Origin of the sequence: Rufibacter glacialis (genome assembly GCF_008271745.1) — a bacterium.
In the GTDB taxonomy this organism is placed as follows: Bacteria; Bacteroidota; Bacteroidia; order Cytophagales; family Hymenobacteraceae; genus Nibribacter; species Nibribacter glacialis.
The window spans coordinates 115344-173014 of the sequence record NZ_VKKZ01000019.1 but is presented as its reverse complement, the minus strand read 5'-3'; the positions used below and the strand labels follow the sequence as shown (position 1 = coordinate 173014).

The 57671-nt window shown below is 55.9% G+C and carries 44 protein-coding genes and 1 riboswitch (2 of these 45 cut by a window edge); of the genes, 13 read left to right on the top strand and 31 right to left on the bottom strand.

Translation table 11 applies throughout. The annotated features are described in order from the left end of the window. From purN to FOE74_RS05515, 4 genes are all read right to left on the bottom strand, one after another. On the bottom strand, positions 1–342 hold the 5' portion of the coding sequence (gene purN / locus FOE74_RS05525; RefSeq protein ID WP_149097608.1) for a phosphoribosylglycinamide formyltransferase. It extends 270 nt beyond the left edge of the window; only the first 342 of its 612 coding nucleotides appear in the window; the start codon lies at positions 340–342; the stop codon falls past the left edge of the window. Between the two features lie 466 nt (positions 343–808). Continuing rightward, positions 809–1678: a TIGR03915 family putative DNA repair protein gene (locus tag FOE74_RS05520; RefSeq protein WP_225840677.1), complete on the bottom strand. Its 870-nt coding sequence runs from the start codon at positions 1676–1678 to the stop codon at positions 809–811. A gap of 82 nt (positions 1679–1760) precedes the next feature. Beyond that, entirely contained in the window at positions 1761–1907 is a 147-nt protein-coding gene (locus FOE74_RS21170; RefSeq protein WP_188686436.1) for a hypothetical protein, read from the bottom strand. 80 nt (positions 1908–1987) lie between these two features. Next, on the bottom strand, positions 1988–3253 hold the full coding sequence (locus tag FOE74_RS05515; RefSeq protein WP_149097606.1) for a putative DNA modification/repair radical SAM protein: 1266 nt from the start codon (positions 3251–3253) through the stop codon (positions 1988–1990). 233 nt (positions 3254–3486) lie between these two features. On the opposite strand from FOE74_RS05515, the gene FOE74_RS05510 reads away from it, so the two are divergent. The 3 genes from FOE74_RS05510 (at position 3487) to FOE74_RS05500 (ending at position 10364) form a co-directional block, all read left to right on the top strand. Then, complete coding sequence (locus tag FOE74_RS05510) at positions 3487–5337, top strand: POTRA domain-containing protein (RefSeq protein WP_188686433.1); 1851 nt, start codon at positions 3487–3489, stop codon at positions 5335–5337. Between the two features lie 123 nt (positions 5338–5460). Next, positions 5461–9321 (top strand): PKD domain-containing protein, encoded by a 3861-nt coding sequence (locus FOE74_RS05505; RefSeq protein ID WP_149097604.1) that lies wholly within the window; start codon positions 5461–5463, stop codon positions 9319–9321. Positions 9322–9332: 11 nt separating this feature from the next. Next, the gene (locus FOE74_RS05500) at positions 9333–10364 is read left to right on the top strand and encodes a PorP/SprF family type IX secretion system membrane protein (RefSeq protein WP_149097603.1); all 1032 of its coding nucleotides are present in this window, start codon (positions 9333–9335) and stop codon (positions 10362–10364) included. Between the two features lie 549 nt (positions 10365–10913). Here FOE74_RS05500 and FOE74_RS05495 read toward each other — a convergent pair. Then, a complete protein-coding gene (locus tag FOE74_RS05495) occupies positions 10914–13493 on the bottom strand; it encodes a zinc-dependent metalloprotease (RefSeq protein ID WP_149097602.1) in 2580 nt (859 codons plus the stop codon). Between the two features lie 377 nt (positions 13494–13870). On the opposite strand from FOE74_RS05495, the gene FOE74_RS05490 reads away from it, so the two are divergent. The 6 genes from FOE74_RS05490 (at position 13871) to FOE74_RS21165 (ending at position 20115) form a co-directional block, all read left to right on the top strand. Beyond that, complete coding sequence (locus FOE74_RS05490) at positions 13871–14707, top strand: CvfB family protein (RefSeq protein WP_149097601.1); 837 nt, start codon at positions 13871–13873, stop codon at positions 14705–14707. Positions 14708–14736: 29 nt separating this feature from the next. Further along, complete coding sequence (locus tag FOE74_RS05485; RefSeq protein WP_149097600.1) at positions 14737–17259, top strand: DUF5916 domain-containing protein; 2523 nt, start codon at positions 14737–14739, stop codon at positions 17257–17259. A gap of 2 nt (positions 17260–17261) precedes the next feature. Further along, the gene (locus tag FOE74_RS05480; protein ID WP_149097599.1) at positions 17262–17924 is read left to right on the top strand and encodes an oxidoreductase; all 663 of its coding nucleotides are present in this window, start codon (positions 17262–17264) and stop codon (positions 17922–17924) included. Between the two features lie 460 nt (positions 17925–18384). Beyond that, positions 18385–19170, top strand: a complete 786-nt coding sequence (locus FOE74_RS05475; RefSeq protein WP_149097598.1) for an SAM-dependent methyltransferase — start codon at positions 18385–18387, stop codon at positions 19168–19170. A 140-nt stretch (positions 19171–19310) separates the two neighbouring features. Beyond that, positions 19311–19820: a hypothetical protein gene (locus tag FOE74_RS05470; protein WP_149097597.1), complete on the top strand. Its 510-nt coding sequence runs from the start codon at positions 19311–19313 to the stop codon at positions 19818–19820. 133 nt (positions 19821–19953) lie between these two features. Next, positions 19954–20115 (top strand): hypothetical protein, encoded by a 162-nt coding sequence (locus tag FOE74_RS21165; protein ID WP_188686430.1) that lies wholly within the window; start codon positions 19954–19956, stop codon positions 20113–20115. Between the two features lie 547 nt (positions 20116–20662). On the opposite strand, the gene FOE74_RS05465 is transcribed toward FOE74_RS21165, so the two are convergent. From FOE74_RS05465 to pckA, 14 genes are all read right to left on the bottom strand, one after another. Beyond that, positions 20663–21211, bottom strand: coding sequence for a TetR/AcrR family transcriptional regulator (locus FOE74_RS05465; protein WP_149097596.1), 549 nt, complete (start codon positions 21209–21211; stop codon positions 20663–20665). A 126-nt stretch (positions 21212–21337) separates the two neighbouring features. After that, positions 21338–22546: a 3-oxoadipyl-CoA thiolase gene (gene pcaF / locus FOE74_RS05460; RefSeq protein WP_149097595.1), complete on the bottom strand. Its 1209-nt coding sequence runs from the start codon at positions 22544–22546 to the stop codon at positions 21338–21340. A 110-nt stretch (positions 22547–22656) separates the two neighbouring features. Next, positions 22657–23169: an FUSC family protein gene (locus FOE74_RS05455; RefSeq protein WP_149097594.1), complete on the bottom strand. Its 513-nt coding sequence runs from the start codon at positions 23167–23169 to the stop codon at positions 22657–22659. Between the two features lie 321 nt (positions 23170–23490). After that, positions 23491–24858, bottom strand: coding sequence for a 3-oxoacid CoA-transferase (locus FOE74_RS05450; protein WP_149097593.1), 1368 nt, complete (start codon positions 24856–24858; stop codon positions 23491–23493). A gap of 78 nt (positions 24859–24936) precedes the next feature. Continuing rightward, complete coding sequence (gene pcaD / locus FOE74_RS05445) at positions 24937–25716, bottom strand: 3-oxoadipate enol-lactonase (protein WP_149097592.1); 780 nt, start codon at positions 25714–25716, stop codon at positions 24937–24939. A gap of 36 nt (positions 25717–25752) precedes the next feature. Then, positions 25753–26538, bottom strand: coding sequence for a 1,6-dihydroxycyclohexa-2,4-diene-1-carboxylate dehydrogenase (locus tag FOE74_RS05440; RefSeq protein ID WP_149097591.1), 786 nt, complete (start codon positions 26536–26538; stop codon positions 25753–25755). Between the two features lie 174 nt (positions 26539–26712). Next, positions 26713–27714, bottom strand: a complete 1002-nt coding sequence (benC, locus tag FOE74_RS05435; protein ID WP_149097590.1) for a benzoate 1,2-dioxygenase electron transfer component BenC — start codon at positions 27712–27714, stop codon at positions 26713–26715. A 12-nt stretch (positions 27715–27726) separates the two neighbouring features. Continuing rightward, positions 27727–28212 (bottom strand): benzoate 1,2-dioxygenase small subunit, encoded by a 486-nt coding sequence (gene benB, locus FOE74_RS05430; protein WP_149097589.1) that lies wholly within the window; start codon positions 28210–28212, stop codon positions 27727–27729. A 12-nt stretch (positions 28213–28224) separates the two neighbouring features. Then, positions 28225–29574, bottom strand: coding sequence for a benzoate 1,2-dioxygenase large subunit (gene benA, locus FOE74_RS05425; protein ID WP_149097588.1), 1350 nt, complete (start codon positions 29572–29574; stop codon positions 28225–28227). A gap of 136 nt (positions 29575–29710) precedes the next feature. Then, positions 29711–30637, bottom strand: a complete 927-nt coding sequence (gene catA / locus FOE74_RS05420) for a catechol 1,2-dioxygenase (protein WP_149097587.1) — start codon at positions 30635–30637, stop codon at positions 29711–29713. A gap of 52 nt (positions 30638–30689) precedes the next feature. Further along, a complete protein-coding gene (gene catC, locus FOE74_RS05415) occupies positions 30690–30986 on the bottom strand; it encodes a muconolactone Delta-isomerase (protein ID WP_149097586.1) in 297 nt (98 codons plus the stop codon). Positions 30987–30989: 3 nt separating this feature from the next. After that, positions 30990–32111, bottom strand: a complete 1122-nt coding sequence (locus FOE74_RS05410) for a muconate/chloromuconate family cycloisomerase (protein WP_149097585.1) — start codon at positions 32109–32111, stop codon at positions 30990–30992. Between the two features lie 150 nt (positions 32112–32261). Continuing rightward, positions 32262–33155 carry an AraC family transcriptional regulator gene (locus FOE74_RS05405; RefSeq protein ID WP_149097584.1) on the bottom strand — a complete coding sequence of 298 codons (894 nt, stop codon included), beginning with the start codon at positions 33153–33155 and terminating at the stop codon, positions 32262–32264. A 225-nt stretch (positions 33156–33380) separates the two neighbouring features. Next, complete coding sequence (pckA, locus tag FOE74_RS05400) at positions 33381–34988, bottom strand: phosphoenolpyruvate carboxykinase (ATP) (RefSeq protein WP_149097583.1); 1608 nt, start codon at positions 34986–34988, stop codon at positions 33381–33383. Positions 34989–35313: 325 nt separating this feature from the next. Further along, positions 35314–35422, top strand: a riboswitch (SAM riboswitch). Between the two features lie 80 nt (positions 35423–35502). Here pckA and metH point away from each other — a divergent pair. Beyond that, the gene (gene metH / locus FOE74_RS05395; protein ID WP_149097582.1) at positions 35503–39192 is read left to right on the top strand and encodes a methionine synthase; all 3690 of its coding nucleotides are present in this window, start codon (positions 35503–35505) and stop codon (positions 39190–39192) included. 397 nt (positions 39193–39589) lie between these two features. Continuing rightward, entirely contained in the window at positions 39590–40543 is a 954-nt protein-coding gene (gene metF / locus FOE74_RS05390; RefSeq protein ID WP_149097581.1) for a methylenetetrahydrofolate reductase [NAD(P)H], read from the top strand. A gap of 414 nt (positions 40544–40957) precedes the next feature. Here the strand turns inward: metF and FOE74_RS05385 are convergent, their stop codons facing one another. The 8 genes from FOE74_RS05385 to FOE74_RS05350 all read right to left on the bottom strand — a co-directional run bounded on the left by FOE74_RS05385 (position 40958) and on the right by FOE74_RS05350 (position 50146). Beyond that, positions 40958–41896: a DUF4249 domain-containing protein gene (locus FOE74_RS05385; protein ID WP_149097580.1), complete on the bottom strand. Its 939-nt coding sequence runs from the start codon at positions 41894–41896 to the stop codon at positions 40958–40960. A 6-nt stretch (positions 41897–41902) separates the two neighbouring features. Then, a complete protein-coding gene (locus FOE74_RS05380) occupies positions 41903–44278 on the bottom strand; it encodes a TonB-dependent receptor (RefSeq protein ID WP_149097579.1) in 2376 nt (791 codons plus the stop codon). 109 nt (positions 44279–44387) lie between these two features. Beyond that, on the bottom strand, positions 44388–45329 hold the full coding sequence (locus tag FOE74_RS05375; protein WP_149097578.1) for a succinylglutamate desuccinylase/aspartoacylase family protein: 942 nt from the start codon (positions 45327–45329) through the stop codon (positions 44388–44390). Further along, positions 45307–46242, bottom strand: a complete 936-nt coding sequence (rimK, locus tag FOE74_RS05370; protein ID WP_149097577.1) for a 30S ribosomal protein S6--L-glutamate ligase — start codon at positions 46240–46242, stop codon at positions 45307–45309. Before rimK ends, FOE74_RS05375 begins: the two co-directional genes overlap by 23 nt. Beyond that, positions 46239–46733 carry an ATP-dependent zinc protease family protein gene (locus FOE74_RS05365; RefSeq protein ID WP_149097576.1) on the bottom strand — a complete coding sequence of 165 codons (495 nt, stop codon included), beginning with the start codon at positions 46731–46733 and terminating at the stop codon, positions 46239–46241. The genes rimK and FOE74_RS05365 overlap by 4 nt, the downstream gene beginning before the upstream one ends. A gap of 355 nt (positions 46734–47088) precedes the next feature. After that, positions 47089–48300 carry a PQQ-dependent sugar dehydrogenase gene (locus FOE74_RS05360; RefSeq protein ID WP_149097575.1) on the bottom strand — a complete coding sequence of 404 codons (1212 nt, stop codon included), beginning with the start codon at positions 48298–48300 and terminating at the stop codon, positions 47089–47091. Positions 48301–48840: 540 nt separating this feature from the next. Further along, entirely contained in the window at positions 48841–49653 is an 813-nt protein-coding gene (locus FOE74_RS05355; RefSeq protein WP_149097574.1) for an alpha/beta fold hydrolase, read from the bottom strand. 307 nt (positions 49654–49960) lie between these two features. Continuing rightward, positions 49961–50146 carry a hypothetical protein gene (locus tag FOE74_RS05350; RefSeq protein ID WP_149097573.1) on the bottom strand — a complete coding sequence of 62 codons (186 nt, stop codon included), beginning with the start codon at positions 50144–50146 and terminating at the stop codon, positions 49961–49963. Between the two features lie 431 nt (positions 50147–50577). Between FOE74_RS05350 and FOE74_RS05345 the strand changes: the two genes are divergently transcribed. Next, complete coding sequence (locus FOE74_RS05345; protein ID WP_149097572.1) at positions 50578–50949, top strand: hypothetical protein; 372 nt, start codon at positions 50578–50580, stop codon at positions 50947–50949. 312 nt (positions 50950–51261) lie between these two features. Here FOE74_RS05345 and FOE74_RS05340 read toward each other — a convergent pair whose 3' ends face one another. From FOE74_RS05340 to cmk, 4 genes are all read right to left on the bottom strand, one after another. Further along, positions 51262–53832, bottom strand: coding sequence for a family 20 glycosylhydrolase (locus tag FOE74_RS05340; protein WP_149097571.1), 2571 nt, complete (start codon positions 53830–53832; stop codon positions 51262–51264). A gap of 333 nt (positions 53833–54165) precedes the next feature. Then, positions 54166–54708: a DUF502 domain-containing protein gene (locus tag FOE74_RS05335; RefSeq protein ID WP_149097570.1), complete on the bottom strand. Its 543-nt coding sequence runs from the start codon at positions 54706–54708 to the stop codon at positions 54166–54168. A 76-nt stretch (positions 54709–54784) separates the two neighbouring features. Further along, a complete protein-coding gene (locus FOE74_RS05330) occupies positions 54785–55678 on the bottom strand; it encodes a 4-hydroxy-3-methylbut-2-enyl diphosphate reductase (protein ID WP_149097569.1) in 894 nt (297 codons plus the stop codon). Positions 55679–55762: 84 nt separating this feature from the next. Beyond that, positions 55763–56458: a (d)CMP kinase gene (cmk, locus tag FOE74_RS05325; RefSeq protein ID WP_149097568.1), complete on the bottom strand. Its 696-nt coding sequence runs from the start codon at positions 56456–56458 to the stop codon at positions 55763–55765. Between the two features lie 297 nt (positions 56459–56755). Here cmk and ade point away from each other — a divergent pair, with 297 nt between their 5' ends. Beyond that, positions 56756–57671, top strand: partial view of an adenine deaminase gene (gene ade, locus FOE74_RS05320; RefSeq protein WP_149097567.1) — the 5' portion only. 734 nt of this gene lie beyond the right edge of the window; 916 of the gene's 1650 nt are visible here — the first part of the coding sequence; the start codon lies at positions 56756–56758; its stop codon lies off the right edge, out of view.

Genomic DNA, 57671 nt, shown 5'->3' with positions numbered 1-57671 from the left:
GGGCAGCAACGAGGGATGGATATTGATGATCTTATTAGGGAAAGCCTGCACAAAGCTTGCCGGCAACAGCCAAAGGAACCCGGCCAGCACAATCAGGTCAGGGGCGTAAGCCTGTACCTGCTGCTGTACCTCGCCGGCCCTAAGCGCGGCGCGGTCAAACACGGCCGTGGGCACCCCAAAATTCTGGGCACGCTGTAAGGCGAAGGCCTGTGGGTTGTTGGAGAAAAGGGCCGCCACCTGTATGTGCGGGTGGTGCGCGAACTGCTCCAACAGACGCTGGGCATTGCTCCCGGACCCGGAAGCGAAAATAACGATGTTCTTTTTCTTAGAAGAGGTACCCAAAACGGCTAGTACTGCGGATGGAAGAGCAAAGATAGTGTTTCTGGGGTATTTTATAATAAACAGGCAAAAAAGGTAAAAAAGACCGCTTCCCCTTTTTAAAAGAGGACAAGAGGTGTTTCAGGGATGTTTTTCAGGAAAGAGCCGGAATACAGAATCTGTAGAGACCAGGCACTGCCTTGTCTCCCACGCATTGCTGAAAAAGGGTATTGCTAGGAAGAAGGGCAACTCTTGTGGCTTTCCTATTTAGATGGATCCTGCCTGGTTTCCGTGATGGGGAGGCTGTGGGCGGAGACACTCGAAGGACCTTCGGACGCTACGAGGTCGTTTGAGTAAGCAGTGTTGAGGGGGAGCTAGGGGAAGAGGTACGGGGGAGGAAATTACCTGACCTTGCTGCTGCACCTCTTAGGCAGGTTTTCACCTTTCAATCTATTCTCCCTGAACATAGCTTTAAACCACCTCCCTGCGTCTACGCCTTTAACCGGGGCACAGCGGTAGGCACCTGCTTGTTCTGGATAGGCTGATGCGCCTGAATGCGGGGCTTTTTCTCGGTGAGGTATTTCCAGTAGCGCTTGGGCAGGTGGCGGAGGTGCAGTTTGGGGTTCTTCCGTTCCGGGATGTTCACGTGGTCAAAATAGGCTTGCCACAATTGCTGGTAAAGAGGCTCCACCGCCGTGAGGATATCCGGGGAGAGTTGGCCTTTCCGGAGGCTGGGCGGCGCCTCCTCCAAAGTGATCAGGTGCACCTGCTCCAGGTCATAATAGGCTCCGTACTGCCGGCGCACATCATAGATAAGCCAGTGCTGGTCGGCGTACCGTTTCTCAAAATGCGGCACCACCAGCGGAAGCACGTTGAAATCTGGGTTGATGGGGGCCACATACAAGCCATCCTGCGACCGCTGGAACCGGACAAAGGCCTCCATGCGGTGTTTCTCCCGGAACATCTGCTTGCCTACGGCGGCCATCTTCTGCACGCAGGGCTGGGTGAAGTTCTCCTCTACCCCTTGCTGGGCACTGGTAAAAACCAGGCGCACGAACTGAAAAATCAGCATCTCAAAGCCGGGCTGTTCCCAGAGAAAGGCTTTGTACACGTTCTCCCGGGCAGCAGCAGAAAGCTTCTTTCCTAAGCCGTCCCATACCCGGTTGGCTTTGTCTTCCTGGGTGGGCACAAAATGGTGCGTGGCGAAAATCCCGGGCGGGGCCTCTCCTTCTTTTCCGATCTGGGTAGGCCATGCCTTGCGCTCAAACGCTTCAAACACCACCGTGAGAAGGCCGTCAAAAGAACCGTCGTAACTGTAGAAATACATGGTGGGGAAAGAAATCAACAACAGTAAGAACAAAGACTACATGTGGTTTCTGAAGAAGGCAAGACCCGGAGCCACAGGCTTTTAACCCGCTACCCAACCACCTTCTTCGGCTGGCTTAAGAGGCGATGCGGATGGAAGTATGTCGGCCGCCGTTTTTCTCATGGCGCTGGGCTGACAACTGGCGCAGGTAAGGCACCAAAGTGCTCAGTTTGCAACGGAAAGAAACAGGGGCTACGGTTTGGCGGTTGGCTAAAGTTGGCATATTGGGTAGATTTCTATGTGGTTTTACAAAAACAATGCTTTTTCTTTTATAAGGCAGAAGAGGTGTGGCTAGCGGTTGGTTTAGCTGGCCTGCTGGAACAGATCCAGTTGGCTGCCCCACAGGCTGGCCCGGCTCCCTTTCTCGCCAAAGATGATTTTCCTTCGGATAGCTTCTTCGTCCCATTCTCTCGTCTCCAAACTGCGCCCTCCGCAGGTGATAAAATACTTGGCCCTTTTCAGCACCACGCCTATCTGGCGCAGGTGCTCCCAGGTAAGGGGAGCAAAGCGGCGGGCCGACACTATCTTTTTCGCTGATTTGATTCCCACACCCGGCACCCGCAGAATCATCTCATAGTCGGCGGTATTGATCTCCAGCGGGAACACATGCCGGTTGCGCAGCGCCCAGGCCAGCTTAGGATCAATCTGCAGGTCTAGCTGCGGGTTCTGCTCGTCTAGCAATTCATTCACCCCAAAGCCGTAGAGCCGCACCAACCAATCTGCCTGGTACAGCCGGTTCTCCCTGATAATGGGCGGCGTACTGATAATGGGCAGGCGGCTGTCGGTCACCACCGGCACGTACCCGGAGTAGTACACGCGCTTGAGCTGGAAGTTCTGGTACAGGCCGTCGGCGAGGGTCAGGATTTGACGGTCGCTCTCAGCGGTAGCCCCTACAATCAGTTGGGTGCTTTGCCCGGCGGGTGCGAAGGAAGGCGTGGACTTGAACAGCTTCTTCTCTTCTTTCACCAGCACCAGCTGGTCTTTGATGTGGCCCATGGGCGTGAGCACCTCCTTGAAATTCTTCTCCGGCGCCAGGGCCTGCAGACTCTCCTCGGTGGGCAACTCAATGTTCACGCTGAGTCTATCGGCGTACAAGCCTGCTTCCTTCACCAGTTCTTCACTGGCCCCAGGTATGGTCTTGAGGTGGATGTAGCCGTTGAACTTGTGCTCCTGGCGCAGCTTCTTGGCCACCCGTACCAGGCGCTCCATGGTATAGTCGGCGTTCTTGAAGATTCCGGAGCTCAGGAACAGTCCTTCTATGTAGTTACGGCGGTAGAAATTGATGGTCAGATCCACTACTTCCTGCACGGTGAAAGCGGCGCGTTTCACATCATTGCTTTTGCGGGACACGCAGTAGGCGCAGTCAAAGATGCAGAAGTTGGTGAGCAGGATCTTGAGCAAAGACACGCACCGGCCATCCTCGGTATAGCTGTGGCAAATGCCCATGCCTTCGGCGTTGCCCAGGCCCTTCCCCTCGTTCTTGCGCTTACCGCCGCTGGAAGAGCAGGAAACATCATATTTAGCAGAATCTGCCAAAATACTTAGTTTTTCTAGAAGCGGAGTTTGCATCTCTATGCCTTTTAAGTCTCTGAATACGTTAGCAAGATACGGCACAACCGCCTGATAAACTAATAATTTTAGCCACAAATTATCAACATGGGTGTTGATAACGCTAATTTTAATAGCATTAAACTGCCTGTGCTGGTTCTGAGGGGATTTTGCCGTATTTTGGGGATGGAGTTAAAGGGATGAAGACGGCTCAACGATTTTCTACGCACGCAAGACTGCTATTGCTGCTAGCCATGGCTATGTGGTGTGGTTGCGTTTGTGCCTATGCCCAGGTGGTTCCCACCCTTCCTCCCACGCCCGTGGTGACCCCGCCGCTGGAAGACACCACTGACAACCGGCAGTTCCTGCAGTCGTTGAAACGCATGAGCCAGAAGAAGACCCTGTTGGGGCGGGCGGTGAAAGCGCTGGTGGTGTTCAAGCCCCGCAAGATTGAGGAACCCCTTGAAAACAGCCTGCTGCCGCCGGCGCATGCGCAGCACAACTACAAGGTGGTGCGCAGCATCTACTTCAAACGGTTAGACGCCTTCGGTTACTCTATCAATGACACCCTGGCCCTGCCCAAGAACTACCTAGAACGTTTAGGCAATGCCCTGCACATGCGCACGAAGCAGAACCTGCTGCGCAACCAGATCCTGTTCAAGGAGGGCGACCTGCTGGAGCCGCTGGACTTGTCTGAGTCTGAGCGTCTGCTGCGCCAAACCGATTACCTGCTGGATGCCCGGGTACTGGTCAATGACTCCACCTCTACCAATGACAGCGTAGACGTGGTCATCATCACCAAAGACGTGTTCAGCATCAGTGTGTCAGGGTCGGCGAGCACCTCCAGCACCCGTATTGGCCTGCGCGATATCAACTTCATGGGGGTGGGGCACCAGATCAGGGCCAACCAGCGCTTTGGGGTGAATGAGCCGCAGACGTGGCAATTCCTGGGCAGCTATTTCATCCAGAACATCTCCAGCAGCTTTATCTCCGCGGAGTTGGTGTACCAGAACACCCACTACTACAAACAGCAGAGCCTGGGCTTCAAGCGGGATTTCTACACCACCAACACCAAGTATGCGGGCGGGGCTTCGGCCGGGTGGTACCAGACCCTGGTGCCAGACTACTATGAACAGGGCGAGCAGGTGGAGGAACCCAGGCATTTTCTGGAGCACATCCCCCTGGATTACAACATCCAGGATTTCTGGATTGGCCGCGCCTTCCGGCTCAAATCGTATGACCTGGCCCAGAACAACCCCGGCCAATTCATTACCGCCGCCCGCTTCATGAACATCAAGTACACCCAGGGCGGCGGGCCTGCCCTACAGAGCGCCCGCCTGTACCTGGCCGCCTTCGGCTACAGTTTCAGGCGGTATTACAAAGACCAGTACCTTTTCGGGTTTGGACGCACCGAGGATATCCCGGCCGGGAACCTGCTGGCGCTAACCGCGGGGTTTGAAGACGGCGCCCAGAAAAACCGCCCGTACCTGGGCATCAAGGGGGCCTTCGGGAAATACAACCCGGGATTCGGGTACCTCTACGGGGGCATTGAATACGGCAGCTACCGGCACCGCAACTCCTGGGAACAGGGGGTATTCACCTCAGAGGCCTTGTACTTCACACCCTTGTACCGGCTCAGGAACTGGCGCTGGCGTCATTTTCTGTGGCACCGGACCTCTCTGGGCATGCGCCGGCCCGATCTGTTTGCCCTGGACATTGACCAGGATGACGGCTTGCGGGGCTTCAGTTCCAGCGAGGTGCGCGGCTACCGCCGGTTCGTCCTGAACTACGAGACCAATTTCTTCACTCCCCTTACCCTGCTGGGTTTCCGGCTGGCCCTCATCGGCTTTGCCGATATGGCCTGGCTCACGAGCGTGGAAAACAGATCACCGCTGAAGGAAAAGCCCTACACGGGGTTTGGGTTCGGGCTCCGGTTCCGGAACGAGTTCCTCACGCTCAACACCATCCAGATCCTGCTGGGGTACTACCCCCGCATGCCTTTCCTGAACGGCCAGCAGGAATTCAAGCTGTTCCAGACCACCCGGCAGTACTATGACTTCAATGACCTGCGCTTTACCCAGCCCCTGATCACGGAGTTCAGGTAGTTTAATGCCTCTTTTTTAGAAAACGCAGGAATTTCAGCCTTTCATAAACAATATATCACTTTTAAAAGTATATATTGTCATTACCTAAGAACCAGGGCCATTCCTCAATAATGGTTCCGGTTTATGGCGTACATCTACAAAAGCGACTGGAAAGTGAAACCTCCCCCTTATTTCCTCAGAAGCCTTGTCTTATGCCTTCTGCTGCTTTGTTGGGTAAATGTCTGGGGCCAGACTACCTCCAACAAAGGCCGCGACTTTTGGGTAGGCTACATGGCGCACGTCCAGAATGAGTCAGGGCCTAATCCGCCGCAGGGCATCTCCAGCATGAACCTGTACGTGACCTCAGATGTGGCCACCAACGTACGGGTAACGGTAGGATCAGGGGCGCCGGCCACTTACCGGGTGGCGGCCAACTCCGTGACCGTGATCCCGGTCAGTCCTTCCACGGCCTATGTGGGCACCAGTGAGGTCATAGAGCGAAAGGCCATCCACGTGACTTCAGACGCGCCGGTAGTGGTCTATTCGCACATTTACCACCTCAACAAATCCGGGGCAACCCTCGTCTTACCGGCCAACACGCTGGGCAGGTCTTACTATGCCGTGAGCTATAACCAGTCTCAGTACCTTGATGCCCGCGCCGCCTCCCAACTGATGGTGGTAGCCCTGGAAGACAACACCACCTTGCAGATCACTCCCACCGCCACCACTTTGGGGGGTCGGCCCGCCGGAAGAACTTTCTCCCCGTCCCGCCCGCTCATGAAGGGGGAAGTGTACCAGGTTCGTTCACTGGAGGACCTGACGGGCACCAAAATAGAGTCGGTTGATGCCGGTGGGGGAACCTGTAAACGGATCGCGGTTTTCTCGGGCAGTTCCTATACCGCTATTCCGGAGCCGTACACCTGCCCGGGCCAGTTCAGCGGAGACAACCTGTACCAGCAGTTGTACCCCATCAGCGCCTGGGGCCGGAACTTTGTGACCGCGCCTTTCAAGAGCCGCCTGACCGGGGAAATTTACCGCGTGCTGGCTTCGCAAGACAATACGGTGATCACGGTCAACGGCAGTTCGGTGACCAAGAACAGTGGGCAGTACCATGAATTTGAGAGTTCCACCCCTAACTACATCACCTCCTCTGCCCCGGTACAGGTGACCCAATACACCAAATCGCAGCTCTGTGACAACGTGCCCAGCGACCCGGACATGGTGTTGATCAACCCCGTGGAGCAAACCCTCAGAGACATCACCCTGTATTCCTCGCCTTTTTTCCAGATTTCCCGGCACTACATCAACGTGACCATGAAGACCACTGATGTAGGTACCTTCCGGTTAGACGGGCAGCCCGTGACGTTTGCGCCGGTCCCCTCCAACCCGGCCTATTCCTTTTCCCAGACCACCGTCACACCCGGTAACCACACCCTTACCGCCGACAGCGGGTTCAATGCGCTGGCCTATGGGTTTGGCAATGTGGAATCGTACGCCTACTCTGCGGGCGCCAACGTGACCAACCTGAACCAGAACATCAAGGTAGCCTCAGACAGCATCTGTGCGGGCAAGAAGATCCAGTTCACGGGTTTTGCCGTGTACAAGCCGCTGGCCTGGAAGTGGTATTTCGGGGACGGCGCCACTTCAGCGGAACAGAACCCGGCCCACACGTTCCCCAACCCGGGCAAGTACACGGTCTCCCTGGTAACCACTAAGTCCAACGGCAATGACTGTGACTCCCAGGACTCTACTTATATAGAGGTAGACGTTTTGCCCAACCCCCAGGCCGACTTCACCTATGAGGTGGCGTGCTCCAATGACAGCACCCGCTTCAAAGACGCTAGCAAGGTGACCACCGGGCAAACCCTGGCCGCCTGGCGCTGGGATTTCGGTGACGGCACCACGTCTACGAAACAGAATCCCGCGCACCGGTACCGAAGCCCCGGCACCTACACGGTGAGCCTTACCGTGACCAGCAAAGGCCTCTGCGTCTCACCTGTCACCACCAAACAAGTCATCATTGCCGCCCCGCCCGTAGCCCGGTTCAACGCCCCGGAAACCTGTGACCAGGCCACCATGTCCTTCCAGGACCAGACCACCGTGGCCCAGGGGCGCGTGGTGCGGTGGGAATGGGATTTTGGTGACGGCTCTGCCCGTAGCACCGAACAGAACCCGCGGCACGTATTCCAGAAAGCCGGCACCTACACCGTCAAACTGAAAGCTTTCTCTGAGCAGGGCTGCCAGGATTCTACCCAGCAGACCGTGACGGTCAACCCAAAACCAGTGGCGGCCTTCTCCTTGCCTGACCTCTGCGTGCGTGACGAGGCCGCGTTCCAGAACCAGTCTACCCTGACCAGCGGCACCATGAGCTACCGCTGGGATTTTGGCGACGGCACCACGTCTACGGCCGCCTCGCCCCGACACAAATACACAAAGGAAGGCGAATACACCGTGAAACTAGTGGTGACTTCCGGCAAAGGCTGCCAGGACAGCGTCTCACACACCTACACCATCAGCGGAGCCGTGCCAGTGCCTGCTTTTACCGCTACCTCTTTCTGTCAGGAGCAGGGCGTCACGTTCCAGGATGCCAGCACCATCTCCTTCGGGAAGATTCTTCGGCGGCGCTGGTCTTTTGGCGACGGCACCTTCTCTGACGAAACTAACCCCCGCCACCAATACACTACCGCGGGCATGTATCAGGTGGAATTGCGCGTCTGGTCTGGCATTGTCTGCACCGAAGCCATCACCAGAACCATTGTGGTGGAGCCCAACCCAAAAGCCAGCTTTACCACCGCCAATGTCTGCGACGGCACCCCTGCCCGCTTCACCAACACCACCCAGGACCGGGGCAGCGGCGCAGTTTCCTATAACTGGACCTTCGGGGATGGCACTACTTCCACAGAGGTGAGCCCCAGCCATCGGTATGCCGCCCCCGGCACCTATACCGTCACCCTCAAAGCCCGGGGGGCCAACTCCTGTGAGCAGACCTTTTCCTCCACCCTTACCGTCTACCCTACCCCTAAGGCAGATTTCTCGCCCACGGTGGGCTGTATTACCACCGCGGTCACGTTCCAGGACATGACCAGCCTGCCCAACGGGCGGGTAACCCGCTGGGCCTGGGACTTTGGCGATGGGGCCACGGCCACAACCCAAAGTCCGAGCCACCGCTACAGCACGGTGGGCACGTATCAGGTTCAGCTCACGGTCACCTCAGATTTGGGGTGCACCCACACGATCACCAAAGCCGTCTCCATTGCGCCGGTTCCCATTGCCCAGGCAGGCCCAGACCAACTCATATGCGGCAGTAATACGGTCAGGCTGGCCGCCAACACCCCCGCGCCAGCCACCGGCCAATGGACGGTAGTACAGGGCACCGGCGGAAGCTTTGCCAATGCCTCCAGCCCCACCACCACGTTCACGGGCACCTTGGGCACCACTTACCTGCTGCGCTGGACCGTGAGCAACAGCCCTTGCATAAATGCCACCGATGACGTGGAAATCAAAGTAATGCCTACCCCCCTGGTCAATGCCGGGCCAGACATTCTGCTGGTAGAGGGAGAAACCACCACGTTGCAGGGCAGCGGCCAGGGCAAACTCACCTGGAGCCCCACTACAGGCCTAAGCAACGCCACTACCGCCACGCCGACGGTCTCGCCCACCGCCACCACTACCTATTACCTGCGCACCGTCTCAGATGCGAGTTGCCCTAACCAGGACAGCATGGTGGTGACGGTGATCAAACGCCTGAATATTCCCAAAGCGTTTTCGCCCAACGGCGATGGTTCCAATGACACCTGGGTGCTGGAGGGCATAGAGGACTATCCGTACCTGACCATTGAGATCTACAACCGATGGGGCCAGCAGGTATATACCACGCAAGGCTACCCCAACCCCTGGGACGGGAAGCGCAACGGCGTAGACCTACCCATTGGGGCCTATTACTACATTATTGACCCCAGAAACGGCAGGTCTAAAATGACGGGCCCACTTACTATTCTGCGCTAACCCAAGAGCCTATGAGAAAGAACAGCTACCTCCTGCTTTTCCTGCTCAGTCTCCCGCTCCTGGGGTGGGCGCAGCAGATTCCGCACTACAGCCAGTACATGCTCAACCCGCTGCTCCTGAACCCGGCGGTGAGTGGCACTGACAACTACCTGGATGTTAGGGCCGGGTACCGGAACCAATGGACCGGGTTGGAAGGGGCGCCTACCTCCTATTACCTGAGTGCCCACATGCCGCTCTCCCGCATGGATTACCTGAGCCCGCCTACCACCTTCGCGCCCCGCCCCGCCGTAAAAGGCAAGCGCCGGAACCAGTGGCGCCCTGAGTTCCGCAACAACGCCCAGAAAACCAGGCCGCACCACGGGGTGGGCCTTCTGGTGCAGGCAGACAAAGCCGCCGGCCTGAAACGCACCGAGGTGCAACTCCTGTACGCCTACCACCAACCGCTCACGCCTTCTATCAAACTGGCAGCCGGAGTGGCGGCCGGGCTCACCCAGTTCGGTCTGAACCGGGACCTGCTCACCTTCGCCAACCCGGGTGATCCCGTCATGAACGCTGATGAATACAACCGGGTGCTGCCTAACATAGGCGTGGGGGTCTTGCTCTACAGCAACCGCTTTTTCTTAGGAGCCTCCGTGGCGCAGGTACTGCCTACCCCTTTCACTTTCCGGGATTCCCGGCCCGGCGTGTTGGCCAAACAGCAGCGGCACTTCTTCGGGCACGGGGGCTACCGCTTCCAGTTGACCAATATCGTGAGCGTGATGCCCTCAGTGGTGGTGAAGTACGCGGCGCCCAATCCGGTTTCTGTAGATGCCAACGTGAAGGTATTCTGGCGCGAGCAGTTCTGGGTGGGGGGTTCTTACCGGTTCCAGGATGCGGCCGTGGTCACGGCGGGTTTCCAGTACAAGCATAAATTCCACCTGGGATACGCCTATGACCTCACTACCTCGGGCCTGAACCAGGCCAGCTACGGCTCCCATGAATTGGTGCTGGGCCTCATGCTCCGCAACCGCCGCAGCGTCTACTCCCCGTCACAGTACTGGTAGGTTTTTGGGCTGGTTCTTAGAAAACAGCCTCTAAACGGCCCGGGACAGGGAAAATGGTTTTTACCGCTCCTTCTCCCTCTAGTCCAGGGCTGTTAAGTTCTAAGAATATAGCTGGTTCAAGTTTCTTACTTAAACCTAAAATGAACTGAAGTTTGCAAATCAGTGAGGCGAAAGCCTCAAACTATGTAAGAAGGGCAGTAAACTTTCCCTCAGCTTTAACCTTCAAAGTAGAACGTAACGACCCTACCTCCCTCAGGCCAAGCATTTTGAACCCTGGGCCATACCATATCTGTGGGCTGTTTGTTAAGTTAGCAATGGTCCCAAAGGGCAAAATCTTTCAAAAATCAGGGCACACCAGCCGCCGTTGTTTTACTGGCCTTTTTGCAAAAACGTGCTTCAACCGCCCAGCGCTCTGCTTTCCGGCTGAAAAGCGAAGAGGCCCACCACCAGAAAAAACTGTCTGCCCTAAAAAGACTTGCTACCCTACAAAAGAAAAGAGGCTACCTCCGGGGAAGTAGCCTCTCTCTTTTACAGGACTAAGGAATCTGGTTATTTCACGGCCAGGGCATCCTCTACCAAGAATACCAGGTTGCTGCGGTGCGCCTTGGTTTCCTCATTCGTAGACACTGCGGTAGCCATTCTGCCTTTCACGTTTTTCAGGGTGTAGCGGGCAGCGGCTTTAGACATGTCATCGGCGGGAGACTTGGGGTCTACCAATTGGGCCAGCTGCTTTACGTAGGCCGTTTGCAGGTACTGGCGGTAGGTATTCACGTTGCCTTTCATATCGGCGTCAAAGATGCCTTTGGTCAGGTCGCTCATCACTTCCGCCAGGCTGTACTGGTTTCCGTACAGGGTGCTGTTGGTGATGCGCTGGGTGGTGGTAGGGTGCAGGATATGCGCCAAAGCAGAGGCGCCCAGGCTGGTATAGGTGACGCTCAGCTTAGGGTCTTCGGTGCCCGACATGAAGTTGAAGCCCCGGCGCTGGCCTTGCAGGTAAGGAAGCAGGTAAGCATCTGCCTGGAAGGCGTCTGGCGCGAAAACGTTCTTCGCCAATACGGCCATGGCTCTTTTCTGGGTAGCCTCGGGCACCGGGGTGTAGGGTTTGTTAGGACTGTTCTGGCCCACGAAGCTACGGTCAATGTAGACCCCACCCACGTACCGGCTCACGGCGTTGATCATGCCAGACCGCTGGCCGTTGAGCGCGAAGTAACGGGCTCTCAGTTCAGCATAACTCTGGTCCTCTTTGCTGTATTTGGCTTTCAGCTTGGGCATGATGGCATTCACCAGCGCAAACCGTTCCTGGGCGTACCCAATGGCATCACTGCTCATGTCGTTCACGTTCACCCGCGGGTCAATGGCCTTGCCGGGGGCGCGCATGTCGTCGGCGTCGTTGCCGAAGGCCAGGTCTGGCTCGGTGCTGCGGCTCAACACTTTCTTCCGGAAAGCAGCCTCTCCGTTTTCCGCCACCGGTTTGTAGCCGTACTCAATGGCCCACAGGTCATAGGGGCCGGGTTTGGTGGTGTAGTAATCGCCTTGTTTGCTGCGGTCCAGGCTGATGTTGATGGCGGGATAATCCATCACGCTGCCCATCATGCCTTTTTTCTGGGTGAGAGCGGTGTTGTGCACCTCAGACAGCTTGAGCATCTGGCTGGACTTCATGTTATGGTTCAAGCCCAGGGTGTGCCCCATCTCGTGCAAGACCAGGTAATACAGAAACTGCTGGTGCATTTTCTTGAGGTCGCCGGTAGAGGCATCGGTAGCTTCCAGCGCCGTCAGGCCCGCTGAGTATTGGGCTTTCAGCTCATGCGCCATGGTACACATGGCCGCGGGAGGTGTCATGCCAGGGAAAGAAAGGCCTTCTGCCGAGGGGCCGCTGAAGAGTTCATCTGAGATAGGCGTGGCGTTTCCGCTGTACCATTCTATGGTGATGTCAGAGCCCAGGATCTGCCCGGTTCTGGGGTTCACGAAGCTGGGCCCGATGGCGCCGTACTGCGGGCTGGCCGAGGAAACCCACCGGATCACGTTGTAGCGGATGTCACTAGGGTCCCAGTCCACCTGGTCTGGCATGATCTTCATGACCACGGCGTTCTTGAAGCCTGCCTTCTCAAAAGCCTCGTTCCATTTCTCGCCGGCTTCTTTGATGGTCTGCCGGAATTCCACGGGCGTAGTGTTCTCTATCCACCAGACAATGGGTTCCACGGGCTCACTAAGAGCGGCGGTGGGGTCTTTTTTCACCAGGTGCCACCGATTGATGATGTCGCGGTAGTTGATGGCCTGCACGCTGGTGAGGTCATTCACTTCCTGGGTGAAATACCCTACCCGAGGATCATCTAAGCGGGGACGGTAGTCGTTCTTGGGCATTTCCAGGAAACTGTGCTGCATACGCACGCGCACGTAGCGGGCATCGGTGATATCTTTGCCACCGGCCATGTATGGGGCCGGGTTGTCATAGGCCAGGTCTACCTGCACGTCGGTGTTGCCCGGGAAAGACTTCACCTTGTGGTATTTGGATTTGGCGGTGTTCAGGGTACCCATGTTGAAAAAAGCGGTAGGCGGCGCGCCTACGGGAGCCAGGGGTTTCACCGGGTCCATCTTCTCACTGATGAAAAGGGCGTCGGCGTTCACCAGGTATCCGCCTTCGTCTTCCACGGTGAACTTCTCAGACAGCATCACGGCCTCTGGCACGTCAATGCCGGCGGTTTTGCTCACCGCGTTTTTCTGGTCATAATAGAACTTGGTGTTGACCTGCTGGAACTCTAGTTTGTCATAGGCCTTCACAATCTTGAACACGCTGGTGGCCCGGTGCATGCTCTGGTTCAGAAACAAGCTGGTTGGCCCGCTGATGGAAAAGCTCTGGTACACGAACTCCTTGCCTAGCTGATCTTTTCTGACATACAGCTGCACCGACCCCGTGAGGGTGTCCTGGTACACGGTGAACAAGCCGTCTGCTTTCTTGCTGGTTTTCACCTTCTCCGCGAGGGAGCTTTTTTTAGGGGCGGCGGCTTCCGGGGCCACGGGTGCCGCTACCTTGTCGGCCTCCTTGCCTTTTTTGTTTTTCTTTTGCGCCTCTGCCTGAAAACTCAGGAAGGGGATGCTCGCCAGCATCAGGGTAGATAAAACTCTTTTCATTTGTTTGGGTTGATTAGTTACCAAGGCAATAGCGGGTGATGACCCTAAAGGATAAGTGGCGTGGGGCAGCCTCCCTAAATAATCTTGGAATATAACCAAACAAAACTTATCTTCAAAATAAACGTAGTGCGCCTCCTGAAAATAAGGCAACCCCGTTTAAGCCTGGGTAACAGCACTATTGCCCTCAGACTCCCCACCGCCTTGTCCTCCGTCAACGTACCAAGACAAGGAATTCGCTACCCAAACAGCCCCGGTTTAGGCCTTCTTTTGCCAAAAACAGACCTTAAACGCCCGGCTGGCCATAAACTTTGAGGGACCATGAATAGGAGCCGTCTAGATTTTCTACCTTTGTTCAGATATTTAAACCCAATCTTGGTATGCTGCATTTAGGAGACTATAACTATCTGGAAATCCTTCGTGAATTGGAACATGGAATGTATTTAGGATCAGAGGACGGTGACGTGCTGCTGCCCCGCAAATACATACCAGAAGGCACCCGGATTGGGGACATGATCTCTGTGTTTGTGTACCGCGATTCAGAAGACCGCCTGATTGCCACTACCCTGGAGCCCAAAGCCAAGGTAGAGCAGTTTGCCTGCCTGCAGGTACGGGACGTGAACAATTTTGGCGCGTTTCTGGAATGGGGCCTGGAAAAGGATCTGTTCGTACCCTATAAAAACCAGCACGACGCCCTGTACCCCGGCCAATGGACGCTGGTGTACGTGTACCTGGACGAGAACTCAGACCGCCTGGTGGGCTCTACCAAACTGGGCCCTTTCCTGAACTATGACCCCATTCCCCTGGAAGAGGGAGACGAGGTGGAACTGCTCATCGGCCCGGAAAAGGCTTTGGGGTTCCAGGTCATCGTGAACCACAAATACCTGGGCATGCTCTACCGCAATGAGGTATTCCGCAGTTTGCAACCCGGTGAATACACCCAGGGGTACCTCAAGAAGATCCGCGAAGACAACAAACTAGACGTCAGCCTGCAGCGCCAGGGATATGACGAGGTGGTGGAAGCCACGGAAGCGGTCCTGGCCAAGCTGAAGGCCGGGAACGGCCACCTGCCGCTCACTGATAAAAGCAGCCCTGAACTGATTTACCAGACCTTGGGCATGAGCAAAAAAACCTTTAAAAAAGCCATCGGGGCCTTGTATAAACGAGGAGACGTGCAACTGTTGCCAGAAGGGATTAGTCTTTTAGCTAAGCCCTGAGTTTTCTTCCTACTTTTCCCGTTTGCTCCATGAAATATGCCTGTCTGCTTTTCCTTTGTATTTGCAGCACCCTCCTCAGCTATGCCCAGGCCCCAAAGGTCACCAAGCAGATTACGGCCGTCAGAACCACCACACCGCCCAAGCTAGACGGTCTTCCAGACGAGGACGTCTGGAAACTGGCCCCCCCCGGCACTGATTTCATCCAGAACAACCCGGCCAACGGCTCGCCGGCCCGCCAGCGCACCGAGGTACGCTTGCTGTATGACGACGAGGCCGTGTACGTGAGCGCCATGCTCTTTGACACCGCCCCAGACTCCATCCTCTCGCAGTTGAGTGCCCGCGATGGGGGCCAGGTGAACGCTGACATGTTCGGGGTTTACTTTGACACCTACCAGGACAAGCAGAACGCCTTCGGGTTTGAGGTTTCCACGGCTGGGGTGCAAACGGATTTCAAGGCCACCAGCAACGGCGACCAGCGCTCCTGGGACGCCGTCTGGCAAAGCATGGTGGCGCGCCACCCGCAAGGTTGGAGCGTAGAGATGCGGATTCCGTATTCGGCCATCCGTTTCCCTAAAAAAGACGTGCAGACCTGGGGCATCAACTTCTGGCGCTCTACCCGCCGTTTCAGGGAAGATGCCTTCTGGAATTTCGTGGACAACTCGGTGCAGGGATTTGTGAACCAGTTTGGCGAGGCCACCGGCATCAGCGGCCTGAAGGCCCCGCTGCGGCTGTCCTTGATGCCTTACCTTTCCGGCTACCTGGACCATTACCCGCATGACGAGCCAGAGAAGAAGGATTTTAAGACTACCGTCAACGGCGGCATGGACATCAAGTACGGCATCAATGACGCCTTCACCCTAGACATGACCCTGATCCCGGATTTCGGGCAGACCCAGTCAGACGCGCAGGTGCTCAACCTGTCGCCGTTTGAGGTGCGTTTCAATGAAAACAGGCAGTTTTTCACAGAGGGCACCGAACTCTTCAACAAGGCGGGCCTCTTTTACTCGCGCCGCATTGGGGCCGAACCCCTCAACTACAACAACCTCACCTATGACAAGCAGCGCTACGGCAAAGACGTGGAAGTGCTGGAGAACCCGGAGAAAACGAGCCTGGTGAACGCCACCAAACTGTCAGGGAGAACGAACAAGGGCTTGGGCATTGGCCTGTTCAACGCCGTTACCCGCAACACCTACGCCACCCTCAGAAGCAACGAGACCCAGGAGGAGTTCGAGGTGCTCACGGACCCGGTGACCAATTACAACGTGCTGGTGCTGGACCAAAGCTTGCCGTATAGCTCGTACGTCACCTTCACCAACACCAACGTCACGCGCGGCCATGGCTTCTACAACGCCAACGTGACCGGGCTCATGACCAAGCTCACGAACAAGAAGAACTCCTACACCCTGAACCTGAGCGGCAACCTGAGCCAGAAGTACAACAAAGGCGAAGTACCCGTAGGCACGGACAAGGTAGAACTGGGGCATATGTATTCGGGCAGTTTTGGCAAAACCAGCGGTAATTTCCAGTTCAGACTGCGCCACACCGCAGAGAGCCACACCTATGACATCAACGACCTGGGCTACCTGGGCAACAACAACTCCCGCGAGACCCAGGCTTATGTGGCCTACAACGTCTACAAGCCCTTCTGGAAGCTGAACAACCTATACAACGCCTTGGGGGTACAGCACCGCATGCTCTACAAACCGGCCAAATTCGCCCAACTGGCGTATTTTCTGGAGACCAACGCCACCACCAAGAAATTTCTTTCCTTCGGGTCTACCTTTGTCTGGCTGCCCAAAGACGGGTATGACTACTTTGAGCCCCGCTCCAAACAAGACGGGGTACCGGATAGGAAATGGCGCAAACCCGCTGGATGGGAGGTGAACAGCTACGTATCCAGTGACTACCGCAAGAAGCTGGCCGTGGACGTGAATTTTGGGTTTTACATTGCTCCGGAATATGACCAGTTTGACAAATGGGTGGGAGTAAGCCCCCGGGTGCGCGTCAATGACCACCTGCAATTGGTTTATAAACTGAACTACAACCATGCCCCGCGGGACTTCGGCTTTGCCGGAAACGACTCGCTCTACGAGGCAAGGAAGATTTCCCGGGTAGACAGTGTTTTCTTTGGCCAGCGCGTGGTGAAGACCGTGAGCAACACCGTGACAGGAACCTACATTTTCAATGCCCGCACTGCCTTGAATATAAACTTGCGCCACTACTGGTCCAATGCCTCCTTTGACCGGTACCTGCTGTTGCAGGAAGACGGCAACGGCACCCAGCTGGAATACCGCCCCAAATCTGGCTGGGCCAAGGACCGCAACTTCAACGCCTTCAACGTAGACCTGGTGTACAGCTGGCGGTTCGCACCGGGCAGTGAGGTAAGCGTGGTCTGGAAAAACGCCATTTTTGACAGTGCCCTACCAGAGCGCCCGAGCTATTTCCTGAACCTGCGCAACACCCTCCAGGCTAAACAATTGAATAATTTCTCCGTTAAGGTCCTATACTACCTGGACTACCAGGTGCTCAAACGCGCCCTTAAAAGATCCTGACCATGGTCTCTCCCAAAGCTGCTCTTATTGCCGGCGCCAGCGGACTCGTAGGCAGCCACTGCCTTCAGCTCCTGCTGCAAAGCCCCCGTTACAGCAAAGTGATTGCGGTGGGCCGTACCAGGCTGAATCTGGAGCACCCTAAGTTGCAGCAGGTCATCGTGGATTTCAATGACCTGGAGAAACACCGCCACAGCCTCATTGCTGATGACGTGTTCTGCTGCCTGGGCACCACCATCAAGAAAGCCGGCTCCAAGGAGAATTTCCGGAAGGTAGATTACACCTACGTGGTGAACCTGGCCAAAATCACTTCCACCCATTTTGCCACCCAGTTCCTGGTGGTCTCTGCCCTGGGCGCTGATATCCATTCCCGCATCTTCTACAACCATGTGAAGGGCGAAATGGAGGAAGCGGTGAAAAAGCTTCCGTTCACGGCCGTGCACATCTTCCAGCCCTCTTTGCTCTTGGGTGACCGGCAAGAGGTGCGTTTTGGCGAGAAAGCCGCCGAGACCCTTATGAAAGCCACCAGTTTCCTGTTCAACGGCCCTTTGCGCAAATACAAAGGCATTCACGCGGGCACCGTGGCCAAGGCCATGCTGGAAGCAGCCAAGCAAGACGGCGGCGGCGTGCTGGTGCACCCCAATGAACAGATGCTTCAGTACGCGTAACGGCCGATTGGTTGGTGGTAGAGGGCTCTTCCTTCAGGAGCCGTTTTAGCCTGTTTCTACGAAAACCAGCCCTGAACCGAAATTTCTACATGAAACCTCTAAGCTAAGTAAAAACCGTTCCCAGCGAGTAAAGCCCAGTCCCTTCTCCCCCTGGGAGAAGGTTAGGATGAGGCGGAGAAGTTTCCAATTAGAAAAGCAGTACTATAAAACAAACAAATGTACGGACAGGTCGCGACCTGTCCGAAACGGTTCCAGCTGGAGAGGCCTTATCCTTGGAATGCCGCTGCCCCTCACCCTACCCCTCTCCCCGGGGGAGAGGGAATGCCGGCTTTCCTGTTTTCGGCGCAATCTCTTGAAACAAGGCTGAAAACGGACTTTACTCCGCCTGTGTCAAACCGCAAAAATTTCAACCTACACCATTCCCATACCGTAGAGGCAGTACCTATACCACTCCTGCATTATGGATTCTGCCCAGCACCGCATACAACACCACTTTCCTCGCAGTACCCAATATGACCCCACGTGGGTGCGCGAGCACTCCATGGGCGAGAACGTGCTCTTCAACCTGGAAAGCATCACCTCCCTTATCCCGTTCCGCCCAGGCATGCGCGTGCTGGACCTGGGCTGCGGCAAGGCGGCCAGCTCTATCTTCCTGGCGAAGGAATACGGGGTGCAGGTGTGGGCCGTAGACGAAGCCATCTCGGCCACTGCCAATTACCAGCGGGTGCAGGAGGAGAACCTGGAGAACAAGGTGTTCCCATTGCAGGCTGATGCCCGGGACTTGCCCTTCCCCGAGGGGTTCTTTGACGTGGTGCTGGTCATTGACTCCTACACCTACTTCGGCACCGATGACAAGTACCTGCCCTATATCTGCCGGTTCCTGAAACCGGATGGCTACATTGGCATTGTGGACGTGTGCTTCAAGCAGGAGATTGAGACCCTTGACCAGGTGCCGGAGTTCTTGCGCGAGGATTTTCAGAATTACTGGTACTACATCCACTCGGTGGCCTGGTGGCGCAAGCTCTGGGAGAAGACCGGGCTGGTGCAGATCAAGGCCGCGGAGCTGCTGCCCGCCGCTGACCTGATCAGGGAGCAGTACGTGCGCGATTTTGAGGAGCACGGCCAGAAAAAAGACCCATTTGCGCGCGGCCTCAAAAAAGATTCTGACCACCAGATCAGCTTCTTCCGGTTGATTGGGCAGCGTACCTCCCGTGAGGCATACCTGCAGTCCTACAAAAAAGCGTAACTTTGCACCTGCGGCCAGAGGCAAACCTCAGGCGGCGCTTTTGCCTGTTATTTCTCCACAGGCAAAATATTACCAGGTTCTGGGCAGTTGTATAGAAGCGGGTAGCCTCCGTTTCGTCTTTTGCAAAGAATCGTTTTACTATGAGAAACAAACACCTTATTTTTGGGCTGGGGTTACTGCTGCTCTCCCTTGCCAACCTTGAGAAAGCCCAGGCGCAAGAAGTAGGGTTAGGTCTCCGCGTTGGCGGTTACTCAGCGGGTATCTCAGGAAAATATTTCATCAGTGAGTCTCAGGCCATAGAAGGGATCCTGGGCACTGGCTTCGGTCGGCGGGGCTTTCAGCTCACCGGCCTGCTTGAGCAGCACGCCTCGGCATTTGACGTGCAGGGGCTGCGGTGGTTTTACGGTGCCGGGGGCCACATTGGGGTTTTCCGGGGCAGGTATTACTACAAGCCCACTAACAAACATTATGAAGAGTCTTACCATAGAACCCTTGCTACGGTAGGGATAGACGGTATTGTAGGTTTGGAATATCAGATTACGGAAATTCCGATTTCACTGGGCGTCGATTTTAAGCCATTTATCGAAGCCAACCGTGACGGTCTTTTCTTGTATGGCGACGGAGCTCTGACCGTCCGCTACACATTCTAATGCTTCCCCGAACCTACTTGAAAAGCCTGCCTCGTGCAGGCTTTTTCTATTTAAAGCTTTTTTCAGAAAACAGCCTTAAAACAAAGAAAAGATGTTACCCCGTAGCGGCGTTACACTGTAACGCCGTGTCCCCATGGAACAAGAACGCCTCAGCAAGAAAGGCCTCCATCCAAGGCAATTGCACCTAGAAAGGCCTTTGTTATTGGTGACGGTACTGTTGGGAGGAAAATGCGACGGCGTGGCGGAATTGCTGGGAGGAACCTTGATGGATCGAGGAAACGGTATCGCAGCGTAGAACCAGGATAATACGTGGTTGACGGTATTGCTGCGTAGAACCACGACGTTTTCGCCGTTGTTGGTGTTCTCACCAACAACCAAAACTGCGCTTATTAGCCGCTTCTTTTTCTGCGGCACCCGCGTGTCTGCTATAGACTGTTTCCTTGGCATTTCCGCTTCTAGCGTTGATCCACCCACGGCCTTTTGCATAGTACCCGCTAAGCGCTCATGGCCGCGAGGCCCCGCCTTCGCGCTGTACCCTCTCCTTGGCGCCTTCGCCGCCTGCCGCTCCCGCGGCACCAGTCGAGTGCTAGGCGCTCAAGCGAAAGGCTGGAAATAGACCCAGTAACAAAGGCTGTTCTGACAGAACACTTATAGGTGCCCCAACCTTTCTATGGTTAAAGTTTGCCACTTGGACTTACCATGAACCGCAGTTTGTAATTGCGAAAAAAGGCTCTCATAGGGCCTCAAGTCATATTTCTGCCCAATCCACTATACCGCTTGAGTAAAAACACAAAGCCCATAGAAGACTGCTTCTATGGGCTTTGATTACTTGCTACAGGTGTTTATCCCTCGCTTTGGGGCAGTTGGTACTTCTGTTTCATGATAGCGATGAGGGCGTTTTGCTTGGTGATGCCCAGATCGTGCACCGAGAAATACTTCCAAACTCCCTCAATATGGATCAGCAGCAGTTCCGCCTCCAACTCAGGATGGGGGTAGTTCAGTTGGGCGAAGCAATCCGTGAGGCGCTCAAAGCAGGGGCGCATGAAATTAGCGTGGTACCTGGAGGCCAGCTGGTTCAGGGGCAGCAGCTTGGACTGCATCTTCCAGAAGTCCGGGTTGGACTTGGTCAGGATGATGGGCAACTCAATGATATTGGAAATGTACTCCTGCGGCGTCTGGTCTACCAGGTACGGGTTTATTTCACGGGCCGCTATTTGGTAACCTTTCTTGATGATCTCCTCCAGCAGCTGTTCTTTAGATCCGAAATGCCTGAAAATGAGCGCTTCTGAGGTTTCAGCCTCAGAAGCGATGGATTTGGTGGAAGTGGCCCGGGCCCCGTTCTCGGTGAATAGCTTTAAGGCCGCATCCAGAATATCTTGTTTCTTGCTCATCTCTCTTTCCTTTTTGCGTCAGTGTCTTCCTGGCAAGGAATACCATATGCCTTTTAAACCATCCTGCGCCGCAAAAATCCGTGGCAAAGCCAACTCTGCCTTTATGGGTGTACCGCTGGATATGCCTTATACGCGTTCCAGCACCACGGCATACCCCTGCCCTACTCCTACGCACATGGTAGCCAGGGCGTACCGTTTCTGCTGTCTTTTCAAAGAAAGAGCCGCCGTATAGACTACCCGCGTGCCAGACATGCCCAGCGGGTGCCCCAGCGCAATGGCACCGCCGTTCACGTTGACGCGGGCATCGTCGTCGGCTAGGCCCAGGGCGCGGGTGCAGGCCAGGCTTTGCGCCGCGAAGGCTTCGTTCAGTTCAATAATGTCCATGTCGGCCAGGGTGAGGCCTGCTTTCTGCAAGGCTTTCTCCGTGGCCGGCACCGGGCCTATGCCCATGATGCGCGGCTCCACGCCCACTACCGCTGAACTCACAATACGCGCCAAGGGGGTGAGTTGATACTGCGCAAGGGCTTCTGCCGAGACAATGTAGGTGGCGGCAGCCCCATCATTCAGGCCAGAGGCGTTGCCGGCCGTCACGCTGCCGCCTTCTTTAAACGCGGGCTTCAGTTTGGCCAGGGTTTCCAGGGTGGTGCCGGGCCGCACGAACTCGTCTTGGGTCACCACCACCGGCTCGCCTTTGCGCTGTGGAATAGACACCGGCATGATTTCCTGGGCCAGGGTGCCGTTCTGCTGGGCCTGGGCCGCTTTGCGCTGGGAGTGGTAGGCAAACGTGTCCTGGTCTTCGCGGGAGATGGAGTACATTTCCGCGAGGTTCTCAGCAGTGATGCCCATGGGATCTACGCCGTACGAGGCCTTCATCTTGGGGTTCACAAACCGCCAACCAAAGCTGGAGTCCTCCATGCGGGAATCAGTCCCGAAGGCTTTGGAGGGCTTGGAGATCACCAACGGCCCGCGGGTCATCTGCTCTACGCCTCCGGCGATGAACACGTCCCCGTCGCCGGCTTTGATGGCCCGGGCCGCCTGAATGATCGCGGACATGCCCGAGGAACACAGCCGGTTCACCGTTTCGCCAGGCACCGTCACGGGCAGGCCCGCCAGCAGCGCGGCCATGCGGGCCACGTTGCGGTTGTCTTCGCCAGCCTGGTTGTGGCAACCTAAGATCACGTCATCAATGGCGCTGGCCGGAATGGCCGGGTTCCGGTTCACCAGTTCCTGGATGGTCATGGCCGCCAAGTCATCGGCGCGCACCGCCGAAAGGGCACCGCCCAGATTACCGATGGGGGTTCTGATGCCGTCTACGATATATGCTTCTTTGCTCATGGTTTCTACTTTTGAACGTTTAGGTATGTTTTGTTTCGGCCGCGGCCGAGGTTGTTTAGGGCCTTCTTTATAGAAAACAGCCATTAATCACTGGTTATACACTGCCTGCCTTAGGTATCTTCCAGCCCTACTTTTTTCCTGAGGTACCTGATCAAGGAGGAGGTGCCCATGGTCACGCCCAGACCAATACAGCAGCCCAGCGTGACGGAGAAAAAGCGCTCTACCGCCGCCCAGTACGTGAGCGTGGTCTGCTCATGGATCACCACAATGATAAAGGCCACCACCGCCGACCGGGCCACGCCCATGAGCGTGAAAAAATGGCAGATGCCAATGGCCAGAATGATCCCCAGCACCATCACCCCTAGCTGCGGGGCCGGCAGAAAGAAACAGACCAAGCCCACGCAACACCCAATCAAATTGGCCTTGAACCGCTCAATAGACAGTTTGCGGGCGTCTTTGGCCTCCGGTGACATGACCAGGATGATGGAGATGATCGTCCAGTACAGTTCATACTCCGGCAGCGCCAGGTACAGTTGGTACCCGATCAGGAACCCAAGCGTACACCGCAGGGCATAGATGACCAGATTGGAACCCAGGCTGTATTGTAAGGCTTTGTTCATCATGGTGGGGTGGTACCAATGTGCCGCAAAGCCCAGGCTTTCCGGCGGTTTTCCTGCGGACAGTTTAGCCGCTATTTTCTAAAAAGAGCCCTGAAAGGAGAAACCAGAGGCTTCTTTTCAGGGCACTTTTCTTGAAAGGAAGAGGCTTTAAAACAGGCCTTTCCGGGAGAGTAGCAGGGAGGAGAAGCGTCGCCAGGAACCGGGGGATGAACTGGCGTAACCGCATTGGCTCTCCTCCTCTCCTCTCTTTCTTTCTACTTCCTGTTTCAGGCCCGTTTCGCTAAAACCAGGGCCTAAACAGGAGGCAGGGACAGAGCAAGAGGGTTAATTAGCTCCTTGAGGCTCCTGGGCTAGCTTCTCCTCAAAGGCAGCAGTGGTCTTGGCCCTTACTTCTTCCAGGGTGGCACCCGGCATCAGTTCAATAAGGGTGAGTTTGCCGTCTATGAATTTGAAAACCGCCAGATCTGTGATGACCATGTCTACCGCCTGCAGGGCCGTAAGCGGCAGATTACAAGCGGGCACCATCTTAGCGGAGCCGTCTTTGTTGGTATGGGTCATGGTGATGATGAGCGTTTTAGCACCCGAAGCCAGATCCATGGCGCCTCCCACACCTAGCAGGGGTTGGCCGGGCACGGCCCAGTTGGCCAGGTTGGCTTTCTCATCCACTTCCAGGCCGCCCATCACGGCGATGTCCACGTGCTTGCCTCTGATCATGGCAAAGGAGTCGGCACTGTCAAAGTAGCTGGAGCCAGGCAGTGCGGTCACCGGAATCTTGCCCGCGTTCACGGGATAGTCCATGGCGCCGCCGCCGTCTGTGGGGGCCGGGCCTACGCCCAGCATGCCGTTCTCGGTGTGCAGCACAATGCCGTCTTCCGGGGAGATCAAATCCGCCACCAGGGTAGGAATGCCAATGCCCAGGTTCACCACATCGCCTTTCTTCAGTTCCTGAAGGGCACGGCGGGCCATGTTCAGGCGGGTTTCATCTGCCTTGCGGCCAGAGGATACGGAGGCCGACGAGCCCAGGTCTTCCAGCGTGAGCGTGGCCTGCACCAGGTAATTGACGTACGAACCTGGGGTATGCACGTGTTCCGGGGCAATCTGGCCAACGGGCACAATCTCCTCAACTTCGGCAATCACCAGGTCTGCGGCGGTCGCCATAGCCCGGTTGAAGTTCTGCTCGGTCATGCGGTACGTGAGGTTACCGGCGGTGTCTGCTTTCCAGGCGCGCACAAAGGCCACGTTGCCCCTGATGCCTTCAATGTACACCTGCTCTTTGCAGTTGATGACTTTGGTTTCCCGTCCTTTCGCCAACTCAGTGCCTGCCGAGGTAGGCGTAAAGAACCCGCCAATGCCGGCGCCTCCGGCCCTGATGGCTTCGGCCAGGGTGCCCTGGGGCAGCAGTTCATATTCTACCTGACCGCTCTGGGCGGCTTTCACGGCCTCTGGGTTGCTGGTGAAGAAAGAGCCGATCATCTTCTTGATCTGTCCGTTCCGCAGCAAGCGGCCGCCGCCAATGCCCACTTCCCCTACGTTGTTGCCAATGAAGGTGAGGTCTTTGGTCTTAGTTTCCGCCAGGGCGTGCATCAGGTGCACGGGGTTGCCCGTCATCCCGAAACCGCCTTGCAGCAGCGTGTCGCCGTCTTTGACCAGGGCAACCGCTTCCTGTAATGATATCTGAGGTACTGTTTTCATGTCTTTCTAGAAAAATGGGTTCACGTATATCGCCCCTTGAACAGAGGCTTTTACACCGGGTTACCCCGATAGAAATCGCTAATGCTCCTTGAAATGCAGGAGGTGCTTGGCGAATTCCTCGGAGTGTTCCAGGTTGGAGAGGTGCGCGGCATCTAGCTGCACGTGGCGGGCGTTGGGGATGCGCTTGGCCAGGTATTTGCCATCCTGGGGGGTGGTGACTTCGTCTTGCAGGCCGCTGATAATGAGCGTGGGCACCTCCAGGTTGAAAAGCTCCTCCCGGAAATCCGCGTCGCGCACGGCGGCACAGTTGGCCATGTACCCATGCAGGGAATTAGCCTTGAAGATCTCCAGGATGTCCGTTACCGTTTGGGGGTTGTTTTCCCGAAAAGAGGGCGTAAACCACCGCTGCGCCGTGCCTTCCAGAATGCTTTCCAGCCCGTGTTCCTTGACTTGCGCTATGCGGGCATTCCAGCCTTCGTGGGTACCAATCTTGGCTGCCGTATTGGCAAGGGTGATTTTATGGAACCGTTCCGTTGCGTTGATGCCCAGCCATTGGCCAATAAGCCCGCCCATAGACAGGCCGCAGAAATGCACCTGGCCCAGGTTCAGGGCATCCAGCAGATCCAGCACATCCTGCCCCAACTCGGCAATGGTGAGGGTGTCTTGTTCTATGGTGCTTTGGCCGTGGCCGCGGGTGTCATAGCGCAGGATGTTGAAATGATGGCTCAGGATATCTAGTTGCGGCTCCCACATGGTATGGTCTGTGCCCAGGGAATTGGAGAACACCAGCACGTCCTGGTTCCCGAAGTCCTCATAGGTGTAGAAGCAGTGGAAGTTATTCAAGCGGATAGTAGGCATAGTTTAAGGCATTTAAGTGAAAAACGGGGCAGAAACCTACCCTAAGTCGCCGCCCGCCACCGGAATGGTCACGCCGGTGATGTACTGGGCTTCGTCTGAGGCGGCGAACAGAATGGCTGCCACCTGGTCTTCAATGGTGCCGTATTTTTTCTGGAGGCTGGATGAAACGGTCTGATCCACAATCTGCTGGTACCACCCGGTTTCCTCTTCGCTCAGCGGGTTCTCATTGCGGGGAATCTGGCGCTGGGGGGCCTGGGTTCCGCCCGGGGCGATGCCCACCACCCGGATGTTGTTGGCCGCCTGCTCCAGGGCCAGCGAGGCCGTGATGGCGTTCACGCCACCCTTGGCCGCGGCATACGGCAAGCGGTTCACGCTGCGGGTGGCCACCGAGGATACGTTCACAATCACGCCCCCACCCTGCTGGATCATTCCCGGCAACACTGCCCGGCAACCCCACAGCGTAGGAAACAACGACCTCCTGACTTCTTTCTCAATCTCGCTTTCCTGGTAGTGTTCAAAGGGTTTGGCCCAGATGGTGCCGCCCACGTTGTTCACCAGAATGTCAATTCTGCCAAACCGTTCCAGCGCCGCCTGGGTCACGGCCTCAAACCCGGAAAAGTGCTCCAGGTCGGCCTCTACCGCCAGGCCCATGCCGCCCAGGGCCTCCAGCTCTTTCAGGGTGTCCTGCACCAAAGGCGAACGGTCGGCAAGGACTACTCTGGCGCCTTCCTGGGCCATACGCAAGGCCACGCCTTTGCCAATGCCCTGGGCCGCCCCGGTCACCACGGCTACTTTCTGGTCAAATCTATTATTGAAAATCATGGCTTCTGCGGTAAGGTGAAAAGTTGGGCTCAGGTTCCGGTATCCATTCCTCTACTCCTGGGCCTGAGGCCAACGTAGGTGATCAGATTTCTTCCGGCCCGTTACCGGCCCTGGAAAACACTGGCGTTTGAGGCCTGTTTTCTGACAAAGAGGCTCTAAACGCCATGCCGCCGGCTATACTGTTCCGGTAGGCAGGAATTTCTCCGTATAGAAATGCTCTACCTGGATTTCTTCCTGGGTTAGCGCGTGCTGCACGGCCTCTACCATGGCCGTAGGGCCGCAGATGTAGATGTCGTAGCGGTCTTCGGTTAAGTGTTCTTTGTTCACCCATTGCGTCACAAAGCCTTCAGGATAATTAACCGAGGCCGCCCCCGACACGCAGCAGTAGATTTCCAGCGGAAGCACGGCTTTGAAGGCGTTTAGGCGCTCCAGTTCTACCAGGTTCTCCTCTGTGGTGGCCCCGTAGTACAACCGGATGGGGTGCGAGGCTTCCTCGGTGGCCAGTTTCTCCAGCATGGCTAGGAAAGGGGCAATACCGGTGCCGCCCGCAAAGAACAGGGTAGGCCGAGTGATGTCTCGGGTGTAAAAGCTGCCCATGGGGCCAGCCAACGTCAGGGCATCGCCTACTTGGGCCTGGTTTTTCAAAAAAGTGCTCATTAACCCGTTGGGCACCAGGCGCACCAGAAACTCCAGCTCGGCGGTGTTGCTCAGGTTACTGAAGGAGTAAGACCGGGAGGTTTCCAAGCCGGGAATTTCCAGGTTGGCGTATTGGCCGGGCAGGAAAGGCAGGTTCTGGTCGGTTTTCAGGCGCAGTTTCACAATCTCAGAAGAAACCAGTTCCAGCGCGGAGATGGTAGCGGCCAGGGCCCGTACCTCCACTTTGCAGGCCGCCGAGCTGGCCAGGATATCCACCACTACATCCGTTTCAGGGCGCATCTGGCAGGCCAGTCCATAGCCTTGGGCGGCTTCCTCGTCAGAGAGGGCGTCTTCAATGTAGTCACCGGGATCATACTGCCCGGATTTCCAGCGGCACTTGCAGGTTCCGCAGGCTCCGTCGGCACAGTCCAGGGGAATGTTCACACCCTGCCGGTACGCCGCCTCGGCAATGGTTTCGCCAGATAAGCTACCAATGATCTTGGTAACGCCATCCTCAAAGTTTAATGCTATAGTAGGCATGGGGGCTTGGTTCTAAAGGTGATAAATGTCGATGACCTGCCGGATGTAGTCGTTCTTCAAGACCACCTTCTTCTTGGTGATCAGAAAAGAACCTTCCGTTTTCTTGAGGGTGTAGAAAGAGCACCCGAAGAACGAGTCCGTGACCTTGTAGCGGAAAGAGAGCGTGTTCCAGTTAAACCGGAGCCTGACCTGCGTCTCGTCTTCTTCCAATATCTCCAGGTTAGAGAGCAGGTGGGCCGTACGAGGCTCCGGCATAGAGGCGCTGGAACGGTCTGTCTTGATGCGGAACACCCTGTCCTCCAGCCCGCCTTTGTTGGGGTAGTAGATGAGGGAGATTTCCCGCTGCGGATCAGTGGTGAGTTCGTCCTCATCATCCCAGGAGGGCATCCAGTACTCGCACTGGTCATCATAGTGTTTCAACCACTCGTCCCATTGCTTGTCATCCAGGCAACGGGCCTCTTGGTAGAGAAACTGCTGTATTTTCTGATAGTCTGTCATGGCGGCGCAGAATTACTGGTTAGCGTTAGCTTGTTCCTGGTCTAGAGCGGCTTGCATGGTCTGCAGCCAGTACTGGTGCTGTAGCACGAAAAGGCCTTCGTCTTCGGTCTTGGCCCCGCTCATCTTAGGCTGGAGGTTGATTTTCTGGGCGTTCTCATCCGGGCCGTCGATCCAGTGGGTAGCACCCCGGCTGATGTCATTCCACTCCATGGCTTTGCCCTGGTACCCCACCTGGCAGGCCCGGAACTCTTCCAGGTCATCGGGCGTGGCCATGCCGCTCACGTTGAAGAAATCCTCGTACTGCCTGATGCGGTGGGCCCGGGAAACGGCATCTTCGCCTACCGGCGCAATGCAGTAAATCGTCACCTCGGTGCGGTCTACGCTCAAGGGTCTGAACACCCTGATCTGAGACCCGAACTGGTCCATGAGATAGACATTGGGGTACAGGCAGAGATTGCGCAGGTTGTTGATCATCCACTCGGCGCGCTCTTTCCCGAACTGCTGGGTCCATTGGGCCAGGTTCTGGTAAGCGGGGCGGTTGGTAGGATCTGCCCAGGCCGTCCAGAGCAGCAAATGGCCGTGGTCAAAGGAATAGAAGCCACCGGCCTGTTTAGACCAGCTGCTGGCATCCATGGCCTTGGTTTCGTTCTTGGACTCCCCGGACTTGCGGCGGTTGGTGGTAGCCACGTAGTTCCAGTGCACCGAGCTCACGTGGTACCCGTCGGCCCCGTTCTCGGCCTGGAGTTTCCAGTTGCCCTCATACACGTAGGTAGACGCGCCTTTGAGCACCTCCAGCCCGTGGGGAGCCTGATCCGTGATCATGTCTATGATTTTGGCGGCCTCCCCCAGATGCTCGGCCAGCGGCTTCACATCTTCGCGGAGGCTGCCAAACAGGAACCCGTTGTATGATTCAAAGCGAGCCACTTTCTTGAGGTCATGGGAACCGTCACAGTTGAACTGCTCGGGGTACCCGGCGTCTCTGGGGTCTTTCACCTTGAGCAGCTTACCCGAGTTGTTGAAAGTCCAGCCGTGGAAAGGGCAGGTAAAGGTAGACTTGTTGCCTTTCTTGTGCCGGCAGAGCATGGCTCCGCGGTGGCTGCAGGCATTGATGAACGCGTTGAGTTCACCCTCCTTGTTGCGGGAGATAAAGATGGGCTGCCGCCCGATGTAGGTACTGTAGAAGTCGTTCTTCTCGGGGATCTGGCTTTCATGGGCCAGATACACCCAATTGCCCTCAAAGATGTGTTTCATCTCCAGCTCAAACAGTTCTTCATTGGTGAAGACTTCCCGTTTGTACTTGTATTGACCCGCCGCTCTGTCGTCTACCAACAGGTCATCCAGGTGTGTTTTGGTTATTTCCATAAGGCGGTTGCGCTTAGTTAGGAACTTGTTCTTGGAATTAGGCAGGCACACAAGGCCCCGGGGCAGGCTTTCAGGGCTTACCCAACAGGCGGAAGGCAGGAAAGGGAATGGATTTCAGCAGGGAGAAACCCCGGCCTTAGAGGGTTGCTGCCACGGCGCGCGTGCGACCGATCTCGGTGCTGAACAGGCCTTCGGTTTCCTGGTGCAGGATGAAGTTGAAGTCAATGGAGGCAAAGGCTTCGTTCAACCCGAATTTCTCCTGGGCTTCCTGGGCGGTGTACCGGGTGATAGGTGGTACCAGTTCCTCACGGGTGGCAAAAGCGAAGTCATCCCAGATAAGGGGGTCACCTTCAATGTTGATCTGGGTGGTGAGCTTGCGGAAAGTTGGGGCAGTCACAAAGAAGTGGATGTGCGCGGGGCGGCTTCCGTGGCGGCCTACGGCTTTCAGGAAGGTATCTGTGGCGCCGCCGGGAGGACAGCTATAGCCCACGGGCACGAAGCTCTTGAACTGGTAGCGGCCATTCTCATCTGTGATGATGGCGCGGCGCAGGTTGAACGCCGGTTGCGAGGAGTCAAAGATGGAGTACATACCGCGCAGGTTGCAGTGCCATACCTCTACCTTGGCGTGGGGAACGGGGTTGCCTTGGCTGTCCAGCACCTGGCCTTTCATGTAAAGCCTTTCCGCGCCTTCTTCTGGCACGGTTTCCAGCTCCGCGTACCCAACAGACTCCGGGGAACCGGCCACGTATAGCGGGCCTTCAATGGTTCTGGGCGTACCGCCTTCAATACCGGCCTTGGCTTCTTCCTCGTCCATGCGCAGATCCAGGAAATGCTCCAGGCCCACGCCGGCGGCTACCAGCCCCCACTCGTTGTTTTTACCCGTGATGGTGAGCCAATCAATGGCTTTCCAGATTTCCTCGGGCTGAATGTCCAGGTCTTCAATGGCGTAAAACAGGTCAGTGGTGAGGCGGTGCACAATTTCCTTTACTCTCTCTGAACCTTGGTCAGGATTCTCGGTGGCTTTGATCTTTGCCACCAAAGCGTCTATCTGGCTTCTTTCCATACGGGTAATTCGGTTAAGTTTTGAATGTAGTTTTGGGTGTTTTGGGTGCTCCTTAGTGGGCTTCTTCTTCGTTTTTCACCGAGGAGTAATGCTGGCAGAGGGCGGTCACTTCTACGGCCATGAACGGGTACAGCGGCAGTGACATCAGGATATCATGCAGCTCGCCGGCGCTGGCCACGTTGAAGATGCTCACGTTGGCGTACTTGCCGGCCACGCGCCAGATGTGAGTCCATTTGCCTTGGCGCTGCAACTCCTGTGACAGCTCTTTTTCTTTCGCCTTCAGGTCATCCACGTAGGTTTTATCCAGATCCAGGGGAATGTTGACGGTCATGTGCACGTGAAACAGCATAGTCTATTTTCTTTTGTATTTCTCTACTTGGTTTAAGTCCAGTTCCAGGCCCAGGCCGGGGCCCTGCGGGATTTCCAGTCCGCCGTTGGCGTAGGTGACCCGTTTCTTCACAATGTCATCGGTGAGCAGCAGCGGTCCGAAGAGTTCGGTGCCCCAGTCCAGATTGGGAAGGGTGCTGAAGACTTGCGCCGAGGCCACCGTACCGATGGTGCCTTCCAGCATGGTGCCGCCGTAGAGGCTGATACCCGCGCCCAAGGCGATGGCGGCTTGTTTTTGAATGTTGATAAGCCCACCGGACTTGGCGATTTTCAGGGCGAAAACGCTGCCTCCGCCTAACTTGGCCAGCTTGAAGGCGTCAGCCACGGTACCGGCGGCCTCGTCGGCCATGATGGGTACCCTGAAATAGTGGGTCAATCGGGCCAGGCCCTCAAAATTGGATTTGATGATGGGTTGCTCAATCAGGTCAATGCCCGCTTCCTGCAACTGCGCGATGCCCTGTTTGGCTACTCCCTCTGACCAGGCCTGGTTCACGTCAACGGTCACCTTGATGTCTGAACCCAGGGTGGCTTTGATAGCCGACACGTGGGCGATGTCTGTTTTAGGGGCGTTTCTACCGATCTTGAGCTTAAACGTGTGGTGCCTTCCGCTGGAGATCAGGTTTTGGGCCTCCTGAATGTCTTTGGTGGTGTCACCGCTGGCCAGGGTCCATAGCACGGGTAAGGTCTGGGTGATGGCGCCGCCTAAAAGGGCAGCCACCGGTACGCCCAGCCGTTTCCCCTGCGCATCCAGCACCGCCGTTTCAAGGGCAGATTTCACGAAGTAGTTGCCTTGGATATGGTAGTTCAGCAGCGCCATGAGGGCGTTGGCACTCCCCGCCGGCTTGCCTTGCAGGAGCGGCGCCACGTAGGTATCAATGGTGAGTTTCATGCCTTCCGGCGATTCATCGCCATAGCTCAGGCCTCCTATGGTGGTGGCTTCGCCCAGGCCTTCAATGCCGTCTGAACAGAACAACCGCACAATCACCATGGTCTGCTTGCGCATGACGGCCATAGACAAAAGATGTGGCCTAATGGTGGGCAGGTCTACGATCACCGCCTCAATTCTCTCTATAAACGCTTCTCCCATGGGATTCCAAAAACAGGCTGTAAACATCAGTAAGCGAACACTCACTTGGGCGAGTGATCACTTACTGATGTTTACAAATGTAGCCGGCTCTGGTACCTGATGGGTAGGACAATCGGTCTATTACTAAGACAAATCAAACATTGTGCGGCGCTAAGGGGACAGAGGTTTCTTCACCCCTATCTGCTTGCGGAAGGCCATTGGCGTGAGGCCGGTACGTTTCCGGAACAACCTGGTGAAATAGGCCGGGTCATCAAACCCTAACCCGAACGAGATGTCTGACACACTTTTTTCAATATCTGAAAGAGCCAGTTGCGCCTCAGTGATCACGTAGTCAATGATGATGTCTTTGGGCGATTTCCCGGAGACGCTGCGGCAAACCCGGGTGAGGTGCCCGGTAGAGATGTTAAGGTCCTTGGCGTACTGCTCCACACTTTTCTTATAGGAACTTCCGGCCTTCAGCAACTGCTGGAACCTACGGTAATAGACCTTGCTCACGTTGTCAGCGGAGGCCACCGCCTGGTGGTCGCGCAGGGAGATGCGGTAGAGTTGCACCAGCATCTGGCCCACCAAATATTGTAGCATCAAGAGGCGCCCGGGGTTTTGGGCCCGGTACTCCGCCACGCATTTCTGCATGAGCGCATAGGCCTCCGTGGCGGCAGCATCTTCTTCCTTCACCGGAATCAGGTAAATCTCATCCATGGCGTAGACCACCTCGGCCTCGCGCTGCAACATGTGCTCCAGCACGGTATCGGCCAACGTGATGATCCAGCCAGACACGTGCGAGCGGTGGCTGAACCCGTGCTCCACGTTCTTGGGCACAGCCAAAAAAGCGGGGCCTTCCACCGGGATTCTTTGCTGCCCGAATTGCAGTTCCGTGGCCCCAGCCTCCACCAGAAAAATCTGGAACAGGTTGTTGTGGGCGTGCGGTTTCACCTGCCCGTCGTTCCTGCGCCCAATCTCCCCAAACGGATGGATGTTGATCAGGCCTTTGGCGAATTCAATGGAGTCTGTGCCGTAAAGCCCCTTGTAAAACTTCTTCTGCATATTCTTTCCGCGAAAGGCAAAACGGTGCCTTCCCTCTAACGCACCAGCTGCTCTCCCTCCTATAACGGCTGGTAGTGCTTTTGGGGTGTTTTCTGAAAAATAGCCCCAAAGCACTACCAGCCGTTACCCCTGAAAGAAGGATTTCCAGACACCAACCTCCATTGTCAAACTACGCATTCTGCCTGAGAGAAACAGGTAAAGATTTCTTCCGGCCAGCTAACATCTTTACACCGTCTCGGCCACCAGCGGCGCGCCGGCTTTGATGGCGTCACTGGCGTTTGCGGCGTATTTTTGGAAATTCCGCACAAAAAGGGCGGCCAGTTCCTGCGCTTTGAGGTCATACTGCCGCTTGTCAGTCCAGGTGTCTCTGGGGTTTAAGACGATGGCCGGTACCCTAGGGCAGGTCTGGGGCACTTTTACCCCAAACACCGGGTGCTCTATATAAGTCACTTCCTCCAAGTCCCCGTTCAAGGCAGCCGAAACCATGGCCCGGGTGTGGCTCAGCTTCATGCGGGTACCTTCGCCGAAGGGGCCGCCCGTCCAGCCGGTGTTCACGAGCCAAACATTCACGTCATGAGCCTCCAGCTTCTCTCCCAGCAGCTGGGCGTACTGGGCTGGGTGCAGAGGCAGGAAGGCTTCGCCAAAACAGGCCGAAAACGTGGCTTTTGGTTCGGTTACGCCTACCTCGGTACCCGCCACTTTGGCCGTATACCCAGAGATGAAGTAGTACATGGCCTGGCTGGGGTTCAAGCGGGAGATGGGCGGCAGAATACCGAAGGCATCAGCGGTCAGGAAAAAGATGTTCTTCGGGGTACCCGCCCGCGAAGGCACCATCACCTGCGGAATGTGGTGGATAGGATAGGCGGTACGGGTATTCTCGGTGAGGGAACTGTCTGTGTAGTCTACGGTGCGGGTACCGGGCAGGAAGTTGGTGTTCTCCACGATGGCCCCAAACCGGATGGCGTCCCAGATCTCAGGTTCCTGGGCGCGGGTAAGGTCGATCACTTTGGCGTAGCAGCCGCCTTCAAAATTGAAGACACTGTCCTGAGTCCAGCCGTGTTCGTCGTCCCCGATCAGGCGGCGGTGCGGGTCTGTGGAAAGGGTGGTTTTGCCGGTACCGGAAAGCCCGAAGAAGATGGCGGTGTCATCCGCCTCCCCCACGTTGGCCGAACAGTGCATAGACAACACCCCGTGTTCCTGGGGCAGCAGATAATTGAGCACCGAGAAGATCCCTTTCTTCATTTCACCGGTGTAGGCGGTACCACCGATCAGGATGAGCTTCTGGCTGAGGTTGATCACAGCGAAGTTTTCCTGCCGGGTGCCGTCTTCCTGGGGATTAGCTTTGAAGTCAGGCGCGCAGAGAATGGTGAACTCCGGTACCTGGTTTGATAACTCTTCCAGCGTGGGCCGGAGAAAGAGGTTGGCGCAGAAAAGATTGTGGTAGGCGTGGGTGTTGATCACCCGCAGGTTCAGGCGGTAGTCTGGGTGGGCCCCGGCGTAGGCATCCCGCACATACAGGGTTTGCCCTTGCAGGAAAGCGGTCATTTTGTTTAGAAGCCGGTCAAACGCTTCGGGGGCAAACGGCTGGTTGATCTCACTCCACCACACGGTATCTCCTGTTTTCTCATCCCGCACAATGAACCGGTCTTTAGGGGAACGGCCCGTAAACGCGCCCGTGCTGCACACCAGAGCGCCCGTATCAGCGAGGGTGCCTTCTCCATTCTTCAGGGCTTCCTCCACCAATTCTGCCGGACTCAAATTCCAGAACACGCGCGGGTTCTCCTGGCGCAGCAGGGCCTCAACGGCAGTCGTTCTTCTCTCATGATTTCTCATAGGCAGGTAATTAGGGTTGGGTGGAACATGGGTAGGCCAGAGGAGCAAAACGCAATTGCATAAGTGATCACTCACTCTACCTGCTGGCATTAAACAAATTTACCCCGTTACCTCCCTGCCTGGTAGGACAATCAAGGTATTACCCAGACAAATCAAACATCAGGGCCTCGGCCCGGGGCCGGATGTAAAAACAAAGGCCCGGCCTGCTGAAGGGCTTCTTTTCAGAAAACAGGGCCAAAACTCAGGCTGAATCCCCTATCTCCCCAATTCCTTCTTCTTATATTACCCTATTGCAGATTCAGTTGTTAGCCCGTACCTTTGCCAGTGCTTATCAAGAAAGACGGAGGGATTAGGCCCTGTGATGTCTTAGCAACCCAATTCAGTTGGGTGCTACTTCCTACCCGCCACGCCTGCCGTGCCGGGGGAGATGAGTGACGGAGATTCCTACACCCTACCCGCCACCTTCCTCTGCCCTTTCTTGAGCCGCAACCTACCCTTTTGGCGTGCAGAGAAAATGACAAGAATAGAGGAAGAAGTACAGAAACGCATTTTAGTCTTAGACGGGGCCATGGGCACCATGATCCAACGGTACAACCTCCAAGAGGCAGACTACCGCGGCGACCGCTTCCAAGACTACCATTTAGACGTGAAGGGCAACAATGACCTGCTCTCGCTTACCCAACCCCACATCATCAAGGAAATCCACAGCCTCTACTTTGAGGCGGGTGCCGATATAGCCGAGACCAACACCTTCAGCGGCACCTCCATTGCCATGGCCGACTACGACATGCAGGATCTGGTGTACGAGCTGAACTACGAGTCGGCGCGCATTGCCCGCGAAGCTGCTGACGAGTGGACGGCCAGAACGCCAGAGAAACCCCGCTTTGTGGCTGGTGCCATCGGCCCTACCAACCGTACCGCTTCTTTGTCGCCGGACGTGAACAACCCCGGCTACCGCGCCATTACGTATGATGAGCTGGTAGAAGCCTACACGGAGCAGGTGCGCGGGCTGGTAGACGGCGGTGTGGACTTACTCTTGGTGGAAACCATTTTTGACACCCTCAATGCCAAGGCGGCTCTGTTCGCTATTGACCAATACAGCCAGCAAACTGGTAAGCGCCTGCCCCTCATGGTTTCCGGCACTATCACCGACGCCAGCGGCAGAACCCTGTCTGGCCAGACCGTGGAGGCGTTCCTATACTCCGTTTCGCACATGCCGCTGTTGAGCGTGGGCTTTAACTGCGCCTTGGGGGCGAAGCAGTTGCGGCCGCACTTGCAGAGCTTGAGCAAAGCGTCTAAGTTCTACGTGAGTGCCTACCCCAATGCCGGTCTGCCTAACGCGTTTGGCGCGTATGATGAGACGCCCGAGCAGATGGGCCAGCACATCAAAGACTTCCTGGACAACAACTTCGTGAACATTGTAGGTGGTTGCTGCGGCACCACGCCGCCGCACATCAAGGCCATTGCCGAGATTGCCGCCCAGTACCCACCGCGTCCGTTGCCGCAATTGCCGGCCGTTCCTACCTACTCTGGTCTGGAGCCGCTTACCGTGTATGAAGGCTCTAACTTCATCAACATTGGCGAGCGCACCAACATCACCGGCTCCAAGCAATTCAAGCGTTTGATTCTGAACGAACAGTACGAGGAAGCCCTGGCCATTGCCCGCCAACAGGTGGAGAACGGCGCCCAGATCATTGACGTGAACATGGACGAAGGCATGCTGGACTCCGAAGCCGCCATGACGTTGTTCCTGAACCTAATTGCCTCTGAACCGGACATCGCCCGCGTGCCCATCATGATTGACTCCTCTAAGTGGAGCGTGATTGAGGCTGGTCTGAAGTGCGTGCAAGGGAAAGCCATCGTGAACTCCATCTCGCTCAAAGAAGGCGAAGAGGCGTTCAAAGAGCGGGCCCGCAAAGTGCGCAGCTACGGCGCTGCCGTGGTAGTAATGGCCTTTGACGAAGAAGGCCAAGCCGACAACTACGAGCGCCGCATCCAGATCTGCGAGCGCGCCTATAACATCTTGACCAAAGAAGTGGGCTTCCCCGCCGAGGACATCATCTTTGACCCGAACATCCTGACCGTGGCCACGGGTATGGAGGAGCACAACAACTACGCCGTTGACTTTATCAACGCTACCCGCTGGATCAAGCAGAACCTGCCGGGCGCCAAAGTGAGCGGTGGGGTAAGTAATATCTCTTTCTCGTTCCGGGGCAATGATCCCGTGCGCGAAGCCATGCACTCTGTGTTCCTGTACTACGCCATCAAAGCCGGTCTGGACATGGGCATCGTGAATGCCGGAATGCTGGAGGTTTACGAGGAAATCCCGAAGGATCTGCTGGAGCGCGTGGAAGACGTGCTGCTGAACCGCCGACCAGATGCTACCGAGCGCCTGGTGGAGTTCGCCGAGACAGTAAAGAACAAAGGCAAGGAAGTGGTACGCGACGAGGCCTGGCGCAACGATCCGGTGCAGAAGCGTTTGACCCATGCTTTGGTGAAAGGCCTGGTAGAATACATTGACCAGGACGTAGAAGAAGCCCGTCACCTGTACCAGAAACCGTTGGAAGTGATTGAAGGCCCGTTGATGGACGGCATGAACGTAGTGGGTGACCTGTTCCAGGAAGGCAAGATGTTTTTGCCGCAGGTAGTGAAAAGCGCCCGCGTCATGAAGAAAGCCGTGGCCTACCTGTTGCCTTACATTGAGGAAGAGAAAGTACGCGCCGCCGCCTCCGGAGACACCTCCACCCGCCAGACCAACGGCAAAATCCTGATGGCCACCGTGAAAGGCGACGTGCATGACATAGGCAAGAACATTGTGGGCGTGGTGTTGGCCTGCAACAACTATGAAGTGATTGACCTGGGCGTGATGACACCCGCCGATAAGATATTAGACGCCGCCCGCGAGCACAACGTGGACGTGATTGGCCTGAGTGGCTTGATTACCCCTTCTTTGGACGAGATGGTGCACGTGGCCCGCGAGATGGAACGGCAGAACTTCAACATTCCGCTGCTCATTGGTGGCGCCACCACGTCCCGCGCACATACGGCCGTGAAAGTGGCCCCGGCCTACAACGGCACGGTGGTGCACGTACTGGATGCCTCGCGCAGTGTCCCGGTAGTTGGAAATCTATTGAGCCCTGATAACAAAGAGAAGTTCGCCCAGGATACCCGCCTGGAGTACGACCAAATGCGCGAAGGCTACCTGAGCCGCCAGAAGGACAAGAAATACCTGCCTTTGCCGCAGGCGCGCGCCAACAAACTGCCCATTGAATGGAAGGCCGAAGACGTATACACGCCCGCCAAAACCGGCGTGCAGGTGTTCCAGAACTTCCCCCTGGAGGAATTGGTGCCGTACATTGACTGGACTCCGTTCTTCCAGGCCTGGGAGCTGCACGGCAAATTCCCGAAACTGCTGGAAGATGCGGTGGTAGGCGTGGAAGCAACCAAACTGTACGCCGATGCCCAAGCTTTGCTCCAGCGCATTGTAGAAGAGAAGCTGTTAACCGCCAATGGCGTGGCGGGCCTGTTCCCGGCCAACTCTGTGGGCGACGATGACGTGGAAATCTACACCGATGAGCAGCGCACCCAAATTCTCACCCACTTCCGCACCCTGCGCCAACAAGGCCAAAAAGGGCCTGGTGTTCCCAACATCGCGTTGGCTGATTTCGTGGCGCCCAAAGAGACGGGTCTAGCTGACTATACGGGAGGTTTTGCTGTTACCGCAGGACATGGCCTGGACGAGCTGGTGCAGCAGTTTGAAGCAGACCACGACGACTACCACAGCATCATGGCCAAAGCCCTGGCCGACCGCCTGGCCGAGGCCTTCGCCGAGAAGCTGCACGAGATTGTGCGCAAGGAGCTTTGGGCCTATGAACCAGAGGAAAGCCTGACCAACGAAGACCTGATCAAGGAGAAATACCAGGGCATCCGGCCGGCCCCCGGCTATCCGGCCTGCCCAGACCACACTGAGAAAACCACGCTGTTCCAGTTACTAGAAGTGGAGAAACATACCGGCATCACCCTCACGGAGAGCCTGGCCATGTACCCCACCGCTGCCGTGTCTGGCATGTACTTCGCGCATAGGCAATCCAAGTACTTCGGGTTGGGCAAGATTGAGAAAGACCAGGTGACAGACTACGCCCAGCGCAAAGGCATGAGCGTAGAGGAAACCGAGCGCTGGTTGTCTCCTAACCTGAATTACTAAGCCATCTGTTTTGGGGTTGTTTTTGGAAAACGACCTCCAAACAGAAAATACTGAAAACTGATTGCATCAGTAGAGAATTGCATCAGTAGAGAAATACAGGCTTTTGATTCCTGTATTTTACCTTCCAGGATTCCCTCTTATCCTGTCATCCTGGAAGGATCTTGTGAGCAAACTAGAGAAGCGTGAAAGAAGCGCTACTACCGTTCGCCACCAAGATCCTTCCAGGATGACAAAGGGGGTGGGAAAGGAAGAATGGAAGGTAAGTGAAGAGAGAATTAGCCCAAATAAAACACAAACGTTCCTGAGGCAAACGCCTCAAGACACCTCCCTTCGGAAACGCGAGCGGAGAGAATCAAAAAGCAATAGCAAGGCCTAGCCAGAGACATACCTAACTTCAATGAAAGTTACCGAGCATCTAAAGAACGCCACCAACACCCTTTTCTCTTTTGAGATTCTGCCGCCGGTGAAAGGCACCAGCATCCAGTCCATCTACCAGGGCATTGACCCGCTCATGGAGTTCAATCCACCCTTCATCAACGTTACCTACCACCGCGAGGAATACGTATTCAAGGAGCGCGAGAATGGCCTGCTGGAGAAAATCACCATCCGGAAACGGCCCGGCACGGTGGGTATCTGTTCGGCGATCATGAACAAGTACCACGTAGACACGGTGCCGCACATCATCTGCGGGGGCTTCAGCAAAGAGGATACCGAGAATGCCTTGATGGACCTCAACTTCCTGGGCATTGACAACGTGCTGTTGCTGCGCGGCGATGCCGTGAAAACCGAGCCGGGTTTCCGGCCGCACAAAGACGGACACGCCCACGCCTCAGACCTTATCCAGCAGGTGGTGCAGCTCAACCATGGCCATTACCTGGATGAAGAGATGGAGAACCCCGTACCCACCGACTTCTGCATCGGCGTGGCCGGCTACCCTGAGAAACACGTGGAGGCGCCTAACCTGGGTACCGACCTCAAATACCTCAAACACAAGGTTGACCTGGGTGCCGAGTACATCATCACGCAGATGTTCTTTGACAACGAAAAATTCTGTGACTTTGTGAAGGCTTGCCGCGCCGCCGGCATCAACGTGCCTATCTTGCCCGGCCTGAAACCCATCACGGCCAAAAGCCAGCTGACCGTGTTGCCCCGCTACTTCAACATTGACCTGCCCGAGGATTTGGTCACGGCTGTGGAAGCCTGCAAGACCTCGGCGGACGTGAAACAGGTGGGCATTGAGTGGACTATTCAGCAGTGCAAAGAGCTGGTGGAGTTTGGCGTGCCCTGCCTCCACTTCTACACCATGAGTAAATCGGAGGCTACCGCTGCCGTGGCCAGAGCCATCTTCTAAACCGTTTCAAAGCTGTTTCCCGGAAAACGGGCGTAAAACGGAAGGGCCCTCTACTTGCTGGTAGAGGGCCCTTTCTGTTTTGCGCTTGATTTCCTTCTTAAACCAGCTTCCAATCATTTAGAAAACCTCAGCCAAGCCTGTTACCCCAGATTCTCCCCTTGAGGGGAGCGAAGAGGGGTGTTTACATTGGAGAGTACGCATTCATGAATTTATGCAAACAATCCTTTTTCTTTAAAGAAGTAGAAGAAATCCAGCAAGCGTGGACCGGCAGGTGTAAACACCCCTCTTGCTCCCCTCAAGGGGAGAATCCGCCTCTTGAACGGCCCTGCATCATTCCGGCTGGGTGCTAATCTAACAACTAAATAAACACGTCTTTCAAGCCTGTTTTTCTAAAAACAGCCTTGGAACGCCACCTTACAGGTTGATTCTGTATTTGGTGGTGGTGATGCCCCCGAAGCTGCCGTAACCGTTCCGGATGTTGCTGTGCAGGTTCAGGGGTTCCGCGAACGGGTTGTCTTCTGTATAATTCTCGCGGGAACGCTCATACAGATATAAGTCTGGGGTAAGGTGCTGCAGTGTGACCTCCAGGTATTTCGCAGTTTGGTTGTTGCCCGGGTAGGTGGTTACCAGGTCTGAAAAGCTGATGACCCCGGCTTTGGCCCAGCCGTCATCAAACACCTTGCCCACGCTTATCTGCTCTACCTCTTCGTCCAGGATTCCTTCGTTTTCCCTGTCTGAATAAAGGCTGCCTATCAGTTTTCCCTGGGCATCATATAGCTTCAGGAAGAAACGGTAGTAGTTTCTTCCTGCCGGGGGGTCATTGAACTGCAGTTTCAGCAAGCCCCTGAGTTCGGAATGGTTTGTCTGCCTGACCGGCTCAAACGCGGCTGACACCACCGGTACCTCGGTGGGCTGGGTCAACCTGCCTTCAATGGGCTCAAACCCGGGAGCGCTGATGGAGAGCACGTATTGCTGGCCTGGCACCGGGCTGAACCCATTGGTGGGTTTGTAGGAGCCCTGGGTAATGCCTACCTCAAAGGGCTTGAACACAAAGCCCTGGCGCAGCACACCGTTCTGGTCCTTGATGGTTACAATGGCATTGTTGACCAGGCCGTCGCGCCAAAGGTCATCAGAGGCCAGCACCGGTTGGCTGCGGCCCACGATCAGGCTTTGGTTGGGGGCATCAGTGTTGAGGTTGTACTGCACCGCCAGCTTGGGGGTGTGCGCGGGCACGTCCATCTCCACGGTGGTCTCACAGGCAGAAAGACCTAGCACCAAGCCAAGGCCCAGCAGCAGCCTGGGGCTGATTTTAAGGTGTTTTTCAGAAAAGAGAGGTAAAATAAACCGGAACATGCGCTTCTAGAACTTAAAGGTTTTACTCACAGACGGTAACACGGGAAACAGACTCACCTGCTTGAATTTGGGTCCATCGCCTTCCTTCTCGCCACCAGCTATATAAATGTAATAGGGGTTCTTGCGGTTGTAGGCGTTGTAGAAACTGATGTTGTTCACCACTTCGCCCCAGCGCTTTTTCTTGGTGTGGCTCAGGCTGATGTCGGCGCGGTGGTAGGCGGCCATACGATAGCCGTTGCGGTCGCCGTAGTCATTGTAGGTCTGGGTGCCGCCGTAGCCGCCCTCCCAGGATTCGCCCACCACGTAACGCGCCTCGGGCAGGGTGATGGAGTTGCCGGTGCCGTACACCCACGTACCCGACAGAGACAGGTTGGGCTTGAGTTGCCGAATGACCACCAGTTCTATGTCATGGCGGCGGTCATAGCGGTAGGGGTATTTCTGGCCGCGGTTCAGGTCCGGGAACTGGCGGTTAGACCAGGCCAGGGTGTAACCGATCCAGCCGTTGGTGCGGCCGGTCTTTTTATGCAGGAACAGCTCCATGCCATAGGCCCAGCCTTTGCCGCTGGTCACCTTGGTGTCCCAACTGTTGGAGATGCCAATGAACGAGGCGCCCTCTTTGTATTCAATAAGGTTGTGCATGGTTTTGTAATAGCCTTCCAGGCTCACTTCCAGCTTGTCTTGCGCCAGGGTGCGGGTGGCGCCCAGGGCCACCTGGTGGCTGCGCTGCGGCTTTATCTTGTCCGTAGAGGGTACCCAGAGGTCGGTGGGCAGGCCGATGCCGCTGTTGGTGAGCAGGTGGATGAACTGGGTCATGTGGGCGTACGAGGCCTTGAGGCTCAATTTCTCGTTGGCCAGGAACCGCACCGAGGCCCGGGGCTCCAGCGAGGAGTAGAACTCTTTGTTCACCACGAACCCGTTGGCCCGCAGACCGATGTTCAGCTTCAACCGTTCTGAGAGGCGCAGGTCATCTTCCAGGTACAGGCCCACTTCCTGCGCGTTCGTTTTCACGGTGTTCACGTCCAGGTCCTCGGCGGTGCCGCTGTTGTTGCCCCGCACCTGCAAGGCTCCCGGCTGGAACTGGTGGTGCACGAACTGCGTCCCGAACCGGATGTAATGGTTGGGGTTGGGAATGTAGTCAAAGTCCAGCTTAGCGCTCAGGTCTCTGATGTTGGAGAGGTACTTGAGTTGGTAGTCATAGCTTTTGCCCTGGTGGGTGGCTTCCTCCTCATTGCTGATGTTGAACTGGTACTTGGTGTAGGTGAGGTTGGTGTTGAGGAAAAGGCGCTGGTTCAACACCCGGTTCCAGCGGAACGCCGAGGTGAGGTTGCCCCAGCCCAGGCCCGCGCGGCTCTTGCCGGGGTCTACCTCCTTGCGTTCTGAGGTGGCGTAGAACTCATCATAGCCGGTGTAGGCACTCAGGTAGAACCGGTCTTTGTCGCTGACTTTCCAGTTGAGCTTGGCGTTGAGGTCATAGAAGTAATAGCCGGCCACCCCTTCCTCCTTCTTCATGAAAGGCCGGGCCAACACGTCAATGTAGGTCCTTCGGCCCGATACGATGAAGGAGGCCACGTCTTTCTTGATGGGCGCACTCACCGTGAGGCGCGAGGCTATGAGCCCGATGGAGCCTTCTCCCTCTACCTCGTTCATGTTGCCTTCCTTCATGGAGATGTCCAGCACAGAGGAAAGCCGACCACCATACCGCGCCGGAAACCCACCTTTCACCAACTCCACGTTGTTGAGGGCATCAGCGTTGAAGACGGAGAAAAACCCGAACAGGTGGGAGGCATTATAAACCGGCACGCCGTCCAGCAGAATCAGGTTCTGGTCGGGCCCGCCACCCCGCACGTACAGGCCGCTGGTGCCCTCGCCCCCACTCTGCACGCCGGGCAAAAGTTGCAGCACCTTGAGCACGTCTACCTCGCCAAACAGCGCGGGCACCGCCTTTATCTGCGCCACGCTCATGTTGATGGTGCTCATGCGAGTGGTTTCCTTGATGTCTTCCTGCTTGGTATTGACAATCTCCACCTCCTGCAGAGAGGTCACGGCCGGGGCCAAGAGCAGGTTCTGTTGCAGGTCTTTGTCTAAATATGCCGTAAACGCACCCCGGTCATAGCCAACGTAGGAGGCCACCAGTTTCACGGAGTCTTTGGGCAGGGTGAGGCTGTAGAAGCCGTAGGCGTTGGTGGCGGTGCCCTGGCCCGTCACGGAGTTGAAGATGGCTACGCCGATGAGGTTCTCGCCGGATTTGGCATCGCGCACGTAGCCGCTGATGGTGAATTTCTGGGCCAGTCCGGTGAGCGGCAGCAGCAGGAAAGCCAGGGCAATACATACCCGATGGCCACGCCAGGCGGTAAAACCAAGGCGTTTGGTGGAGAAGGACATTGAAAAAGGGTTTAGGCTGGTGGTTTACATCAGGAGAAGGCTTCTTTTTCTTCTGATATGTCTATTGACAGCCCAAGCTACAAATACCCTTACGTCCTTCCAAAAAATCCTACTTTAAACCCAAATGCAGGATAGCATCTCCCTGGTTCACTACCGGCATATGGTTAATGCCTACCACATAGCCGCTTACCAGCGAGGTAATGGGGTGTGTGACATAGCCATACGGATCCGAGACCGCCCCTACCTGCTGCCCGCGATTCACGGCCTGCCCATTTTTCACGAAGCTCCGGAACAGGCCCGCCCGCGGCGCCCTTATCCAGGTGGTGCGCTGGCAGACAATGGGCGGATAGGAAATAGGCACCGAGCTTTCCAGCAGCCCCAGGTGGTGCATAACGCGCACCGCCCCCTCCATGCCTATGTTGATGCCTTGCTCGTCAAACCGCAGAGATTCCCCCGTCTCATACACAATGATGGATTTGTCCAGCTTGGCGGCCTCCTGGCGCAAAGAGCCGGGGCGGTAGTTGGAGTTGAGGATGAAAGGTGCCCCAAAAGCATGGGCCAGCGCCTCGCTCTCGCCGTGCTCCAGACGGCAACGCACCTGCGGATAATTGGATTTGCTCTGCCCCCCGGTATGGAAATCAATGCCGTAGTCTACCAGCGGCAGGATCTCCTTGGTGAACCGGTCGGCCACGCGGCTGGCCAGGGAGCCCTTGGCGTTGCCCGGAAAACTGCGGTTCACGTCCTTCCCGTCCGGCACCTCGCGGGAGAAGTTCAGGAAGCCGTAGATGTTGAGGATGGGAATGGCCAGGATGGTGCCCTTGAGCGGTTTGAGCATGTCGCGCCGAATCATCCGCCGGATGGTCTCCACCCCGTTCACCTCATCGCCGTGCATACCGGCCAGCAGCAGCAGCACCGGACCCGGCTCCTCGGCCCGGAACACGTGGATTGGGATGTCTATCTCGGTACCGCTGGGCAGCCGCGAGATGTTCAGGCGTATGAGCTTGCGGTCTCCCGGATAAACGGGAATATCATTGATGATCATCTCCGCCATCAGGGGTATTGGGCTTTTTGGGTTTCTTGGTTTTTGCCTTGTTCACTAGCAACTCAGTGTATTCAATGATCTTACCGGCAATGTCTTTCTGGGTGGCTTTCTCAATGCCTTCCAGACCCGGTGAGGAGTTCACCTCCAGAATAAGCGGCCCCCGGCTTGACTGGAGCATGTCTACCCCGGCCACGTCCAGGCCCAAGGATTTGGCGGCCAACAGAGCGGCGGCTTTCTCAGCGCGGGAGAGCTTGATGAGGCTGGCGCTGCCGCCGCGGTGCAGGTTAGACCGGAACTCCCCTTCCTTGCCCTGCCGTTTCATGGCACCCACCACCTCACCGTTCACTACGAACACGCGTATGTCGGCGCCTTTGCTTTCAGCGATGAATTCCTGCACAATGATACGGGCCTTGAGGTTATGGAACGCTTCAATCACCGACTCAGCAGCTTTCTGGGTCTCGGCCAGCACTACGCCCAAGCCCTGGGTTCCTTCCAGCAACTTGATTACCAGTGGGGCGCCCCCTACTTCCTTGATCAGCTCTTTTACCTGCTTGGAGTAGTTGGTGAACGCGGTCTTGGGCATGCCCAGGCCGGCCCGGGCCAGGATCTGCAGGCTGCGCAGTTTGTCTCTGGACCGCAGGATGGACTGGGAGGCCACCACGCTTTTCACCTTCATCATCTCAAACTGCCGTACCACCGCCGTGCCGTAAAACGTGACCGAAGCCCCGATTCTAGGGATGATGGCGTCAATGCCGGTCAGCAGCTCGCCTTTGTAGAGGATATGCGGGTCGCCTTTCTCCATGACCAGGTCACAACGCAGGTGGTCCAGGACCACCGCCTCATGGCCCCGTTGCTGGGCGGCTTCCACCAGGCGGCGGGTAGAATATAATTTAGGATCACGCGAAAGGATCGCAATTTTCATACAGGAGGGTTATTGGTTGGATTACTTCTTTTCTTGCCTTTTTTCTTGGCCTTGAGTGATAGGTTCTTCTTGGAGACGTCTACGATGAAACGCCGCCGGAGCAGGGTGCGCCCCAGCAGGACCGGGTATTTCAGGTCACTGCGGTCTGAGAGGGAGAACTCCGTTTCCAGCTCCTGCCCATGGATAATCACCTTTGTACGGATAATGTACCGTTCCTGCACATCACCAAACGAACTTTTCACCTGCCGCAGGTCAAAGTCAGTGAACTGGAAGGCTTTGTGGTTGTAGGCTGGGTGGCGGTCGTCTAACAACTCAAAGTGGATGGCGCGCTGGCCGTCTGGCAAGTCTACTTCTTTGATGTTGTTGCAGTGGATAGAGGAGGTGTACGCGCCGGTGTCTACCTTGGCTTCTATCTCAAACAACTCCAGCGCCGGGAAATCCACCATCTCGCGCCGGCCAATGATACTTTTCTCAGGACTGTCTTTTTTCATATGAGCTCATTTCGGGCACTTCTGAAAATACGTTTAGGGCCTGTTTTCTAGAAAACGGCTCTAAACTAGATACGGGCTACTAAATCTCAAATATTAAACCGCTCTTTGCATACGTGCAAGGTGGTGGTAGTGGTGGAACCGGCTGCGTCTGTTCTGGTGGTAGTGGTGGTTGCACACTCTTTGTGGTCATTGGAATTTATGACAAAAAAGAAACCGACTACCCCTGCCAGCACGATGGCAAAAAGTAAGAACAGGAGAGAGTACGCTTTAGCAGCTTGGTTGGACATAACAAAAAATTGGAGATCCCTTTTCGTTAAGGGAATCCCAATTTGTAAAAAAGAACGCAGAAACAGAATTACTTCTTCCCAGTATAGGCAATGCGGTAGATGGCGTCATTCATGTCATCTGAGACCAGAAGCGAACCGTCTGGCATGACCTCCACGTCTACCGGTCGCCCCCACTCTTTGCCGTTTTGGAGCCATCCGGCGGCAAATGGCACAAAACTGCCTTTGCCCTGGGCATCGGTGCGGTAGAGGCTCAGGCGGTAGCCGATCTTCTCGGTTCGGTTCCAGGAGCCGTGCTCGGCAATGAAGATCTGGTTCTTATAGGTGTCTGGGAACATGGTGCCGGTGTAGAATTCCATACCCAGGGTGCCGCCGTGCGGATTCAGGTTCTGTACCGGAGAGGTGTAGTCGGCGCAGTCTTTGCCTTTGCCAAACTCGGGGTCCAGGGTCTCGCCGGCGTGGCAGAACGGGTAGCCGAAGTGCATGCCCTTGCGGGGCGCGTGGTTCAGTTCATCGGGGGGCAGGTTGTCGCCCATGAGGTCGCGGCCGTTGTCAGTGAACCAGAGTTCCTTGGTGGTGGGGTGCCAGTCAAAGCCTACGGTGTTGCGCACGCCATGGGCGAATACCTCCAGGCCAGAACCGTCTGGGTTCATGCGGGTGATGGAGGCATACACCGGCTCTTTTTTAAGGCAGATGTTGCAGGGCGCCCCCACGGGCACGTACAGTTTGTCATCTGGCCCAAAGGCGATGTACTTCCAGCCGTGGTGCTCCTCGGTGGGGAATTTGTCATAGACCACCACCGGCTTGGGCGGGTTCTGGAGGTTAACGGAAATGTTGTCATAGCGGGTGATGCGGCTGATCTCGGCCACATACAAAGCGCCGTTGCGCAGGGCCACGCCGTTGGGCATCTTCAGGCCCGAGGCGATGGTGATCACCTCATCGGCTTTGCCGTCTTTGTTACGGTCCGGTAAGGCATACACGTTGCCTTTTGCTCTTGACCCCACGTAGAGGGTGCCGTCTGGACCCAAGGCCATAGAACGGGCATTTTCTACCTTCCGGGCGTAGTAGCTGATCTGGAACCCGTCTGGCAGGGTGATCTTGGCCAGATCTGCCTCTGTGGCGGGCTGCTCTGTCACTTCCTCCGAGAGGGTATCCTGGGCGGCGGTAGAGGTGCGCTCGCCTTCCTCGTTGGCATCGGGCTTGCCCGAATTGGAGGAGCAAGCCGCCTGACCTAGCAAGACCAGTAGGCAGAGCCCCCATTGTATCGTTCTATTTTTTATCATACCTAATCAATCTGGATGGCTCAACGGTACCAAAACTTATTTTATACAAAGATAGAGGGAAACTTTTTACCTAAAATTTGCTCAAATATTATCAATTCACGATATTCAGGCATTAGGTGTTCCTGGGGAATAGGACCGGTTTTTAAGGAGAACCCTGGTTCAGGAAACCATTTGGGGAGTCCTTTTTTAAAAACAGCCCTCCTATAGAAATATTCAAAATAGTTATAGCAATTTAAGTGAAGACCAGCAAGCTAAGAAGTCTCCTGAAGATACTTCTACACACGTTATTCTTTCAGGTAATGATCGTCTCCTTCTATCATTATGACTATTTAGGAGCACCCTTGAACCTGCTCTGGGCCTTTTTCTATCTGAACAGGGCCGGTAAGTTCCTGCTGGAGCTGAAACACTCTGTTTCCTCTTAGCAGCGGCACCTCGGTCTAGCCATCCCTTTATGGGCAGTACTCCTGCCAGTACCCAATCAAAGGCTCCGGGCCGCCTACCTCACCAGCACTACCCTAAGAGGCATATACGCAAAGAAAATCAGTTGGCTGTCTTGCTGCGGTGTTTCCGGAGCCAGGTAGCCACCGAGTACAGCAGGTTGGTGTGCCCCGTCTGCAACAAAACCAGTTGGTGCCGTTTGAGGGCCTTGAGGAACACCTGCAGCCGTTGGTGCGAGATGATCTGGTCATATTTGCCCAGAAACACGGTTACCTCTATGTCGCTTTGGTTCAGGAGCCGGGCAATCTGGCGGGTGTCAAAGGTGAGGTTGCTGAACCCCGTCCAACTGCGGTACACCCGCAGCCGTTTCTGCGGGGAATCCATCTGCCAGTTAGCGAATTTCACCAACCCCGAGTCTACCCACCGCTTTTGCTCCAGCCAACCCAAGGTCTTGAAGAAGCGCGTGGGCCGCAGCACAATGCGCTTGAACAGGCCCTGCATCCAACCGGGGTAGGTGGCCAAGCTGTAGAGCAGATGGGTTTTGATACCGTCTGGGGCAATCAGGTAGAGTTCCTGCATCTGGCCATGGAACTTCTCCAGCACCGCAAGCGCGAACTTGCCGCCCATGCTGAAGGCCATCACCGAAAACCGGTCAATCTTCTCCTTCGTGAGCAACTCTTGCACAAACGCCTGCAGGTTGTCTTTGGAAAGAGGTTGGTCTGCCTTGCTCAAGGTGCTTTGCCCATGGAAGAAAAGGTCAATGGCAAAGACGGTGTAGTCGGGCTGCAGGGTGCGGGCCATGGTGTCATAGTAGTGCCCTTCCTGCCCGTACCCATGGAACGCCAAAAGGGCTTTGGGCCCGTGGCCCATGACGCGGTAATGCAGCTTAGAAGATTTGAGTTGGATGAACGGCACAGGCAGGAAAGCTTTTTCAGTGGCAAAAACAGGAATACAATGCTCCTACAGTACGTATTCCACCAGGCGAAGATAAAGAGAGGGCAAAGGAAGGCCGCTGCTTTCTTGAAAGAGGAAAACCAGAAGCCCCGGTCTCCTTTCCTGGGGGAAGAGAGCCGGGGCTTCTGGTATATAAAGAGAAGAGGCCGCTGGTGGGGCGAAGTTTCGGTCGCTGGGGGAAGGCTTGGCTGTAGAAACAAACCTTTACCTCAGGCACTGAAGGTCTTCGGCTGGCAGAAGGCAGTCATTTCCCTTCCTTCACCAAGGGTTACACGGCCGGGGAAGTGGCCCCACCCGTTAATTCCCGTTCATAGTAGACTAATTCCTTTTGCGTAGGGTTATCCTGAACGATGCAGTAGTATACTCGCTTGGCATAACGCCGCACAGTTAATTTCTTGGTAGGCGCTTCTTTGGCAAATACAACTGATCCTTGGGCATACAAATTTTCCATCATGTAGTAATATACGTCAAAGTAAAAGGTATAACCTGTTGTTTCCCAACTATTTTACACAGCTACCTCTATATCACCTCCCTTTGCCTGCTTGACCGGTAAAAGATATCATCGGCCTCCCGTACCCTTCCCAGCAAAGCTCCAGAACTCCTGAACCCGCCTGGTGGCGAAAGCCTTTTTTAGAAGACTTTCCGCGGGCAAATTCCTATAGCCTGTGGCCGTTTCCTGGCTGATGGCTCTGAATTATGCCCCATGGCACAGGCTTCAGGAGGTCTTTCCGTTCACCTGCCTTTTGGTCAAACAAGAGAGGAAACCACGCAAGGGCCACCTCCGGTTGGCGGCTTTATTTTTATATAAAAATTAATATATAAATATGTTCAGTTGTCTCGCCGCGAGCTACGTATACCTAACCAGACATTAACATTTGTAATTATATGAAAACCAAGACTTTACTATTCACTTTCTTTACGGGCCTCTTCACCTTTTTCACGTCCCAGGTTTTTGCGCAGAGCACCATCAATGAACGGGAACAAAGACTAGAGCAGGACTCTGTCAAAGACAAAGCCCTGGGCGACAAAAAGCGCATGAATGACCTGGCCAGCAAAAAGAAATCCACCCAAACCGACGCCAAAACCGCAAAGGCCAACTTAAAGGAAGCCAGCCGCATAGAGAAGGACGCCTCTAACGCAGCCAAAGAAGCCAAGCAGGCCTCCAGAATGGAAAGCAAGGCCCAACGGAACCGCATCAACGCCGATAAACAAGCCAAAAAAGCTGAAAAGGCATTGGAGAAGTCGGGCAACAATTAACCGGCCTCTCTCCAATTCCGGTCTTACCAGGTGAGTCTTCCTAGACTGAGGTTTTGCCAAATAAAAGCTTTCAGGTATCCCGTTGAGGCCGCCAAAGGAGCTTCAGGCCACTCTCACGGAGCAGGAGAAACCCCAGCCGCTTTTGCCAGGCTGACCAACCAGAAGTCTTGATCCATTCTTCGGTTGAGCCAACCCGGGCACCTAAATATTATTTTCTAAAAGCAGAAAGCGTTTAAAGGCTGGATTCTTAGAATCCAGCCTTTAAACGCTTTCTGCTTTTAGGGTTCTTTTTAGAAAACCAGCTGTAAACGGCTATTTATTCTCTACCGTAGTCACCCTGCCCATGCGGCCGGCGGCATCAAAGACGGCGAACGAGATCATGCCTTTCTTGGTGATGGGACCGGTATAGGCTTTGCTTTTCATGGTGGGGTTGGTGCCGTCTGTGGTATAGCGGATGGTCATGCCGGGCAGTTGCACGTTGGCTTGCACCTGGCCTTTCTCCACCAGCACCCCGGCGGTAGGGATCCGGTAATTGAAGCCCCCGGAGTAATAGTTCAGGCGCGGCAGTTCCCGCTTGCCCAGCACATTCACGAAGGATGACCAGGCCTGGGTATAGGCCGCCTTGCTTTCTGCGGAGGCAGGGTTGGTAGCCCAGGCCGGATCTGGCGCCCAGGCCCGCTCGGCCAGCCCCAATATCTTGGGCAGCAGCATGTACTCCAGGCGCTCCGGGGTTTTCACGGTTTCACTCCATAACGGCGACTGCAACCCTACAATGTTGGCGCGGGCGGCGGGGTTCAACCGTTCTTTCCCGTCAAAAGCGGCCAAGGAGGTCAGCGGCTGGTTATCGTCGTTCACCCGCATGCTTTGCATGTAGTCCAGCGGAATGAAATAGAACGGCTTGTCTACGTCCAGGAAACCGCCCCAGTACAGCCCGTTCTCTTCATATGATCTTTGGTAAGCCAGATCCAGGTACAGGTGCGAGACATTGGTGAGCACCACCTTGTAGCCGGCATTGGCCATGCGGTACGCCAGATCAATGTTGCTGCCCTGGTTGTTCCAGACATCCATGTGCATGTTCTCTTTCACGAAATCGGGGTTGGCCACGTAGCTGAGTTTGCCGTTGGTGCGCACCTTGCGCAAACCCACCTCTTCCCAACCGGAAACATACAGGTTGCGGGCTTTGGCCATGGCCGCGATTTTCCCGAAGAAATAGTACCACAGGTCATCCACGTTCTTGAGCGAGGGGTTGCTGGCCAGCAGGTTCTGCACCACCGGCGATTTCTCCCACACCCCGTTGGGCACCTCGTCTCCCCCGTAATGGATGGTCTGAAGGGGAGCACCAGCCTCTTTGTACATGGCCAGCAGCTCATCCGTTACCTTCTCCAGGAACGCGTAGGTAGAGGGCAGCGCCACGTTGATCACATTGTCATTGAAATACTGCACAGACCGGTACACCGACTTGTCATTCAGGTCCCGGAGCAGGTATTGTTCCGCTTCGGCCTTCTTGCCTTCTTTCATGAACCGCTCATACCGGGCATCCATGGCCTTGATCGCGGCCCGGGCGTGGCCTGGGGTCTCAATCTCAGGGATCACCTTGATGTGCCGGTCCCGCGCGTACTTCAGGATTTCAATGAAATCTGCCTTGGTGTAGTAGCCGGAACCGCTGGAGGCATCTACCGTTGGGCCGGAACCCAGGGCAGGTTGCATGAAGTTCTTCTCGTCCAGGGTGTGTCCCCGGCGGCCGCCCACCTGGGTTAACTCGGGCAAGCCCGGAATCTCCAGGCGCCAACCCTCGTCGTCATTGAAGTGGAAATGCAGCACGTTCAATTTGTAGAGCGCCATCAGGTCCAGCACCTTGAGCACCTGCTCTTTCTTCTGGAAGTTCCGGGCCACGTCCATCATGAAGGCCCGGTGCCCGAACCGGGGCTCGTCTTTTACCTGCACCCCCGGCACGGCCACAGAGGCCTGTTTCTTGGCCAGGGCCGAAGGCGGCAACAGGGTTTTCAGAGATTGGGTGGCATAAAAGGCGCCCGTGGGGGTGGCTGCCGAAAGCACGATGCCCTGCGGAGTCACCTCCAGCTCATAGGCCTCAGGACCCAAACCTGCTTTTTTCTGCAGGCGAATGGCTTTTCCGGCCGCGCCCGGGGCCTGTACCGCCGGTTTCTGCCCGAAAATGGTTTCCAGGTGGCCCGCCAGCAAAGTCGCTTCCCGCTGGAAGGCGTTATCTGCGATCACCGGTACGGCCGCCGTCAGATTGAAGGACTGTCCGGTTTCTTTGTACTGCGCTGGCGAAGGGAACACTTTGGTCAGCTGCTGGGCCGGAAGGTCTTTGATGGAACGGTTCTGGGCGAAGATGTCCTGGGGCTTGATCCAGCCCACCTGGTCTTTGGCGGGTTTCACCAGGGTTACCGATGGCAAGTCATGGCCTTTGGTCTTGTCATCGTCCCACACCAGGTAAAAGCCTTTGGGGGCGCGTGACTCATTCAGGATCTGGCCGGCCGCCACAAACTCCACCCGTACGGTGGCACCGGAGGCGAGGGGTTTGAAGCTGGCGGTGGGCACCATGCGCAGCAGATCACCGTTGATGGGCTCAGTCTTCACGGGCGCATCAGAGTCTTTGGTTTTGAACGAAGGCGTGCTGTGGAAGTACAGGCTCCAACCCGTGGCCGGCAAGGGCTTTTTGCCCTCGTTTTTGAAAGTAAGCACTGAAAGGGTTTGGTTCTTGCCCTGGTATTTCTCTTCCAGCACCTCCCAGGTGAGGCTGAGCTCTTTGGGTTCTAATCGCTCAGCGCGCTGGGTTTGGGACGTAGTGGTTTGTTTGGGGGCCGTGTGGGAAGAACAGACCGTGAAAATGTTGAGGAAGGTAAACAGAAGGTACTTCATGCGGGGATATGGATTTGATGACACCCTTGGGCACTGAGGGAAGAGTAGGTTCCTGGCTGGAAAACCACCCTGCGCCAGCCCCAAGTTCAGGTTGAGTGGTTAAATATATCACAACTCCCTGAGTTTTCAGCCTTCGCCCAGGGGAATTCCTGTATTATGGCGGGAAGCGGCGGACCAGACTTCCTCCTGCGGCAGACACAAAAATGCCGTTTTGCCCCTGGTTCAGTGAAATCAGGGGCAAAACGGCAGACAGGGTTCTCTGCTTTGGGGGCGTTTTGCTAAAATCACCTCCAAAACAGCCCAACACCAGAGAACGAGGTCTAGAACAAAGAATTACAGTTTGGAAACCCCACCTGACACCACGAATTTCATGACCTCGCTGCTGGGAATCTCCAGGTACGTGACGTTCTCGCGGGCCACCAGGAACAACTCACCCGAGAAGTTGTAGGAGTGCGGGAAATAGACGGCCACCTTGTCTGGGAGGTTCAGGGGCTCCATGGACATCTGCGTCACAAAGCCCAGTTTATAGGTATCCTGGAACTGGGTCATTTTCACCAGTACCGGTTGGTTGAACTTCTTGTTTTCGCCCACAAACGCGTCAAACAGGTCTTTGAGGGACGAGTAGATCATGTTGACCAGCGGCAGGCGGCTCATGATACGCTCGGTGACCACCAACAAAGGCTTCACGAAGAAGGAGGAGCCGATAAAGCCAACCATTGTCACCAGCGCGACGATGAGCAGCAGCCCCACGCCCGGGAATTTCAACCAGAAAAGATCGTCTAACCAATTGATGACGGCCACAATGATGTACACCGTCAACGAGATGGGTGCCACAATCAGAAAGCCGTTGAGGAAATAGCGTAAGAGTTTTTTCATGAACAGGAAGATAGGAAAAAAGCCCCGTCACCGGGGCTTTTAAATATACTGAAAATCTAATACTTTGGTTCTGAAACTACGCCGTAACCGGGTGCTGCGCCTGAATGGCGTCTGCCACCTGTTGCATGAGCCACATGGGCGTAGACGTGGCGCCGCAGATCCCTACTGAGGCCGCGTCTTTGAACCAGTCCATGTCCAATTCCTCGGCGTTTTCCACAAAGTAGCTCTGCGGGTTCACCCGTTGGCACACGGCGTACAAGGCCTTTCCGTTAGAGCTTTTCTTGCCGCTCACAAACACCACCACGTCATGGTGCTGCGCGAATTTATCCAGTTGCGGCTCGCGGTTAGAAACCTGGCGGCAGATGCTGTCATTGGCGTCCAGGTCCACCACTTCCAGGCCGGTGGCTTTCACGGCCGCTACCCGCTCCTCAATGAGCTCTTTCATGCGGTAGAAGCCCTTGGTGCTTTTGGTGGTCTGGCTGAACAGGGTGATGGGACGGGTATAGTCCAGTTGGTCCAGATCCTCCTCCGTGGTGATCACAATGGCCTCGTTGCCAGTCTGGCCGGCCAGCCCAATCACCTCGGCGTGCCCTTGCTGGCCATACAGCACAATCTGGCCGTTGTGCGCTTTCACGGAGTCATAGGCATGCTTTACCCGGTTCTGCAGCTTGAGCACCACCGGGCAGGAGGCGTCTATGAGTTCCAGGTTGTTGCGCAGGGCGGTCTGGTAGGTTTCCGGCGGCTCGCCGTGCGCCCTGATGAGCACCTTGCAGTCATGGAGCTGTTCCAGCTGCTCGCGGTCAATGATGCGCAGGCCCTTGTTATACAAACGCTGCACTTCCATGCTGTTGTGCACAATGTCACCCAGGCAGTACAGTTCAGAAACCTCTTCCAGTTCATCTTCGGCCATCTGGATGGCGAACTCTACCCCAAAACAGTAGCCGGAATTCTTATCTATGGTTACGTTCATATGAAAGACACACGTATCAAGTGGTATGCGGTAAGACAGATCAAAAACCGTTCCTGTTTCTGGCCTGTTTTTGCCCTAATGGGTTCAATCGGCTAGTTCTTTCAGCGCCAGCGCAGAGGCCACCAGGTCCAGCACGAAATCTACCTGCTCATCTATGGTAATGTACGAGGTATCCAGCAAATGGGCATCCTCGGCCCTCTTCAGGGGGCTTTCAGCGCGGGTAGAGTCAATGAAATCGCGTTTCTTGAGGTTCTCCACAATGTCATCAAATGGTACCAGCTGCTTTTTCGCCAGCAGTTCCTCCTGGCGGCGCTTGGCTCTGATCTCCACCTCAGCGGTCATGAACACCTTCACCTCAGCGTCTGGGAACACGGCGGTGCCGATGTCGCGGCCGTCCATGACCACGCCGCGGCGCTTGCCCATTTTCTTCTGCTCTGCCACCATGGCATGCCGCACGGGGGCCAGCACGCTCACTTCGCTCACTTTCTCAGAGATGTACATTTTCCTGATCTCGTCCTCTACGTTGAGGCCGTTCAGGAACACCTCGTTGCGGCCGTTCTTGGGGTTGCGGTGAAATGACACTTCAATATTGGCCAAGGCCTCCTGTACCTTTTTAGGGTTAGTGAGGTCTACGTAATGCTCCAGGAAATAAAGGGTAACGGCCCGGTACATGGCGCCGGTGTCTATGTACGCGTAGCCAAGTTCTTGGGCCACTTTCTTAGCGGTGGTGCTTTTTCCGCAGGAAGAGTGCCCGTCAAGGGCTACTACAATCTTCTTCATACCAGTGCCTTAGGGTATTTGTATTTAGCAATCTTTGGTAGGGCAGGGAATTCCCTTGCCCGAGCGCTGGTGGCGCTGGAAACTCTTGGTCTTCTTGCTCAAGGACGTGGACTTACGCGTACAGGCAGGGCTAACCGCCCCCAGCAGCAAGCACCACACTAACCCAAGGGAAAAAATCTTTCTCAAAACCATTAACTTTGACTGCAAAGATAAACGTAATCTGCCGGAACCGCTACGGGTTTTTACGTACCTGCAGGTTTAGGGCTTACTTTTCAGGAAACTTCTCAAAATCATACCATGGCTACACCCAGATTCTACAAAGTGAGTGGCAACATCATTGACGTGCTGCACCAAGAGGTGTACCAGGGCACCCTGGAGATCATGGACGGTCAGATAACCCGCATTGTGCGGGAGCCCGTGCCCCAAACGCATTACCTGCTGCCGGGGTTCATTGACGCGCACGTGCACGTGGAGAGCTCTATGCTGGTGCCTTCTGAGTTCGCGCGCCTGGCTGTGCCCCACGGCACCGTGGCCACCGTCTCAGACCCGCATGAGATAGGCAACGTACTGGGGCTGAAAGGCGTGGAATATATGCTGGACAACGGCCAGAAAGTACCCTTCAAGTTCTTCTTCGGGGCTCCTTCCTGCGTACCGGCCACCCCTTTTGAGACGGCGGGCGCCGAAATCACCCCCGAGGACATTGAAGAATTGTTTCTGCGCCCCGAAGTGAAGTACCTGGCTGAGATGATGAACTGGCCCGGCGTGCTCAACGGCGATGAAGGGGTACTGCAGAAGATCACCCTGGCCCAGAAGTTTGACAAGCAGATAGACGGCCACGCCCCCGGCCTGCGCGGCGAAGAGGCCCAGGCCTACGCCGCCGCCGGCATGACCACCGACCACGAGTGCTTCACCGCCGACGAGGCCCGCGACAAACTGGCCGCTGGCATGAAGATCCTGATCAGGGAAGGTAGCGCCGCCAAGAACTTCGAGGCCCTGATAGAACTTCTGGCCCAGCACCCCGGCCACATCATGTTCTGCTCTGATGACAAGCACCCTGACAACCTGGTAGAGGGACATATCAATGAACTGGTGAAGCGGGCCCTGGCCAAAGGCCACAACTTGTTCCACGTGCTACAAGCCGCCTGCGTAAACCCGGTGCAGCACTACAAACTGGAAGTAGGTCTGCTCCAGGAAAAAGACCCCGCGGATTTTA

What these genes read in the sequence shown, in the direction of transcription:
- FOE74_RS21170 (WP_188686436.1), bottom strand. Translation starts at nt 1,907, where the DNA reads ATGCCAACTTTAGCCAACCGCCAAACCGTAGCCCCTGTTTCTTTCCGT.
- FOE74_RS05515 (WP_149097606.1), bottom strand. Translation starts at nt 3,253, where the DNA reads ATGCAAACTCCGCTTCTAGAAAAACTAAGTATTTTGGCAGATTCTGCT.
- FOE74_RS05510 (WP_188686433.1), top strand. Translation starts at nt 3,487, where the DNA reads ATGGCTATGTGGTGTGGTTGCGTTTGTGCCTATGCCCAGGTGGTTCCC.
- FOE74_RS05505 (WP_149097604.1), top strand. Translation starts at nt 5,461, where the DNA reads ATGGCGTACATCTACAAAAGCGACTGGAAAGTGAAACCTCCCCCTTAT.
- FOE74_RS05500 (WP_149097603.1), top strand. Translation starts at nt 9,333, where the DNA reads ATGAGAAAGAACAGCTACCTCCTGCTTTTCCTGCTCAGTCTCCCGCTC.
- FOE74_RS05495 (WP_149097602.1), bottom strand. Translation starts at nt 13,493, where the DNA reads ATGAAAAGAGTTTTATCTACCCTGATGCTGGCGAGCATCCCCTTCCTG.
- FOE74_RS05490 (WP_149097601.1), top strand. Translation starts at nt 13,871, where the DNA reads ATGCTGCATTTAGGAGACTATAACTATCTGGAAATCCTTCGTGAATTG.
- FOE74_RS05485 (WP_149097600.1), top strand. Translation starts at nt 14,737, where the DNA reads ATGAAATATGCCTGTCTGCTTTTCCTTTGTATTTGCAGCACCCTCCTC.
- FOE74_RS05480 (WP_149097599.1), top strand. Translation starts at nt 17,262, where the DNA reads ATGGTCTCTCCCAAAGCTGCTCTTATTGCCGGCGCCAGCGGACTCGTA.
- FOE74_RS05475 (WP_149097598.1), top strand. Translation starts at nt 18,385, where the DNA reads ATGGATTCTGCCCAGCACCGCATACAACACCACTTTCCTCGCAGTACC.
- FOE74_RS05470 (WP_149097597.1), top strand. Translation starts at nt 19,311, where the DNA reads ATGAGAAACAAACACCTTATTTTTGGGCTGGGGTTACTGCTGCTCTCC.
- FOE74_RS21165 (WP_188686430.1), top strand. Translation starts at nt 19,954, where the DNA reads ATGGAACAAGAACGCCTCAGCAAGAAAGGCCTCCATCCAAGGCAATTG.
- FOE74_RS05465 (WP_149097596.1), bottom strand. Translation starts at nt 21,211, where the DNA reads ATGAGCAAGAAACAAGATATTCTGGATGCGGCCTTAAAGCTATTCACC.
- pcaF (WP_149097595.1), bottom strand. Translation starts at nt 22,546, where the DNA reads ATGAGCAAAGAAGCATATATCGTAGACGGCATCAGAACCCCCATCGGT.
- FOE74_RS05455 (WP_149097594.1), bottom strand. Translation starts at nt 23,169, where the DNA reads ATGATGAACAAAGCCTTACAATACAGCCTGGGTTCCAATCTGGTCATC.
- FOE74_RS05450 (WP_149097593.1), bottom strand. Translation starts at nt 24,858, where the DNA reads ATGAAAACAGTACCTCAGATATCATTACAGGAAGCGGTTGCCCTGGTC.
- pcaD (WP_149097592.1), bottom strand. Translation starts at nt 25,716, where the DNA reads ATGCCTACTATCCGCTTGAATAACTTCCACTGCTTCTACACCTATGAG.
- FOE74_RS05440 (WP_149097591.1), bottom strand. Translation starts at nt 26,538, where the DNA reads ATGATTTTCAATAATAGATTTGACCAGAAAGTAGCCGTGGTGACCGGG.
- benC (WP_149097590.1), bottom strand. Translation starts at nt 27,714, where the DNA reads ATGCCTACTATAGCATTAAACTTTGAGGATGGCGTTACCAAGATCATT.
- benB (WP_149097589.1), bottom strand. Translation starts at nt 28,212, where the DNA reads ATGACAGACTATCAGAAAATACAGCAGTTTCTCTACCAAGAGGCCCGT.
- benA (WP_149097588.1), bottom strand. Translation starts at nt 29,574, where the DNA reads ATGGAAATAACCAAAACACACCTGGATGACCTGTTGGTAGACGACAGA.
- catA (WP_149097587.1), bottom strand. Translation starts at nt 30,637, where the DNA reads ATGGAAAGAAGCCAGATAGACGCTTTGGTGGCAAAGATCAAAGCCACC.
- catC (WP_149097586.1), bottom strand. Translation starts at nt 30,986, where the DNA reads ATGCTGTTTCACGTGCACATGACCGTCAACATTCCCCTGGATCTGGAT.
- FOE74_RS05410 (WP_149097585.1), bottom strand. Translation starts at nt 32,111, where the DNA reads ATGGGAGAAGCGTTTATAGAGAGAATTGAGGCGGTGATCGTAGACCTG.
- FOE74_RS05405 (WP_149097584.1), bottom strand. Translation starts at nt 33,155, where the DNA reads ATGCAGAAGAAGTTTTACAAGGGGCTTTACGGCACAGACTCCATTGAA.
- pckA (WP_149097583.1), bottom strand. Translation starts at nt 34,988, where the DNA reads ATGAGAAATCATGAGAGAAGAACGACTGCCGTTGAGGCCCTGCTGCGC.
- metH (WP_149097582.1), top strand. Translation starts at nt 35,503, where the DNA reads ATGACAAGAATAGAGGAAGAAGTACAGAAACGCATTTTAGTCTTAGAC.
- metF (WP_149097581.1), top strand. Translation starts at nt 39,590, where the DNA reads ATGAAAGTTACCGAGCATCTAAAGAACGCCACCAACACCCTTTTCTCT.
- FOE74_RS05385 (WP_149097580.1), bottom strand. Translation starts at nt 41,896, where the DNA reads ATGTTCCGGTTTATTTTACCTCTCTTTTCTGAAAAACACCTTAAAATC.
- FOE74_RS05380 (WP_149097579.1), bottom strand. Translation starts at nt 44,278, where the DNA reads ATGTCCTTCTCCACCAAACGCCTTGGTTTTACCGCCTGGCGTGGCCAT.
- FOE74_RS05375 (WP_149097578.1), bottom strand. Translation starts at nt 45,329, where the DNA reads ATGGCGGAGATGATCATCAATGATATTCCCGTTTATCCGGGAGACCGC.
- rimK (WP_149097577.1), bottom strand. Translation starts at nt 46,242, where the DNA reads ATGAAAATTGCGATCCTTTCGCGTGATCCTAAATTATATTCTACCCGC.
- FOE74_RS05365 (WP_149097576.1), bottom strand. Translation starts at nt 46,733, where the DNA reads ATGAAAAAAGACAGTCCTGAGAAAAGTATCATTGGCCGGCGCGAGATG.
- FOE74_RS05360 (WP_149097575.1), bottom strand. Translation starts at nt 48,300, where the DNA reads ATGATAAAAAATAGAACGATACAATGGGGGCTCTGCCTACTGGTCTTG.
- FOE74_RS05350 (WP_149097573.1), bottom strand. Translation starts at nt 50,146, where the DNA reads ATGATGGAAAATTTGTATGCCCAAGGATCAGTTGTATTTGCCAAAGAA.
- FOE74_RS05345 (WP_149097572.1), top strand. Translation starts at nt 50,578, where the DNA reads ATGAAAACCAAGACTTTACTATTCACTTTCTTTACGGGCCTCTTCACC.
- FOE74_RS05340 (WP_149097571.1), bottom strand. Translation starts at nt 53,832, where the DNA reads ATGAAGTACCTTCTGTTTACCTTCCTCAACATTTTCACGGTCTGTTCT.
- FOE74_RS05335 (WP_149097570.1), bottom strand. Translation starts at nt 54,708, where the DNA reads ATGAAAAAACTCTTACGCTATTTCCTCAACGGCTTTCTGATTGTGGCA.
- FOE74_RS05330 (WP_149097569.1), bottom strand. Translation starts at nt 55,678, where the DNA reads ATGAACGTAACCATAGATAAGAATTCCGGCTACTGTTTTGGGGTAGAG.
- cmk (WP_149097568.1), bottom strand. Translation starts at nt 56,458, where the DNA reads ATGAAGAAGATTGTAGTAGCCCTTGACGGGCACTCTTCCTGCGGAAAA.